The sequence below is a fragment of the Streptomyces sp. NPDC006430 genome (assembly GCF_040612395.1).
Taxonomy (GTDB): Bacteria; Actinomycetota; Actinomycetes; order Streptomycetales; family Streptomycetaceae; genus Streptomyces.
Map to the genome: position 1 here is coordinate 618,183 of NZ_JBEXQA010000001.1, position 50,407 is coordinate 668,589.

Annotated in this window: 46 protein-coding genes and 2 pseudogenes (1 of these 48 running past the window's edge); 32 read left to right on the forward strand and 16 right to left on the reverse strand. The window is 71.6% G+C overall.

Annotation, left to right across the window (positions count from 1 at the left end):
• Together ABZZ20_RS02850 and ABZZ20_RS02855 are read right to left on the reverse strand one after the other, a co-directional pair.
• Positions 1-112 carry the start of a response regulator transcription factor gene (locus ABZZ20_RS02850; RefSeq protein WP_356865996.1) on the reverse strand. The gene continues 629 nt to the left of window position 1, outside the view, so 112 of the gene's 741 nt are visible here — the first part of the coding sequence; the start codon lies at positions 110-112; the stop codon falls past the left edge of the window.
• A 33-nt stretch (positions 113-145) separates the two neighbouring features.
• Positions 146-1,345 (reverse strand): sensor histidine kinase, encoded by a 1,200-nt coding sequence (locus tag ABZZ20_RS02855; protein ID WP_356865998.1) that lies wholly within the window; start codon positions 1,343-1,345, stop codon positions 146-148.
• Between the two features lie 314 nt (positions 1,346-1,659).
• Between ABZZ20_RS02855 and ABZZ20_RS02860 the strand changes: the two genes are divergently transcribed.
• Positions 1,660-2,178 (forward strand): MMPL family transporter, encoded by a 519-nt coding sequence (locus tag ABZZ20_RS02860; protein WP_356866000.1) that lies wholly within the window; start codon positions 1,660-1,662, stop codon positions 2,176-2,178.
• Positions 2,179-2,349: 171 nt separating this feature from the next.
• On the forward strand, positions 2,350-3,711 hold the full coding sequence (locus ABZZ20_RS02865; RefSeq protein WP_356866002.1) for an erythromycin esterase family protein: 1,362 nt from the start codon (positions 2,350-2,352) through the stop codon (positions 3,709-3,711).
• Between the two features lie 175 nt (positions 3,712-3,886).
• On the opposite strand, the gene ABZZ20_RS02870 is transcribed toward ABZZ20_RS02865, so the two are convergent.
• The 4 genes from ABZZ20_RS02870 to ABZZ20_RS02885 form a co-directional block, all read right to left on the reverse strand.
• A complete protein-coding gene (locus tag ABZZ20_RS02870) occupies positions 3,887-4,105 on the reverse strand; it encodes a hypothetical protein (RefSeq protein ID WP_356866004.1) in 219 nt (72 codons plus the stop codon).
• Positions 4,102-4,509, reverse strand: coding sequence for a hypothetical protein (locus tag ABZZ20_RS02875; RefSeq protein ID WP_356866006.1), 408 nt, complete (start codon positions 4,507-4,509; stop codon positions 4,102-4,104). Before ABZZ20_RS02875 ends, ABZZ20_RS02870 begins: the two co-directional genes overlap by 4 nt.
• A gap of 104 nt (positions 4,510-4,613) precedes the next feature.
• Positions 4,614-6,059, reverse strand: coding sequence for a HAMP domain-containing sensor histidine kinase (locus tag ABZZ20_RS02880; RefSeq protein ID WP_356866008.1), 1,446 nt, complete (start codon positions 6,057-6,059; stop codon positions 4,614-4,616).
• Positions 6,056-6,769 (reverse strand): response regulator transcription factor, encoded by a 714-nt coding sequence (locus tag ABZZ20_RS02885; protein WP_356866010.1) that lies wholly within the window; start codon positions 6,767-6,769, stop codon positions 6,056-6,058. Before ABZZ20_RS02885 ends, ABZZ20_RS02880 begins: the two co-directional genes overlap by 4 nt.
• A gap of 311 nt (positions 6,770-7,080) precedes the next feature.
• Here ABZZ20_RS02885 and ABZZ20_RS02890 point away from each other — a divergent pair, with 311 nt between their 5' ends.
• The 3 genes from ABZZ20_RS02890 to ABZZ20_RS02900 are packed head-to-tail and all read left to right on the forward strand — an operon-like array spanning position 7,081 to position 9,824.
• Entirely contained in the window at positions 7,081-7,443 is a 363-nt protein-coding gene (locus ABZZ20_RS02890) for a bifunctional 3-phenylpropionate/cinnamic acid dioxygenase ferredoxin subunit (RefSeq protein WP_356866012.1), read from the forward strand.
• Entirely contained in the window at positions 7,440-8,624 is a 1,185-nt protein-coding gene (locus ABZZ20_RS02895) for an FAD-dependent oxidoreductase (protein WP_356866014.1), read from the forward strand. The genes ABZZ20_RS02890 and ABZZ20_RS02895 overlap by 4 nt, the downstream gene beginning before the upstream one ends.
• Positions 8,625-8,672: 48 nt before the next feature.
• Positions 8,673-9,824: an aromatic ring-hydroxylating dioxygenase subunit alpha gene (locus tag ABZZ20_RS02900; RefSeq protein ID WP_356866016.1), complete on the forward strand. Its 1,152-nt coding sequence runs from the start codon at positions 8,673-8,675 to the stop codon at positions 9,822-9,824.
• A 25-nt stretch (positions 9,825-9,849) separates the two neighbouring features.
• Here the strand turns inward: ABZZ20_RS02900 and ABZZ20_RS02905 are convergent, their stop codons facing one another.
• Entirely contained in the window at positions 9,850-10,647 is a 798-nt protein-coding gene (locus ABZZ20_RS02905; RefSeq protein ID WP_356866018.1) for an IclR family transcriptional regulator, read from the reverse strand.
• A gap of 167 nt (positions 10,648-10,814) precedes the next feature.
• On the opposite strand from ABZZ20_RS02905, the gene betA reads away from it, so the two are divergent.
• The 11 genes and pseudogenes from betA (at position 10,815) to ABZZ20_RS02960 (ending at position 29,222) form a co-directional block, all read left to right on the forward strand.
• On the forward strand, positions 10,815-12,509 hold the full coding sequence (betA, locus tag ABZZ20_RS02910; RefSeq protein WP_356866020.1) for a choline dehydrogenase: 1,695 nt from the start codon (positions 10,815-10,817) through the stop codon (positions 12,507-12,509).
• 13 nt (positions 12,510-12,522) lie between these two features.
• A complete protein-coding gene (locus ABZZ20_RS02915; RefSeq protein WP_356866022.1) occupies positions 12,523-13,407 on the forward strand; it encodes a 5,10-methylenetetrahydrofolate reductase in 885 nt (294 codons plus the stop codon).
• 146 nt (positions 13,408-13,553) lie between these two features.
• Positions 13,554-15,023 (forward strand): aldehyde dehydrogenase family protein, encoded by a 1,470-nt coding sequence (locus ABZZ20_RS02920; RefSeq protein ID WP_356866024.1) that lies wholly within the window; start codon positions 13,554-13,556, stop codon positions 15,021-15,023.
• 46 nt (positions 15,024-15,069) lie between these two features.
• Positions 15,070-16,152 (forward strand): betaine/proline/choline family ABC transporter ATP-binding protein, encoded by a 1,083-nt coding sequence (locus tag ABZZ20_RS02925; protein ID WP_356866026.1) that lies wholly within the window; start codon positions 15,070-15,072, stop codon positions 16,150-16,152.
• Positions 16,152-18,137 carry an ABC transporter permease subunit gene (locus ABZZ20_RS02930; RefSeq protein ID WP_356866028.1) on the forward strand — a complete coding sequence of 662 codons (1,986 nt, stop codon included), beginning with the start codon at positions 16,152-16,154 and terminating at the stop codon, positions 18,135-18,137. Before ABZZ20_RS02925 ends, ABZZ20_RS02930 begins: the two co-directional genes overlap by 1 nt.
• A 24-nt stretch (positions 18,138-18,161) precedes the next feature.
• A complete protein-coding gene (locus ABZZ20_RS02935) occupies positions 18,162-19,190 on the forward strand; it encodes an ABC transporter substrate-binding protein (RefSeq protein ID WP_356866030.1) in 1,029 nt (342 codons plus the stop codon).
• Positions 19,191-19,411: 221 nt separating this feature from the next.
• A complete protein-coding gene (locus ABZZ20_RS02940) occupies positions 19,412-21,895 on the forward strand; it encodes an FAD-dependent oxidoreductase (protein WP_356866032.1) in 2,484 nt (827 codons plus the stop codon).
• 93 nt (positions 21,896-21,988) lie between these two features.
• Positions 21,989-23,221 carry a sarcosine oxidase subunit beta family protein gene (locus ABZZ20_RS02945; RefSeq protein ID WP_356866034.1) on the forward strand — a complete coding sequence of 411 codons (1,233 nt, stop codon included), beginning with the start codon at positions 21,989-21,991 and terminating at the stop codon, positions 23,219-23,221.
• 12 nt (positions 23,222-23,233) lie between these two features.
• Positions 23,234-26,358: pseudogene (locus ABZZ20_RS02950) on the forward strand (sarcosine oxidase subunit delta family protein).
• Positions 26,351-26,977, forward strand: a complete 627-nt coding sequence (locus ABZZ20_RS02955; RefSeq protein WP_356866036.1) for a sarcosine oxidase subunit gamma family protein — start codon at positions 26,351-26,353, stop codon at positions 26,975-26,977. Before ABZZ20_RS02950 ends, ABZZ20_RS02955 begins: the two are co-directional and overlap by 8 nt.
• Before the next feature lie 109 nt (positions 26,978-27,086).
• On the forward strand, positions 27,087-29,222 hold the full coding sequence (locus tag ABZZ20_RS02960) for a SpoIIE family protein phosphatase (protein WP_356866038.1): 2,136 nt from the start codon (positions 27,087-27,089) through the stop codon (positions 29,220-29,222).
• A gap of 425 nt (positions 29,223-29,647) precedes the next feature.
• Here ABZZ20_RS02960 and ABZZ20_RS02965 read toward each other — a convergent pair whose 3' ends face one another.
• Positions 29,648-30,379 carry a hypothetical protein gene (locus ABZZ20_RS02965; protein ID WP_356866040.1) on the reverse strand — a complete coding sequence of 244 codons (732 nt, stop codon included), beginning with the start codon at positions 30,377-30,379 and terminating at the stop codon, positions 29,648-29,650.
• A 160-nt stretch (positions 30,380-30,539) separates the two neighbouring features.
• Positions 30,540-31,985, reverse strand: coding sequence for a glyceraldehyde-3-phosphate dehydrogenase (locus ABZZ20_RS02970; protein WP_356866042.1), 1,446 nt, complete (start codon positions 31,983-31,985; stop codon positions 30,540-30,542).
• A gap of 485 nt (positions 31,986-32,470) precedes the next feature.
• On the opposite strand from ABZZ20_RS02970, the gene ABZZ20_RS02975 reads away from it, so the two are divergent.
• Positions 32,471-32,890, forward strand: coding sequence for a hypothetical protein (locus tag ABZZ20_RS02975; RefSeq protein WP_356866043.1), 420 nt, complete (start codon positions 32,471-32,473; stop codon positions 32,888-32,890).
• A gap of 76 nt (positions 32,891-32,966) precedes the next feature.
• On the opposite strand, the pseudogene ABZZ20_RS02980 reads toward ABZZ20_RS02975, so the two are convergent.
• Positions 32,967-33,729: pseudogene (locus ABZZ20_RS02980) on the reverse strand (helix-turn-helix transcriptional regulator); the annotation flags it as partial.
• Positions 33,730-34,146: 417 nt separating this feature from the next.
• Here ABZZ20_RS02980 and ABZZ20_RS02985 point away from each other — a divergent pair.
• The 8 genes from ABZZ20_RS02985 to ABZZ20_RS03020 all read left to right on the forward strand — a co-directional run bounded on the left by ABZZ20_RS02985 (position 34,147) and on the right by ABZZ20_RS03020 (position 39,899).
• Entirely contained in the window at positions 34,147-34,650 is a 504-nt protein-coding gene (locus ABZZ20_RS02985; protein WP_356866045.1) for a GNAT family N-acetyltransferase, read from the forward strand.
• A 241-nt stretch (positions 34,651-34,891) separates the two neighbouring features.
• Positions 34,892-35,641, forward strand: coding sequence for a nucleotidyltransferase domain-containing protein (locus ABZZ20_RS02990; protein ID WP_356866047.1), 750 nt, complete (start codon positions 34,892-34,894; stop codon positions 35,639-35,641).
• Positions 35,642-35,998: 357 nt separating this feature from the next.
• A complete protein-coding gene (locus ABZZ20_RS02995) occupies positions 35,999-36,340 on the forward strand; it encodes a metalloregulator ArsR/SmtB family transcription factor (protein ID WP_356866049.1) in 342 nt (113 codons plus the stop codon).
• Positions 36,341-36,408: 68 nt separating this feature from the next.
• Complete coding sequence (locus tag ABZZ20_RS03000; RefSeq protein WP_356866154.1) at positions 36,409-38,067, forward strand: SulP family inorganic anion transporter; 1,659 nt, start codon at positions 36,409-36,411, stop codon at positions 38,065-38,067.
• Positions 38,064-38,492, forward strand: coding sequence for a pyridoxamine 5'-phosphate oxidase family protein (locus ABZZ20_RS03005; protein WP_356866051.1), 429 nt, complete (start codon positions 38,064-38,066; stop codon positions 38,490-38,492). The genes ABZZ20_RS03000 and ABZZ20_RS03005 overlap by 4 nt, the downstream gene beginning before the upstream one ends.
• Positions 38,489-38,917: an ATP-binding protein gene (locus tag ABZZ20_RS03010; protein WP_356866053.1), complete on the forward strand. Its 429-nt coding sequence runs from the start codon at positions 38,489-38,491 to the stop codon at positions 38,915-38,917. Before ABZZ20_RS03005 ends, ABZZ20_RS03010 begins: the two co-directional genes overlap by 4 nt.
• 15 nt (positions 38,918-38,932) lie before the next feature.
• Entirely contained in the window at positions 38,933-39,379 is a 447-nt protein-coding gene (locus tag ABZZ20_RS03015) for an STAS domain-containing protein (RefSeq protein ID WP_356866055.1), read from the forward strand.
• 184 nt (positions 39,380-39,563) lie between these two features.
• Positions 39,564-39,899 (forward strand): metalloregulator ArsR/SmtB family transcription factor, encoded by a 336-nt coding sequence (locus ABZZ20_RS03020; protein ID WP_356866156.1) that lies wholly within the window; start codon positions 39,564-39,566, stop codon positions 39,897-39,899.
• Between the two features lie 119 nt (positions 39,900-40,018).
• Here the strand turns inward: ABZZ20_RS03020 and ABZZ20_RS03025 are convergent, their stop codons facing one another.
• The 3 genes from ABZZ20_RS03025 to ABZZ20_RS03035 are packed head-to-tail and all read right to left on the reverse strand — an operon-like array spanning position 40,019 to position 40,829.
• A complete protein-coding gene (locus tag ABZZ20_RS03025; RefSeq protein ID WP_356866057.1) occupies positions 40,019-40,183 on the reverse strand; it encodes a DUF6126 family protein in 165 nt (54 codons plus the stop codon).
• Complete coding sequence (locus tag ABZZ20_RS03030; protein ID WP_356866059.1) at positions 40,180-40,419, reverse strand: hypothetical protein; 240 nt, start codon at positions 40,417-40,419, stop codon at positions 40,180-40,182. The genes ABZZ20_RS03025 and ABZZ20_RS03030 overlap by 4 nt, the downstream gene beginning before the upstream one ends.
• Positions 40,416-40,829 (reverse strand): ATP-binding protein, encoded by a 414-nt coding sequence (locus ABZZ20_RS03035; protein WP_356866061.1) that lies wholly within the window; start codon positions 40,827-40,829, stop codon positions 40,416-40,418. Before ABZZ20_RS03035 ends, ABZZ20_RS03030 begins: the two co-directional genes overlap by 4 nt.
• A gap of 236 nt (positions 40,830-41,065) precedes the next feature.
• Between ABZZ20_RS03035 and ABZZ20_RS03040 the strand changes: the two genes are divergently transcribed.
• A complete protein-coding gene (locus tag ABZZ20_RS03040; protein ID WP_356866062.1) occupies positions 41,066-41,440 on the forward strand; it encodes a hypothetical protein in 375 nt (124 codons plus the stop codon).
• Positions 41,441-41,625: 185 nt separating this feature from the next.
• Positions 41,626-41,958 carry a metalloregulator ArsR/SmtB family transcription factor gene (locus ABZZ20_RS03045; RefSeq protein ID WP_356866064.1) on the forward strand — a complete coding sequence of 111 codons (333 nt, stop codon included), beginning with the start codon at positions 41,626-41,628 and terminating at the stop codon, positions 41,956-41,958.
• A gap of 81 nt (positions 41,959-42,039) precedes the next feature.
• On the opposite strand, the gene ABZZ20_RS03050 is transcribed toward ABZZ20_RS03045, so the two are convergent.
• Positions 42,040-43,026: an NAD-dependent epimerase/dehydratase family protein gene (locus ABZZ20_RS03050; protein ID WP_356866066.1), complete on the reverse strand. Its 987-nt coding sequence runs from the start codon at positions 43,024-43,026 to the stop codon at positions 42,040-42,042.
• A gap of 187 nt (positions 43,027-43,213) precedes the next feature.
• The gene (locus ABZZ20_RS03055) at positions 43,214-43,567 is read right to left on the reverse strand and encodes a hypothetical protein (RefSeq protein WP_356866068.1); all 354 of its coding nucleotides are present in this window, start codon (positions 43,565-43,567) and stop codon (positions 43,214-43,216) included.
• A gap of 398 nt (positions 43,568-43,965) precedes the next feature.
• Between ABZZ20_RS03055 and ABZZ20_RS03060 the strand changes: the two genes are divergently transcribed.
• From ABZZ20_RS03060 to ABZZ20_RS03075, 4 genes are all read left to right on the forward strand, one after another.
• Positions 43,966-45,312: a discoidin domain-containing protein gene (locus ABZZ20_RS03060; RefSeq protein ID WP_356866070.1), complete on the forward strand. Its 1,347-nt coding sequence runs from the start codon at positions 43,966-43,968 to the stop codon at positions 45,310-45,312.
• Positions 45,312-46,613, forward strand: a complete 1,302-nt coding sequence (locus ABZZ20_RS03065) for an MFS transporter (RefSeq protein WP_356866072.1) — start codon at positions 45,312-45,314, stop codon at positions 46,611-46,613. The genes ABZZ20_RS03060 and ABZZ20_RS03065 overlap by 1 nt, the downstream gene beginning before the upstream one ends.
• A complete protein-coding gene (locus ABZZ20_RS03070) occupies positions 46,610-47,635 on the forward strand; it encodes a hypothetical protein (protein WP_356866074.1) in 1,026 nt (341 codons plus the stop codon). The genes ABZZ20_RS03065 and ABZZ20_RS03070 overlap by 4 nt, the downstream gene beginning before the upstream one ends.
• Positions 47,636-47,788: 153 nt before the next feature.
• Positions 47,789-48,067, forward strand: coding sequence for a hypothetical protein (locus ABZZ20_RS03075; RefSeq protein ID WP_356866076.1), 279 nt, complete (start codon positions 47,789-47,791; stop codon positions 48,065-48,067).
• A gap of 90 nt (positions 48,068-48,157) precedes the next feature.
• Here ABZZ20_RS03075 and ABZZ20_RS03080 read toward each other — a convergent pair whose 3' ends face one another.
• Positions 48,158-48,919, reverse strand: a complete 762-nt coding sequence (locus ABZZ20_RS03080) for a TioE family transcriptional regulator (RefSeq protein WP_356866077.1) — start codon at positions 48,917-48,919, stop codon at positions 48,158-48,160.
• A 76-nt stretch (positions 48,920-48,995) separates the two neighbouring features.
• On the opposite strand from ABZZ20_RS03080, the gene ABZZ20_RS03085 reads away from it, so the two are divergent.
• Positions 48,996-50,273: an erythromycin esterase family protein gene (locus ABZZ20_RS03085; protein WP_356866079.1), complete on the forward strand. Its 1,278-nt coding sequence runs from the start codon at positions 48,996-48,998 to the stop codon at positions 50,271-50,273.
• Positions 50,274-50,407 lie beyond the last annotated feature (134 nt).

The following is a 50,407-nucleotide window of genomic DNA, read 5'->3' on the forward strand; positions in this document are numbered from 1 at the left end:
GGATCAGGGCCAGCCCGCGCCGCACGAGCGGCTGGTCGTCCGCAATCAGTACCCGGATCGTCCGCTCGCCAGCGTCCTCCACGGCCTCGTGCGTGGCGTCGTTCCCACTCACCGGTCAGCTCTCCTTGTCCGTGCCCGTCGGAGCTTACAGCGGCAGGCTCGCCACGACCTGGAAGCCGGCCTCGGGCAGTGGGCCGGCCTTCAGCGTGCCGCCGTGCAGGGCGACCCGTTCGCGCATGCCGATCAGACCGTATCCGGAGCCGGTGCCGGGGGCCGGGGCGAACTCCGCGCCGTCCGGCACGCCCCCGTCGGTGACGGACACGCGGACGCGCTCCGGCAGGCAGCTGAGGCGGACCTCCACCGGGACGTCGGGCCCGGCGTGCTTGCGGGCGTTGGCCAGTGCCTCCTGGACGATCCGGTAGAGGGTGAGACCGACCACCGGGGGTAGCCGTCCGGGATCCCCGTCCATGGTCAGCTCGGCGCATTGTCCGGCCTGCCGGGACTCCTTGATCAGGCGGTCGAGGTCGGACAGGCCGGGCTGCGGCGCCTCGGGGGCGCCGTGCCGGTCGGCCGCCGTGTCCTCGTCGGCCCGCAGGACGTCGAGGAGCTGCCGCATCTCGCGCAGGGCCAGCCGCCCCGACCCCTCCAGGGTGACCAGGGCCTCGCGGACGACACCGGGGTCGTGGTCGAGGTTGGCGCGGGCGCCGCCCGCCATCAGTTGCATGGTGGTGATGCGATGGGCGACGACGTCGTGCAGCTCCCGGGCGATGCGGCGGCGTTCCTCGGCCACCGCCCGGTCGGCGAGGAGCCGGCGGTTGGCCTCCGTCTCCTGCTGCCACCGGTTGACCGCGAAAGCGGTGCCGACGATGAGGCAGGCGGAGAGGCAGGCGCTGGTCACGTGCAGGAAGCTGCGCGGGGCGGTGAGGCCCGGGGTGAGCAGGGTGACGCCGACCGTGCCGATCGTCAGGGCAGCCGTCGCCCACGGACGGCCGGCCCGGGCGGCCGAGTAGAGGGCGACCGCCAGGGCGGCGCCGAAGTGCTGCTCCATGGGCGCCGTCAGGTTCAGCAGCGCGCCGAGCACCAGGATGACGGTCATGACGGTGAGCGGGAAGCGCCGCCGCATGAGCAGCGGCAGTGCGGACACCGTCAGTAGCAGGACTCCCAAACCTGACACGGGCGCGCCTGTCACCTGCGGGAACATGGTGTATCCGACGAGGTCCACGACGGCCGCGCCGACGGTCAGCAGGGCGTCGTTGCGGGTCCACGGCAGGACGTCGACATCCGGCGGGAAGAGGCGCCAGCGCAGGGCCTGACGGGTCGGCACGGTGCTGCGACGCGTCACCATGGTGGTCCTCTCATCGCTGTTCTCCGCTGTGGTGCCGGACGGTCCGCCGGCAGATGCCTTCCGCCATTGTCCCAGCACGCCGCAGACCCCGGCTCCGCCCCAGGGCCGAAACCGGACCAGGACCAGGGTCCCGGTCCGACGGACGGCCGGCCCCAGGGCCCCGTAGGGCTTCTCATCCCACGCTCGTACGATCTCCGCACATTCCGGTGATGTGCTGTGAGGGCACTGTCCGAGACGCTCTGGAACGGAAGTACCCGTGATTCGCGCCCTGACCGGATTCTTAGGACACCCCCGTCCTGGTATTCCGCAGTGCCTTGGCGGCGCTGCTGACGCTGCTGGCGGTCAGCCTCGCCGGCGGGGCCGCCGCGGGTGCGATAGTCGGCGCGGCGCTGCTCAGCGGGATCAGGCTGGACCCGAGCACACCGCAGCTGATCAGCGTGGTGCTGCTCGGCATCGGGATCGACTACTTCCTGTTCCTGCTGTTCCGCTTCCGTGAGCGGCTGGGCGCGCAGCCCGAGCGCGGCGCCCGCGAGATCGCGGGTGAGGTGACGGGGCGGGTGGGCTCCGCGATCACCTCGGCCGCGCTCACCATCGTCGCTGCCTTCGCCACCCTCGGTGTCACCAGCTTCGGGCAGTTGCGGGTGCTCGGCCCGGCCGTCGCGATCTCGGTCGTGGTGATGCTGCTCGCCAGCCTGACCTTCATGCCCGCGCTCGGCCGTTTGCAGGACGTGGGCCAGATGGCTCCGGTCGTCCACGACAAGGCGGGCGACGCCGCCCGAGCGGCAGCCCGGCGAGCCGGGCCCCGCCCCGGTCCCGTACGACCGCATCGGTAAGAACTGACCGACGCACCGCCGCCTTCGCGCACCCGCGCGGTCATCACCGCGTTCATCACCCACACCGCCTCCACACCTCCTCCCGATCGAGTGCTCGGACGGCCACGCGCAGTGGCGGGTCTCGTGCGCCTTTCGGGAACCGCACGCAAGTTGATTGAAGGGCAAGAACACATGTCCAGGTACATGAAGCGCATCACCCGCCGGCGGCTGCTGGCGACGGCGGCGATCGCGGCGGGGGCGGTCCTCGCTCCCGTGGCCGTCCAGGCGGCTACCGTCGACACGGGCCACACAGTCGGTGGGAAGCAGGATCCGGTACGAGTACTGGAGCGGGCGGCCCACCCGCTGCGTGCGACCGAGCCCGGCGGAGACACGGCCGACCTGCGGGCCCTGTCCGCGATGATCGGCGACGCCAAGGTGGTCGGCCTCGGCGAGGCCACCCACGGGTCCCACGAGTTCTTCACCATGAAGGAGCGGGTCTTCCGCCACCTTGTCGAAGAGAAGGGCTTCACCACCTTCGCCCTGGAGCTGAGCTGGTCCGCGGGACTCCAGATCGACGACTACCTCCAGACCGGCAAGGGCGACGCCCGCGAGATCGCCGCACAGACACTGGCCAACTCTCCCTGGGAACGCGAAGAATTCGTGAGTCTCATCGAGTGGATGCGCGACTACAACCGCAACCACCCCGACCGCCGCGTGCACTTCATGGGCGACGACATCGGCGCCCCCTCACTGAACGATGCGTTCTTCGGACGGGTGACCGGGTACGTACAGAAGAACCACCCCGAGGCGCTGCCGCGGCTCAACGACCTCTACACCGGCCTGCGGCCCATCGACGACGCCTTCACCTACCTGGGCAAGCCGCTCGCGGAGCGGCAGCAGCTCGCAGCCAAGGCGCAGCAGGCCCTGGAACTGGTCAGCGGCCAGAAGGGCTCCGGCGGAGACGCGTTCGACTGGGCCGAGCAGAACGCCCGCTCGATCGCCCAGACCGCCAAGTTCCTCACCCTGAACCCCGCCGACCGGGAGTCCCTGAACGCCCTCCAGCGCTTCCGCGACGAGGTGATGGCCCAGAACGTAGCCTGGTGGCGGCAGCACACCGGCGACAAGATCCTGGTGTCGGCGCAGAACAACCACGTCGGCTACGTCTCCGACAACCCCGAGCTGTACTCCAAGACGCAGGGCTCGTTCCTGCGCGACACCATGGGCAAGAACTACCTGCCCATCGGCTTCACCTTCAACCAGGGCTCGTTCCTGTCGAAGGACGCCGCACTCGGCGGTGACTGGAAGAAGTTCACCGTGGGCGCCGCCGAGCCCGGCAGGAACGAGCACACCCTCGACCAGGTCCGCTACCGGGACTTCTACCTCGACGTCCGCAAGGCCCAGGCCGCCGCGCGCGCCTGGCTGGGCGTCGCCCGGCCCACGCTCAACATCGGCACGCAGTTCCCCGAGAAGCCCCGCGACATCGCGATCGCCAAGTCCTTCGACGTCCTCATCCACCTCCACGAAATCCGGGAGGCCGACAAGCTGAAGCCGTAACGACCCCACCGTTCCCGCCGCGGCTGCCGGTCGATGACCACGAAACCTCTCAGGCGTTCATGAGGCCCGTGACGAACGATGCCCGGGCGGTGGCCGGGAACACGGCATGACGTCGTGGAACGAGCAGAACGCCAGTGGCCTGCCCCCGGGACCGGGGGCAGGCCATCGGCGTGGATCAGTTGTTCTGGGTGGCGTCCGCATCCGCCTGCGCCGCTGCGCTTTCGGCGGCGTCCAGCTTGTCCTGCATGTCCTTCAGTTGGGCGTCGTCGGCGCCGCTCACGGACTGGGATGTCCCGGGCCGGGCGCTCGCGTCGTGCGTGCAGCCGGTGAGCAGCAGCGCCGTTCCCGCGACCAGGGCGGTGAGGGTGGCGGCGGCACGGCGGGACCCGGTCACTTGGCCCCCTGCGCGGAGCACCAGGTGCTCACGGACTTCAGGTCGGCCTGACGCTTCTGGAGCGTGGGCAGCAGGCTCTTGCGGAAGGTGAGGCGGTCGTTGAGGTAGGTGTGGACCTCGGTGTGGCCCTCGGTCTGGGCGTTCGCGACGCGCTGCTCCAGCCGGGCGACGGAGCCGGGAACGGTGGCGTCGCCGTTCAGCCGGGTGATCGCGGCGCTGACGCGCGCATCGGTCTTCGGCAGGCGCTTGCAGATCTCCTTGGCGCCGTCACCCTTCGGCGCCGACTTGCCCGTCTTGGCCGGGGCGGGGCTGCCGGCATCGGCCTGTGCGGGGACGGCGGAGAACAGCGCGCCGGCCAGTGCGACGGCGCCGATCGCGGCAGCGGTCCTACGGTTCGCGAGCATGGTCGTATCTCCTCTGGTGCGAACGGTTCGGCTCGTGGGCGGCCGACCGGGCAGGACGGTAGGGGGTGTCTTTGTGGAATCTTTGTGAGTCCACAAGGACCCGCTCAGTCGCCCCGGGAGATCCAGTCGCGGCGCGCGGGCAGCCGCAGCGTCGGGGTGTCCGTCGCCGAGAGGGGCAGGCGCACCTCGAAGCGGGTGCCCGTCCCACCGGGCGGTGTCGAGACGGCGACCGTGCCCCGGTGCAGTGCCGCCTGCTGGGCGACCAGCGTCAGTCCGAGCCCGGAGCCCGGGCTGCCCGGACGGTGGTGGAACCGCTGGAAGACGGCGCCCCGCTCGGCGGGCGGGATGCCGGGCCCCTCGTCGTCCACGGTGAGCACCGCGTACCCGCCCTCCGCGCGCAGCCGTACGGCGACCCGGGGCGGCTCGTTGGGAAGCTGGCCGTGCACCACGGCATTGCCCAACAGATTGGCGAGCAGGATGTTCAACCCGGCATCCCAGCCGAACACCCATGTCTCCGAGGGGAGCTCAGCGCTCAGCCGCGCCGCGGGGTGACGGCGCGCAGCTTCCGCGACCGCCGTGTCCACCAGTTCGCAGAGGTCGAGTGCGGCGAACGCCGACACCTCCACCAGATCGCCCCGGGCGAGCATCCGCAGGGCGGTGAGCAGGTCGAGCAGCCGGGCGTGGTCGTTCTGCAGGTCCCGCACGATCTCGGCCCGTTCGGCGGGGGAGAGGTCAGGATGGGCGGCGAGGACGTCCAAGTCGGTCCGCATGCTCATCAGTGGCGTCCGCAGCTCGTGCGAGGCCGCGGAGGAGAACGACCGTGCGGTGTCGAGGGCCTGTGCCGTCCGGGCCGCCTGCTCCTCGTACCGGGACAGCAACTGGACGATCGCGCACGACAGTTCGTCCACCTCGGCGATGTTCACCGGCGGGGTGGCGAAGGCCGCCGCGCCGGCTCGCGGGTCGAGTTCGGCGGCCCGCCGGCTCAGCCGCCGTACGGAGGCGGTGGCGCGGCCGGCCAGGCCGTACGCGATCAGCCCGGAGACGGGCGCCGCCAGCAGGGCGACGAGCAGGACGCGGCGGCGTACGGCGACGAGCTGCGGGTCGGCGGCCGAGACCGGAGCGAACAGCCACAGCGTGCCCTGCGCCGGCCCGGCCACCGGGACGGTCAGCACCCGCCAGGCGTGCCCCTTGGCCCGGACCGTGACCGGTCCGTCCGGGGTCCGCTCGGGCAGGCGTACGGGATCGACGGGCTGCGGGCCGCCCTCCAGGACGACGGAGCCGTCCGCGGCCCGTACCCGGATACCGGCGTCGAGGGCGTCGCCGAGGACCTTGCGGTGCTGGTTCTGCTCCACCTTCGGCCGCCCGTTCAGATCGGCCGCCAGCATCGTCTTGACGTCCGGGAGTACGGCGGAGGCCCGGTCCTGCAAGCGGGTGTCCTGCTGCTGGTGCAGGTCGCGGCTGACCAGCCCGAGCACGAGCAGGCCCGCCGCGAGCACCAGCAAGGGCACCACCACGGTGACCGAGAGGGCGATGCGGGTGGCGAGCTTCACGACCCGCTCCGGTCTTCGGGGACGCGCAGGACGAATCCGACGCCGCGCACGGTGTGGATCAGGCGCGGGCGCCCGCCCTCCTCCAGCTTGCGACGCAGATAGCTGACGAAGGTGTCCACGGCGTCGCTGCGCACCTCGAAGTCGTACCCCCAGACCCGGTCCAGCAACTGGTCCCTCGTGAGCACGATCCCGGCGTTCCGCGCGAGCTGGACCAGCAGCTCGAACTCCCTGCGCGTGAGGTGGAGCTCCACCCCGTCCTGGCGCACTTGCCGGCTCGCCTCGTCGATCACCAGCGGGCCGGCGCGCAGGACGTCCGCGGGAGCCTGGGTCGGCCGGCGGCGCAGGAGGGCGTGCAGGCGCAGCACGAGCTCCTCCAGCGCGAAGGGTTTCACCAGGTAGTCGTCGGCCCCGGCCTGCAGTCCGGCGATCCGGTCCGTGACCTCGTCGAGGGCCGACAGCATCAGGACGGGAGTCTCGTCGCCCCGGGCCCGCAGGCCGCGGCACACCTCCGTGCCGGTCAGGCCGGGCATCGACACGTCCAGGACCAGGACGTCCGGGTGCTGCCCGGAGAGCAGGCCCAGCGCCGCCGGGCCGTCCTCGGCGAGCAGCACGGTGAAGCCGCTCAGCCGCAACCCGCGTTCCAGCGAGCGGCGGATGGCGGCGTCGTCGTCCGCCACCAGCACCAGTCCGGTGGGTGTACTGCCGGTCACGCTGCCCTCCTCGTACGGCCCTGTCCGAGGCCGGCCCGACCATCTCACGGCCGGCTGACCGGCCGGGAGCCGGGGTGCGCAGGAGCCGTGGACGGCCTGCGCGCTCGTGACGGGGCGCAGCCGCCCGAGGTGGGCGCGGACGCGTGCGCCACGCCGGCCGGTCGGGGGCCAACAGCCCTTCGGTGGCGGGCTGGTGGGGCGGCGACCGGGCCGTTGCGGTGTCGTGGACCCTTCCTTGACAAGGTATGGGGGCAGCCTCAGACTGACGTTGCGTTCACCGCAATTCGTTTCGCTATACGCACCGGAGTGTCATGATGATTCCCGCGTGCCGACTCGCGGATCTTCCGCGGGGCGAGGCCTGCCGGCTCGAGTTCGATCCCCCGATCGCGGTGTTCCACACCGAGGACGGCGAGGTCTACGCCATCGACGACACGTGCACGCACCAGGACGCCTCGCTCTCCGACGGCTGGCTGGAGGGGTGCGAGGTCGAATGCCCCCTGCACGCTTCGAAGTTCGACCTGCGCACCGGCAGCGTGGACGCCCCGCCGGCCAAGCGGCCCGTCCGCACCCACCGGGTCCGCGTCGAGGACGGAGTGGTGTACGTCGAGCCGTCGGACGCGCCCCCGGACCTGCCGTCCCGTGCGGCGCCCCGCCGGGTCGAAGGCCCCGTATGAGGACCGTGGCCGTCGTCGGCGCCTCGTTGGCCGGTTTGTCCGCCGCCCGGTCGCTGCGCGAGCAGGGCTACGACGGCCGGCTGGTGCTCATCGGCGACGAACCGCACCGCCCGTACGACCGGCCGCCGTTGTCGAAGGAGTTCCTCGCGGGGGAGGTCGACGAGCACGCCCTCGCCCTCGAAGCGGAGGGGGAGGACCTCGCTGCCGTGTGGGAGCTCGGTGCGCGAGCGGTCGGGCTCGACACCGGGTCGCGGGGCGAGCACCACGTACGGCTCGGCGACGGCAGGTCGGTCCGGGCGCACGGGATCGTGATCGCCACCGGCGCGGCGGCCCGGACCCTGCCGGGGAGCGGGCGCCTCGACGGCGTGCACGTCCTGCGTACGCTGGAGGACGCCCGCGCCCTGCGGGAGGACCTGGCCCGCGGCGGCCGGCTGGTGGTCGTCGGCGGCGGACTCGTCGGGGCCGAGGTCGCTTCCACCGCCCACCGGATGGGCCTCGACGTCACCGTGCTGGAGGCGGCGCCGGCGCCCCTGGCTGGCCCGCTCGGCGCCGAGATGGGATCCCTCGTCTCCCTGCTCCACGGGGACCACGGCGTCCGCCTGTGGTGCGGGGTCGGCGTGCGGTCCCTCGTCGGTACGAGGAGGGTGGAAGCCGTCCTGCTCGCCGACGGACGCCGCATCGACGCCGACACCGTGCTCGTCGGGGTGGGTGCCCGCCCGTGCACCGACTGGCTGGCGGGATCCGGGCTGGACCTGGACGACGGCGTACGGTGCGACGCCGCCGGCCGTACGAACGTCCCCGGCATCGTCGCGGTCGGGGACTGCGCGGCCTGGTACGAGCCCGCGGTCGGGGCGTACCGTCGCGTCGAGCACTGGACCGGTGCCCGGGAGCGGCCCGCGACGGCCGTGGCCGCCCTGCTCTCCGGAGGGCGGGCCACGCCCGAACCGCCCCGGCCGCCCTACTTCTGGTCGGACCAGTACGGCATCCGGATCCAGTTCGCCGGGTACGCCGCGGAGGCGGACAGCGTCGCGATCGAGGAGGGAGCGGCGGACGACCGCAGCTTCCTGGCGGTCTATCGGAGCGCGGGCCGCCCGGTCGCGGTGCTCGGGCTGAACCAGACGCGGCTCTTCACGCGGTGGCGGCGCCGGTTGACCACCGGCGCGGCCCGGACGGCCGGTTGATCCACCAGCGCGAGAGATCCGAACCACGACGTTCCGCGAGGAGTGCACGTGACCACGACCCGCTTGCCGCAGAGCCTGATCGCCACCCTCCCCGGCGACCACTACACCGCCCCGGAGATCTTCCGACTGGAGCAGGAACGCATCTTCGAGACGATGTGGTTCTGCGTGGGGCGTTCGTCCGAGCTGGCCCGGCCGGGCGCCTTTCGGACCGTGGACGTGGGCCGGGAGAGCATTCTGGTGACCCGCTCGCGCGACCACGCGATCCGCGCCTTCTTCAACGTGTGCCGCCACCGGGGCGCGAAACTGTGCACGGACGGGTCCGGCGAGGTCAGGCGGGCGTTCCAGTGCCCGTACCACGCCTGGACGTACGACCTCGAAGGCAAGCTGATCGCAGCCCCCAACCTCACCAGCATGCCGGACGTCGGCCGGACCGAGTACGGGCTGGCGGGCGTGCCCGTACGCGAGTGGCTCGGGTACGTCTGGGTCTGCCTCGCCGACGACCCGCCCTCCTTCGAGGAGGACGTCATCGGGGCGGCCACCGAGCGGCTCGGCGACGCGGAGTCGATCGAGCGGTACGCCATCGCGGACCTGGAGGTCGGACGGCGGATCGTCTACGACGTCAAGGCGAACTGGAAGCTCATCGTCGAGAACTTCATGGAGTGCTACCACTGCGCCACCATCCACCCCGAACTCACCGAGGTGCTACCGGAGTTCGCGGACGGCTACGCGGCCCAGTCCTACGTCGGACACGGCGCCGCGTTCGGCGAGGACATCCAGGGGTTCACGGTCGACGGCTCCGCGGGCCTCGACCGGATCCCCACGGTCTCGCCGGACCAGGACCGCAGGTACTACGCGATCACGGTGCGGCCACAGGTCTTCATCAACCTCGTTCCGGACCACGTGGTCCTCCACCGGATGTACCCGGTCGCGGCCGACCGCACCGTCGTCGAATGCGACTGGCTGTACCTCAAGGACGTGGTGGCGAGCGGCAAGGACGTCAGCCGGTCCGTCGAGCTCTTCGACCGGGTCAACCGACAGGACTTCGAGGCCTGCGAGCGCTGCCAGCCCGCGATGAGCTCGCGCATGTACGCCGGGGGTGGCGTGCTGGTGCCCAGCGAGCACCACATCGGCGCGTTCCACGACTGGGTGCGGGCCCGAATGGGCACCGGCGCCGGCTCGGACCAGGGGAGGCCGCGGTAGCCGCAGCTCGTTCCCGGGCGGTGGCTCAGCCCAGGTGCCCCATGCGGCGGCTGATCTCCTGCGCGCCCTGCACCAGCAGGGGGGCGAGTTCGTGCATGCGCTCCTGCGTGAAGCGGTAACTCGGCCCCGATGCGCTGATCGCGGCGATGACCACGCCGTCCCGGTCGCGGATCGGGGCGGCCATGGCGTGGAGTCCGATCTCGTACTCCTCGAAGGTCATGGCGTATCCGCGCTCCAGCGCCTCGCCCAGGTTCTTTTCGAGCTTCGTCCTGGCGGTCAGGGTGCTCGGCGTGTACTTCTTCAGGCCGGCCCCGGCCAGCAGCTGCACGCGCTGCTTCGCCGGGAGGTGGGCGAGGAGGACCTTGCCGCTGGAGGTGGCGTGGAGCGGCGTCAACTGTCCGACCCAGTTGTGTGCCGTGACCGCGCCCGGGCCGCGCACCTGGCAGAGGTTGATCGCGTACTGCTCCTCCAGGATCGCGATGTTGACCGTCTCGCCGAGCTCCTCGGCGAGACGCTCGCAGACCGGGCGTCCCTCCTGGGTGATGTCTATGCGCCCGGTGACCGCGCCGGCCAGCCGAACGATCCCGAAGCCGAGGCGGTACTTGCCCCGTTCGGTGGCCTGTTCGACGAGACCGCGCGCCTCCAGGGCCCCGAGGAGCCGGAACGCCGTCGACTTGTGGACGTCGATCTCCGCCGCCACCTCGCTGACGCCCGCCTCACCGCGCTGGGCCAGGATTTCCAGCACGGTGACGGCGCGGTCGACGGACTGCACCCCGCCCGCCGGGGCGCCCGTGGTTTCGGTGGCTGCCTCGTAGTTGCTCATAGCGAAACTATACGCGCCGTCACCAACGCGCAGGGGGCGGAGGTTGGGCCACGAAGTTGCGTGAAACGCAACCTGGTGCGCATGGCGGCACTCGTACTAGCATGCGCCGCGTATCGACGGCTGGGGGCAGCCCTCAGCCGGAGACGACGGGGAGGGACGACACAGCGATGGTGCCCCAGCGTTACGACTTCGTCATCGTCGGCGGCGGCTCGGCCGGCAGCGCCCTGGCGAACCGATTGTCCGCGGATCCCGGGAACCGCGTCCTGGTTCTGGAGGCCGGCCGGCCCGACTATCCGTGGGACGTCTTCATCCACATGCCCGCGGCGCTGACGTTTCCCATCGGCAGCCGCTTCTACGACTGGAAGTACGAGTCCGAGCCCGAGCCGCACATGAACGGGCGGCGCATCTACCACGCCCGGGGCAAGGTGCTGGGCGGGTCGAGCAGCATCAACGGCATGATCTTCCAGCGCGGCAACCCGCTGGACTACGAGCGCTGGGGTGCCGACCCGGGCATGGAGAACTGGGACTACGCGCACTGCCTCCCCTACTTCAACCGGATGGAGAACTGCCTGGCGGCCGACCCGCAGGACGAGTTCCGAGGCCGCTCGGGGCCGCTCGTCCTGGAGCGCGGCCCGGCCTCCAGCCCCCTCTTCCCGGCCTTCCTGGAAGCGGTCCAGGAAGCGGGGTACCCGCTGACCGCAGACGTCAACGGCTACCGGCAGGAGGGCTTCGCGGCCTTCGACCGGACCATCCACCGCGGGCGGAGGCTGTCCGCCGCCCGCGCCTACCTCCACCCGGCGATGAAGCGGCCCAACCTCCACGTGCGCACACGGGCCTTCGTGACCCGGGTCCTCTTCGAGGGCCGGCGTGCCGTGGGCGTCGAGTACCACCGCGGCCGGGGCGCGCCCCGGCAGGTGCGCGCAGGCGAGGTGATCCTGTGCGGCGGCTCGATCAACTCCCCGCAGCTGCTCCAGCTGTCGGGCGTCGGCAACGCCGACGAACTGCGCGCCCTCGACATCGAGGTCATCCACGACCTGCCGGGCGTGGGGGAGAACCTCCAGGACCACCTGGAGGTGTACGTGCAGTACGCCTGCAAGCAGCCGGTCTCGATGCAGCCCCATCTGAAGTGGAGCCGCCGTCCCTGGATCGGCCTCCAGTGGCTCTTCCGCAAGGGTCCCGGCGCGACCAACCACTTCGAGGCCGGCGGATTCGCGCGGAGCAACGAGGACGTCGCCTACCCCAACCTGATGTTCCACTTCCTGCCCGTCGCGGTGCGCTACGACGGCTCCGCGCCGGCCGGCGGGCACGGCTACCAGGTGCACGTCGGCCCCATGTACTCCGACGCCGTCGGCTCGGTGAAGATCAGGAGCAAGGATCCGCGGGAGCATCCGGCCCTGAGGTTCAACTACCTCTCCACCGATCAGGACCGCCGCGAGTGGGTCGAGGCGGTCCGTACCGCCCGCGATATCCTCGGCAAGCCCGCCCTGGCCCCGTACAACGACGGCGAGATCTCGCCCGGGCCGGGCGTCGAGACCGACGAGGAGATCCTCGCGTGGGTGGCCAGGGAGGGGGAGACCGCCCTGCACCCGTCCTGCACCTGCAAGATGGGCACCGGCGACGGCGCCGTCACCGATCCGGCGAGCCTGCGCGTGCACGGGGTGGAGGGGCTGCGCGTCGTGGACGCCTCGGTGATGCCCTACGTGACGAACGGCAACATCTACGCACCCGTCATGATGGTGGCCGAGAAGGCCGCCGATCTCATCCTGGGCAACGAGCCGTTGCCGCCGTCCACGGCCGAGTTCTACCGGCACCACCGCCTCCGTAGCGAGGCAGAGCAGGGGCAGCGCCCCGGCCCCACCTGAGGAGGAAGCGGTCATGTCCGCCCGGCCCACGCCCCATCCCGAGCACTCCGCGCAGACCCCTCTCCTCGGGGGGAGCCTCGCGGACCTGCTGCGCAGGGTCCGCTACGAGGTCCTGCCCGCGAAGGCCACCGAGGACAAGGTCCTCCACCACGTCCCGGCGGACGTGCCCGTCACCGTCACCGCCTCCCCGGCCAAGGGCCTCGGTCCGACACTGGACCTCGCCACCCGCCTGGCCGGGCACGGCTACCGGGTCGTCCCGCACGTCCCGGCCCGACAGATCGTCGACGCCGACCATCTCACGGACATCGTGGACCGGCTGACGGCCGCCGGCATCGAGGACGTCTTCGTACCGGCCGGCGACGCCGACCCGCCGGCCGGTGCGTACGACGCGGCCCTGCCCGTACTGCGCCGGCTCGGCGAGCTGGGCAACCCGTTCGCGCACGTCGGTATCACTGGCTACCCGGAGAGCCACCCCCTCATCGACGACGAGATCACCGTCCGGTCGATGGGGGACAAGCAGGAGCACGCGACGTACATCGTGAGCAACCTGTGCTTCGACCCGCGGACGCTGCGGCACTGGCTCGCACGCGTGCGCGGCCGGAACGTCGTACTGCCGGTGCACATCGGCGTCGCCGGCCCCGTGGAGCGCGCGAAGCTACTGTCCCTGGCCACCAGGATCGGCGTGGGGGAGTCGGCCAAGTTCCTGACCCGCCACCCCTCGTGGTTCCTGCGTTTCGCGGCGCCGGGCGGCTACTCCCCGGAGCGGCTGCTGCGCCGGAGCGCCTCCGCGCTGGGTTCGCCCGAGGCCGGGGTGGCCGGGCTGCACCTGTTCACCTTCAACCAGATCGCCGAGACCGAGCGGTGGCGCCGCGCCATGCTGGAGCGCACCGGCGGCTGACCGGACGCCGCGCGGGTGCCGTGCCCGGCCGCCCGGCCCCCTTGACGTACCGCACCTCTTGGGCGATCGTGTCGTTCCATTCCGAGCAATACGATGCGCAATACGCAACGCACATACCGGTGTTACCCCTGAGAAGGGCTCCGCGCGTGGCAGATCTGTACGTCGACGGGAAGTGGCGCGAAGCGGTGGCGGGCGGCCGGCGGGACATCCGCTGCCCCGCCGACGGAACGCTGGTGCGGACCGTCTCCGAAGGGACGCGGGCCGACACCGAAGCGGCGATCGCCGCGGCGCGCGCCGCCTTCGACACGGGGCCGTGGCCGCGCACGCCCGAGCGGGAGCGCGGCGCACTGCTGCTGCGCACCGCAGACCTGATCGAACGGGACGCCGAGGAGTTCGCCCGTACCGAATCCCTCGACACGGGCAAACGCCTGGTGGAGAGCGCGTACGACATCGCCGACGTGGTGGCCTGCTTCCGGTACTTCGGCGGGATCGCGGGCACCAACGCCGGCCGCGTGGTCGACACCGGTCGCGACGACGCCATCAGCCGGGTCGTCTACGAGCCGGTCGGGGTGTGCGCGCTCATCACCCCCTGGAACTACCCCCTGCTCCAGGCGGCGTGGAAGGTCGCGCCCGCCCTCGTCGCAGGCAACACCCTGGTCCTCAAGCCCAGCGAGTTCACCCCGTCGACCGCCGTCCTGCTGCTGCGCGCGCTGGAAGCGGCTGGACTCCCCGCCGGCGTGGCCAACCTCGTGCCGGGAGCGGGGGCCGAGGCGGGTGCGCCGCTCGCCGAGCACCCGGGCGTGGACATGGTCTCGTTCACCGGCGGCCTGGAAACGGGCAAGCGGGTCATGGCGGCGGCCGCGGCGACCGTGAAGAAGGTGGCGCTGGAGCTGGGCGGCAAGAACCCCAACGTGGTCTTCGCCGACGCCGACGTCGAGGCGGCCGTCGACTTCGCCCTCACCGCAGTCTTCCTCCACTCCGGCCAGGTCTGCTCGGCCGGAGCGCGTCTGATCGTCGAGGACGCGCTGCACGACTCCTTCGTCGACGAGGTCGTGCGCCGGGCCCGGAACATCCGGCTGGGCGGCCCGTTCGATCCCGCCGCCGACACCGGGCCGCTGATCTCCGCGGGTCATCGGGCCAAGGTCGAGGCGTACGTCGCGGCGGGCCTCGCGCAGGGCGCCGTACTGCGCTGCGGCGGCGCCCGCCCCGACGACCCCGCGCTCGCCGACGGCTTCTACTACCTGCCGACCGTGCTCGACGCGTGCCGCCAGGACATGAGCGTCGTACGGGAGGAGTCCTTCGGGCCGGTGCTGACCGTCGAGCGGTTCTCGGGCGAGGACGACGCCGTACGGATCGCCAACGACACGGCGTACGGACTGGCCGGAGCGGTGTGGACGCAGGACGCGGGCAGGGCGCAGCGGGTCGCCCGGAGGCTGCGGCACGGCACGGTCTGGATCAACGACTACCACCCGTACGTGCCGCAGGCGGAGTGGGGTGGCTTCGGGCACTCGGGCGTGGGCCGCGAGCTCGGCCCGACCGGCTTGGACGAGTACCGCGAACCCAAACACATCTGGCAGAACATCCAACCCCGGGCGCAGCACTGGTTCCGTGGCTGAGTCGGTGACGCCGAGCACGGCCGTGCCCTGCGAAGAGAGGTCGACAGTGACCGCAACGAAGACAGGACTGCCGCCGCAGCGGGGCGCCTCCGAGGACGGCACTCCCGTGATCTCCGTCCGCGGGCTGTGGAAGGTCTTCGGGCCCAAGGCCGCGCGGGTGCCGCGGACGCCCGAGCTGTGCGCCCTCTCCCGCCGGGAACTGATGGAGCGCACCGGTTGCACCGCAGCCGTGCGCGACGTGGGCTTCGACGTGTCGCCCGGCGAGGTCTTCGTGGTGATGGGCCTGTCCGGCTCCGGGAAGTCGACGCTCGTCCGCTGTCTGACCCGGCTGATCGAGCCGACCGCGGGGGAACTCGTCTTCGAGGGCGAGGACATCCGTCGCGCCGACCAGAAGAGGCTGCGCGAGCTGCGGCGGCGCAAGCTCGCGATGGTCTTCCAGCACTTCGGGCTGCTCCCGCACCGCCGGGTACTGGACAACGTCGCCTACGGTCTGGAGATCCGCGGCGCCGGCCGGGCCGAGCGCATCCGGCGGGCCAGGGAGGTCGTCGAGCTGGTCGGCCTCGCCGGGTACGAGCAGTCCTATCCCGACCAGCTGTCCGGCGGCATGCAGCAGCGGGTCGGTCTCGCCCGCGCCCTCGCCGGCGACCCGGACGTCCTCCTCTTCGACGAGCCGTTCTCCGCGCTCGACCCGCTGATCCGCCGGGACATGCAGAACGAGGTCGTACGGCTGCACCGCGAGGTGGGCAAGACGATGGTGTTCGTCACCCACGACCTGTCAGAGGCGCTCAAGCTCGGCGACCGCATCCTCATCATGCGCGACGGTCGCACGGTCCAGTGCGGCACCGGTGACGAGCTGGTCGGAGCACCCGCCGACGACTACGTCAGGGACTTCGTCGCGGACGTGCCGCGCGCGCACGTGCTCACGCTACGCCGGATCATGCGTCCGGCGCGCCCGCAGGACCCGCTCGACGGGCCGGAGCTCGCCCCCGGCACGGTCGTCCGGGAGGCGGCGCGCGCCGTCCTCGCGGCGGACCGGCCCGTCAAGGTCGTCGAGAACGGGCGGCTACTGGGCGTCGTCGGCGACGAGGAGATCCTCGCCGTCCTTGCCGGAGCGGAGGGCGGTGCGTAATGGCCGTTCTGGCAGGGGTGACCGCGCGCCCCGGACCGGCGCGGGGCGGCCGGCTGTTGGTCGCGGCCACGGTCCTCCTCGGGTGGGTCGCCGTCTGGCTGGCCCTGCGCGGCACCCACACGCTCGCCCTCGGTACGGCCGAACTGACCCCGCTCCACCGATGGTTCAACGAGATCAACGACGCCGTGGGGGCGGGCCGCAACAGCAATCCGGTCTTCCTCTACGTCTTCAACGAGATCCGGCTGGTCATCGACGGCCTGGTCACCTTCCTCCAGGCGCTGGTCTCGCAGCCGTCCTTCGGCCGCCCGGTACCCGTGGTCGGTTGGCTGGGCGTCGTCGCCCTCGTCGGCTACGTCTCCTGGGCGTTCGGAAACGTACGGGTGGCCGTCCTGGCCGTCGCCGGATTCGTCCTCTTCGGCCTGCAGGGGCTGTGGCGGGAGAGCATGGACACGCTCGCCCTGACCCTGGCGGCGGTCCTCGTCTCCCTGCTCATCGGCATCCCGCTCGGAGTGTGGGCCGGTCTGTCCGACCGGGTGCACCGTCTGACGACCCCGGTGCTCGATTTCATGCAGACGATGCCCACCTTCGTCTACCTGGCCCCTCTGACGCTGTTCTTCCTCATCGGCCCGGCGTCCGCCACCATCGCCACGCTGGTCTTCGCGACGCCGCCCGCGGTGCGCATCACCGCCCACGCGATCCGCTCGGTGCCCGCCGCCACGGTCGAGGCGGCCGCATCGCTGGGCGCGACCCGGCGCCAGGCGCTCACCACCGTGCTGCTGCCGATGTCGAAGCGGACGATCGTGCTGGGCGTGAACCAGACCGTCATGGCCGCGCTGTCGATGGTGACGATCGCCGCGCTCATCGACGCACCCGGGCTGGGGAAGACCGTCGTCAAGGCGCTGGAGACGCTCGACGTGGGCGTGGCGTTCAACGCCGGCCTCGCCATCGTGGTGATGGCCGTCGTGCTCGACCGCGTGACCTGCGCGGCGAGCGCACGGGTGGAGCACGGCCCGCGCGGCATCGGCCGTGCGGCGCGGTGGCGCCGCCCCCTGCTCCTGGCCGGAGGCGTGCTGACCGCCGGGTGCGTCTGGCTCTCCCACACCTACGTGTGGGCGGCGCAGTTCCCCGGCGACACCGGTGTGGGCAGCGCGATCGCCCGTACGGCGGACTCCGCCACCGCGTGGGCGCAGGGCCACCTCGCCGGTGTGACGAACGGTCTGCGCGAGGTGGTCACCACACTGCTGCTCAACCCCTTCGAGGCGCTGCTGACCGGCTCTCCGTGGTGGCTGGTCGGCGCGGTGACGGTGGCCCTCGGCGCGCTGTTGGGCGGATGGCGGGCCGGGGCCACCGCAGCGGGGTGCGTGGCGCTGATCGTCGCAACGGGTCTGTGGCGGGACAGTATGACCACGCTGGCCTCCAGCATCGTCGCGACGGTCATCGTCCTGGCCCTCGGCGTCCTCGTGGGGGTGTGGATGGGCCGCAGCGCCCTGGCCGACCGGCTGGTCCGCCCCGTGCTCGACGCGGGGCAGACGATGCCCGCGTTCGTCTACCTGGTGCCGTTCCTGGCCCTGTTCGGTGCGAGCCGGTTCACGGCGATCGTGGCGGCGATCGTCTACGCGGCTCCGGTCACGGTGAAGATCATCGCGGACGGGGTGCGGGGCGTACCGCAGAGCACGGTGGAGGCGGCGACGTCGGCCGGCTCCAGTACCTGGCAGATCATCACGAAGGTGCAGCTCCCCATGGCGCGCGGCGCCCTTGCCCTGGCCATGAACCAGGGGCTGATCTACGTCCTGTCGATGGTCGTCGTCGGCGGCCTCGTCGGGGCGGGCGCCCTCGGCTACGACGTCGTGGCGGGCTTCTCCCAGGGCCAGTTGTACGGCAAGGGGCTGGCGGCGGGCCTGGCCATCGTGCTGCTCGGTGTCATGTTCGACCGGATCACCCAGGCGGCTGCGCAGCGGGCCGCAAGAGCCCCCAGCGGGCGCTGAGGCAGAAGAAGGGGTAGGACACACATGGCAGGAAACCTCACACCGGAACCCGAACCGGCACGGCTACGGCGGACGGCCCGGCCCACCCGGCTGGCGGCCCTGGCAGGCCTGTCGGTGCTGGCCCTCGCGCTCAGCGGATGCGACGGTGCGAAGGTCGGGGAGGCCGGAGCCGGCGCGTCGGGCGGCGGCAGCACCGGGACGTGCGGCTCCTTCAAGTTGGCCGTCAATCCGTGGGTCGGGTACGAGGCCAACGCGGCGGTCATCGCGTACGTCGCCGCGGAGGACCTCGGATGTGAGGTGACCAAGAAGGACCTCAAGGAAGAGGTCGCCTGGCAGGGGTTCGGCACGGGCGAGGTCGATGCGATCGTCGAGAACTGGGGCCACCAGGACCTGAAGAAGAAGTACATCGAGCAGCAGCAGACGGCCGTCGCCGCCGGTGAGACGGGGAACAAGGGGGTCATCGGCTGGTACGTCCCGCCGTGGCTGGCCCAGAAGTACCCGGACATCACCCAGTGGCAGAACCTCAACAAGTACGCGCAACAGCTGAGGACTTCCGAATCCGGCGACAAGGGGCAGCTGCTGGACGGGGACCCGTCGTTCGTCACCAACGACGGAGCCCTCGTGAAGAACCTGAACCTCGACTACAAGGTGGTGTATTCGGGGAGCGAGGCCGCGCTCATCCAGGCGTTCCGTCAGGCCGAGGCCAAGAAGACGCCCGTGATCGGTTACTTCTACGAACCGCAGTGGCTCTTCTCGGAGCTGAAGCTCGTGAAGGTGGAACTGCCGGAGTACAAGGCCGGCTGCGACGACGATCCGGAGAAGGTCGCCTGTGACTACCCGGTGTACGCCCTGGACAAGATCGTCAGCAAGAAGTTCGCGGAGTCCGACAGCCCCGCCTACCGGCTCGTGAAGAACTTCACCTGGTCGAACGAGGACCAGAACCTCGTGGCGAAGTACATCGCGCAGGACAAGATGTCGCCGCAGGACGCCGCGAAGAAATGGGTGGAGGGCAACCGGGGGAAGGTCGATGCCTGGCTCGGGAAGAAGGGCTGAGCCGGCGGGGCCAGCCCCGCGCCGCCGCCGTGCCCGGAGGCTGTTGCGACAGCCTCCGGGCACGGCTGTTTCCACCGTGGTCCGTACGGGAGTTGCAGCGGATCGACGCCTCTTGACACCACCTTGGGCGACCGGCAGTGTGAGTTGCGCACGCTGCATCACGTTGCGCTGACGGCAACTCGAACGCGAACTCGACTTCTTTCGTATCGGAGGGGGCGGCGATGGCGGGACCGCGCGTGGTCATCATCGGAGCGGGAGTCGTGGGCGCGGCCCTGGCGGACGAACTCTCCTCCCGCGGCTGGACCGAGATCACCGTCGTCGACCAGGGCCCCCTCCCCGCCACCGGCGGATCCTCCTCCCACGCCCCGGGCCTCGTGTTCCAGGCGAACCCCTCGAAGACCATGACCGAACTGGCCCGCTACACCGTCGAGAAGCTCCACAGCCTCGACGTCGACGGACAGCCGTGCTTCCTCCAGGTCGGCGGCCTCGAACTGGCCACCACCCCACAACGCCTCACCGAACTGAGGCGCCGGCAGGGCTGGCTCACCTCCTGGGGCGTCACGAGCCGGCTCGTGGACCCGGACGAATGCGTGGCACTGCACCCCCTGGTGAACCGCGCACGCGTACTCGGCGGCCTGCTGGTCCCCACCGACGGCCTGGCCAAGGCCACGCTCGCCGTCGAGGCGCAGCTCCGCAACGCCCGGGCCCGGGGCGTACGCCTCCTCGACCGCCACGAGGTCCTCGACGTCCGTACCGAAGCTGACGGAGCCACCGGCCGCGACCGTGTCACCGGCGTGGTCACGGACCGGGGCGAGATCCCCGCCGACGTCATCGTCTGCTGCGCCGGCATCTGGGGCCCCAAGGTCGCCCGCATGGCCGGGACGAACCTGCCGTTGACCCCCCTCGCCCACCAACTGGCGTGGACCGGCCCGGTCCCTGCGATGGTCGGGCAGGCCGAGGAGGCGGTGCACCCCATCCTGCGGCACCAGGACGCCGACCTGTACTACCGCGAGCGCTTCGACCGGATCGGCATCGGCTCCTACGGCCACCGGCCCATGCCGGTCTCCGCCGACGACATCGCCCCGCTGGACTGCGCCGAACAGATGCCCTCCGTGCTGCAGTTCACGCCGGACGACTTCGCCGACGCCTGGACCGAGACCCGGTCGCTCCTGCCCGCGACACGTGACGCCAAGGTCGAGGAGGGCATCAACGGCCTCTTCTCCTTCACCACCGACGGGATGCCGTTGCTCGGCGAATCGTCCGCGACGAAGGGATTCTGGGTCGCCGAGGCCGTGTGGGTCACCCACTCCGCCGGCGTCGGCCGCGCCCTGGCCGAATGGCTCGTCGACGGCCACTGCTCCTCCTTCGACCTGCACGAATGTGACGTCAACCGCTTCGAGACGCACCAGCTCGCCCCCGCGTACGTGCGCGCCCGCAGCTGCCGGAACTTCGTCGAGGTCTACGACATCCTCCACCCGCTCCAGCCGACGGGTGATCCGCGGCCCCTGCGCACCAGCCCGTTCCACGTCCGAGAGCGCGAGCTGGGCGGCTTCTTCCTGGAAGCGGCCGGGTGGGAGCGCCCCCAGTGGTACGCCGCCAACGAACCCCTCCTCGACCGGTGGGACGTTCCGACCCCCAACGAATGGGCCGCCCGGACCTGGTCGCCGATCGTCGGTGCCGAGGCCCGCGCCACCCGGGAGGGCGTCGCCCTGTACGACATGACCTCCCTGACCCGGCTGGAGGTCACCGGCCGCGGAGCCGCAGCCTTTCTCCAAGGCCTGACCACCTCCGACGTCGACAAACCCGTCGGCTCGGTGACGTACACGCTGATGTTGGACGAGGACGGCGGCATCCGCAGCGACATCACGGTGGCCCGGCTCGCCCGGGACCACTTCCAGATCGGAGCCAACGGGCCGCTCGACCTCCACTGGCTCACCCGCCACCTCCCCGAGGGGGGACGCCTCCCGGAAGCAGCCGGGGGAGGCTCCGTCGTCGTACGGGACGTCACCGCCGGCACCTGCTGCATCGGGCTGTGGGGGCCGAAGGCGCGCGAGGTGCTCCAGCCGCTCGCCGACGCTGACTTCTCCAACGAGGGGTTGCGCTACTTCCGGGCCCGGCGCGCCCACATCGGCCCCGTCCCCGTCACCGCCCTGCGCCTGAGCTACGTGGGAGAGCTCGGCTGGGAGCTGTACACGACCGCTGACCTGGGCCTCACCCTGTGGGACACCCTGTGGGAGGCCGCACGGCCGTACGGCGGCATCGCGGCGGGCCGGGGCGCCTTCAACAGCCTGCGCCTGGAGAAGGGCTACCGCGCGTTCGGCACCGACATGACGTACGCACACGACCCGTACGAGGCCGGTGTCGGCTTCGCCGTCACAAAGGGAAAGGGCGACTTCATCGGCCGGGCCGCACTGGAGCGGCGCGCCGCCGACGTACGACGCCGCCTCACCTGCCTCACCATCGACGACCCCAGCGCGGTGGTCATGGGCAAGGAGCCCGTGTACGACGGCCACCGGCCGGTCGGCTACGTCACCAGCGCGGCGTACGGATACACCATGGGCAAGGGCATCGCCTACGCCTGGCTGCCCGCCGAACTCTCCGTGCCCGGCCGGGCCGTGGACATCGGCTACTTCGACCGGATCGTCCCGGCGGTCGTCGCGGAGGAGCCGCTGTTCGACCCGGCGATGAAGCGGCTGCGCGGCTGAAGGGGCCGCACCCACCCGTCCGGCCCCTGCACACCTCTCCGTCCCCCCGTCCGAGGTAGGTCGCATGCACGCCCAGCAGCCAGGAGACGCCCGATGAGCCCCCGGACCCCCGGCGCCGAACTTCCCGACCACCCCCGATGGCTGTGGCGCACGCCCGAACCGCGGCGCGGATACGACGTGGTCATCGTCGGCGGTGGCGGGCACGGCCTGGCCACCGCCCACTACCTCGCGAAGAACCACGGCATCACCGATGTCGCCGTCCTCGAACGCGGCTGGCTCGCAGGCGGCAACATGGCCCGCAACACCACCATCATCCGCTCCAACTACCTCTGGGACGAGAGCGCGGCGATCTACGAGCACGCGCTCAAGCTGTGGGAGGGGCTGGAGGAGGACCTCGACTACCCCCTCCTGTTCTCCCAGCGCGGGGTACTGAACCTCGCCCACAGCCTCCAGGACGTACGGGACGGCGTGCGCCGGGTGGAGGCCAACCGGTTGAACGGCGTGGACGCCGAGTGGCTCGACCCCCACCAGGTCGAGGAGGTCTGCCCGATCGTCAACACCTCTCCGGAGGCCCGTTATCCGGTCATGGGGGCCACCTACCAGCCGCGCGCGGGCATCGCCAAGCACGACCACGTCGCCTGGGGCCTCGCCCGCGCCGCCGACGCCGCGGGCATCGACCTCATCCAGAACTGCGAGGTCACCGGAATCGACGTACGGGACGGCCGGGTCACCGGAGTGCAGACCTCGCTCGGCCCGATCGCCGCCGGCCGGGTCGCCCTCTGCGCGGCCGGCCACACCTCCGTACTCGCCGCCATGGCCGGCTTCGACGTGCCCCTCCAGAGCCACCCGCTGCAAGCACTGGTCTCCGAGCTGCTGGAGCCGGTGCACCCCACCGTGGTCATGTCGAACGCGGTGCACGTGTACGTCAGCCAGGCCCACAAGGGCGAACTGGTCATGGGCGCGGGCATCGACGCGTACAACGCGTACACGCAGCGCGGCGCCTTCCACATCATCGAGCGCCAGATGGCGGCCGCCCTCGAACTCTTCCCGGTCTTCGCCCGCGCGCACGTCCTGCGCACCTGGGGCGGCATCGTCGATGTCAGCCCGGACGCCTCACCCGTCGTCGGGCTCACCCCCGTGGAACACCTCTACCTCAACTGCGGCTGGGGTACCGGCGGCTTCAAGGCCACCCCCGGAGTCGGCTGGGCCTTCGCGCACACCGTCGCCCACGACGCCCCCCACCAGCTGAACGCCCCCTTCACGCTCGAACGCTTCACCACCGGCGCGCTCGTCGACGAGCACGGCGCGGCCGCGGTGGCCCACTGAGGAGCCCCGACGATGCTGCTCATTCCCTGCCCCTGGTGCGGGCCGCGCGACGAGGCCGAATTCCACTACGGCGGCCAGGCGCACGTGCCCCACCCCGCGGACCCCGCGACCCTGAGCGACGAGGCCTGGGCCCGCTACCTCTTCTTCCGCGGCAACCCCAAGGGGCCGTTCGCGGAGCGGTGGTGCCATGCGGACGGCTGCCGCCGCTGGTTCAACGCCGTCCGGGACACGGCGACCAACGAGATCCTCGCCGTCTACCGGGCCGGCGAGCCGGGACCGGTGATCCCATGACCGACTCCTTCCGTCTCCCCGACCGGGGCCGCGTCCGGCGGGACCAACCGCTCGGCTTCCGTTTCGACGGCGTGGACCACCAGGGCTACCAGGGCGACACCCTTGCCTCCGCACTGATCGCGTGCGGCGTCCTCCAGGCCGGCACCAGCACAAGGTTCGGCCGCCCGCGCGGGATCTTCACCGCCGGAGTGGAGGAGCCGAACGCCGTCGTGCAGATCGAGGCGCCGTTCCCCGAACCGATGCTCGCGGCGACCACCGTCGAACTGTACGAGGGGCTCGTCGCGAGCAGCCTGCCCGGGCGCGGACGACTCGCCACCGGACCGGATCCCGCCCGCTACGACGCCGTGCACGCCCACTGCGACCTGCTGGTCGTCGGAGCGGGCCCGGCCGGCCTCGCCGCGGCCACGGCGGCCGCCCGCAGCGGGGCGCGCGTGATCCTCGCCGACGACCAGCCCGAGCCGGGCGGCAGCCTGCTCGGCACGGGAGAGCTGCCGCAGTGGTCCGCCGCGGCGGGCGCGGAACTCGACGCGGCGCCCGAAGTCCGGGTGCTGCGCCGCACCACCGTCTTCGGCCACTACGACGACAACCACGTGCTCGCCGTGGAACGCCGCACCCACCACCTGGGCGCGCAGGCACCCGCGTACGTTTCGCGCGAGCGGGTCTGGCGGATCCGCGCACGCCGGGTCGTCCTGGCGACCGGCGCCCACGAACGGTCACTGGCCTTCGCCGACAACGACCGCCCCGGCGTGATGCTCGCCGGCGCCGCCCGTACGTACGTCAACCGGTTCGGGGTCCTCCCGGGCCGCCGCGCGGTCGTGTTCACCACGAACGACAGTGCGTACGCGGCCGCACTCGACCTGGCCGCGGCCGGCGTGGACCTCGCGGCCGTCGTGGACGCCCGGACCGACCCGGGGGAGTGGGCGGACCAGGCCGCGCGGGCCGGCATCGAGGTGCTCGCCGGGCACCTCGTGACGGGCACGGCGGGGGCGGCCGCAGCGGCGGCCGCACCGGCCCCGGGGCGGGTCACCTCCGTGACCGTGGTCCCCGCCGGGAACGGCGCCGTGACCCGCGAGATCGCCGCCGACCTCCTCCTCGTCTCCGGCGGATGGAACCCGGTCGTCCATTTGTTCAGCCAGGCGGGCGGGCGCCTGCGCTACGACCCGGCGCTCGGGACGTTCGTGCCCGACGGCTGCCGGCAGGCCGTGGAGGTCGCCGGCTCGGCGGCCGGCGAGCTCGACCTGTCCCGTTGCCTGACAGCGGGCGCAGCTGCCGGAGCCCGGGCGCTCGAAGCAGAGGGCTTCGCCGTACCCGATGCGCTCCCGCTCCCGCCCGTGGCGGCGCAGCCCGGAACACCTGCCCGGCACCTGTGGGTCGTCCCCGGAGCCGACACCGCCCGCTCCTTCGTGGACCTCCAGCGCGACGTCACCGTCGACGACCTCGCCCGCGCGACGGGCGCCGGCCTGCGCTCCGTGGAACACCTCAAGCGCTACACCACGGCGGGCACGGCCAACGACCAGGGCAAGACCTCGGGCGTGCTCGCGAGCGGAGTCGTCGCGCACCTGCTGGGCGTCGACCCCTCCGAGACGGGTACGACGGCCTTCCGCGCGCCGTACGTCCCGGTCTCGTTCGCCGCCCTCGCCGGCCGCGACCGAGGCCCGCTGCACGACCCCGTACGCGTCACCGCGCTGCACGACCAGCACGCCGCGCACGACGCCGTGTTCGAGAACGTCGGCCAGTGGAAACGCCCCTGGTACTACCCGCAGGCCGGAGAGGACAGGACGGCGGCGGTGCTGCGCGAATGCCGGGCCGCCCGCGAGGGCGTCGCCCTCATGGACGCCTCCACCCTGGGCAAGATCGACGTACAGGGGCCGGACGCAGGGGTCTTCCTGGACCGGCTCTACACCAACGTGATGAGCACCCTGAAGGTCGGCGCGATCCGCTACGGCGTCATGTGCCGCGCCGACGGGATGCTGTTCGACGACGGCACCGCCATCCGGCTCGCCGACGACCGCTTCCTCCTCACCACCACCACCAGCAACGCAGCGGCCGTACTGGACTGGATGGAGGAGTGGCTCCAGACGGAGTGGCCCGAACTGCGCGTGCACTGCACCTCGGTCACCGAACAGTGGGCCACCGTGGCCCTGGTCGGGCCGCGCTCCCGTGACGTACTGCGGGCACTGGCCCCGCAACTCGCCGTGGACGCAGCCGGATTCCCGTTCATGACCTGGCGCGACACGACCGTCGCCGGCATCCCGGCCCGCGTCTGCCGCATCAGCTTCTCCGGCGAACTCGCCTACGAGATCAACGTACTGCCATGGGAGGCCCCGGCGCTGTGGAAGGCGCTGTACGAGGCCGGCGGCCCGCTCGGCATCACCCCGTACGGCACCGAGACCATGCACGTCCTGCGCGCCGAGAAGGGGTACCCGATCGTCGGCCAGGACACCGACGGCACCGTGACCCCGCAGGACCTCGGCATGGGCTGGGTGGTGTCCGGGAAGAAACCCGACTTCATCGGCAAGCGCTCGCACACCCGGGCCGACACCGCCAGGCCCGACCGCAAGCACCTCGTCGCACTGCTACCGGACGACCCGGGGGTCCTGCTCCCCGAAGGCACCCACCTCGTCGCCGGCGCCGTACTGCCGCAACCACCGGTACCGATGCTCGGCCACGTCACCTCCAGCTACCGCAGCGCGGCCCTCGACCGCACCTTCGCACTCGCCCTGGTGAAGGGCGGCCGGGACCGGATCGGCGACCGGCTGTACGCGCCGGTAGGAGGAGAGCTGGTTCCGGTCACGGTCGCACCTCCTGTTCTCTACGACCCCGAAGGGGCACGCCGGGATGGCTGACACCGCTTCCGCCCACCCGAGCGACCGGGTGAGCCCGCTGTCGCAGTACGCCGAACGCCTGGCCCGCGCCACCCGCGCGTCGCACGGGGCACTGCGACTTGCGGAAATCCCCTTCCTCACCCAGGTCGACGTGCGGCTGGACTCCAAGGGGCCGGCCGCGGACCCGGTCGCACTCGCGCTCGGATTCCCGTTGCCGTCGGAGCCCAACACCGTCGCGCGCGGCGGCGAACTCGCGGCCCTGTGGCTGGGCCCGGACGAATGGCTCGTCGTCGGCCCGGCCGGAGCTCGAACGCACCTGGAAGCCCGGCTGCGCGGCGCCGTCGGCGACCGGTACGCCGCGGTCGTCGACGTCTCGGCGCAGCGCACCACCCTGCTCGTCGCCGGCGCCCGGTCCGGCGAACTCCTCGCACACGGCTGCTCCCTCGACCTGCACCCCCGCTCCTTCGGCCCGGGCCGCTGCGCCCAGACCACGCTGGCCCGCGCACAGGTGGCGCTGGTCCCGCTCGACGCACCTGGTCCCGGATTCCAGGTCCTGGTGCGTTCCTCCTTCGCCGGCTACCTGGCCGAGTGGCTCCTGGACGCCGCATCGGAGTACGTCCGCGGCCGGGCGACCCGGTAGTCCGTCGGGGCGCCGTCCGCCCCGCAGCAGGCGTCGTCCGGCCGGGCTGCCGCGGGCTCGCCGAGGCACGGGGGCCGACGTGCGAGAGGGTGTGAGGGAACATGGAGGGGTGCGAAACCTTCCGGGGCGCGAGCAGTGGGCGGACCAGAGGGCGCTGGGGGAGGCGCTGATCCAGGCCCGCAGCGCCGCGGGGGCGTCCATCGGCATGCTCTACCTGCCCGATCCCGCACGGCGCGTCCTGCACCTGGCGATGACCACCGGGGTGGCCCGCGAGTTTGCGGCGCCCTGGTCCCGGGTGGGTTTGGACGATCCGATTCCGGTGGCCGACGCGGTACGCGGAGACCGGTTCGTCTGGCTGGGCGACCGGGAGGAAGCAGCCCGCCGCTACCCACGCCTCGGCCTCGTCCTCCCGTACGACTTCGCCCTCGCCGCCGCTCCGGTCACCGCCCGTCCCGCCGAAGCGGCAGGGCCCACGGGGGCCGGCGCGGTGTTCATGTGGCCGGGCTCGCACGCGCCCCGGCTCGACGAACGGGAACGTCGGGCCGTGGAATCGGCCTGTCACCGTCTCGCGCACATCCTGCTGCAGGCCGCCGAAGAAGGGCGGCCGGTCCGGCCGCCGACCCATCCGGTCGTGTTCCAACCGCCCCCGCCCCCCACCCCCGGACCGGTCGAGGCAGCCTTCGCCCTGGCCTTCATCCGGCGGCTGCCGGGCGGCAATGTCGCGCTCGACATGAACGGCAAGATCACCTTCATCACCCCCGAAGCGGCCGACCTGCTGGGCGCGCCCGCCTCCCGCCTGCTCGGCGCCCTGCCCTGGGCGGCCCTGCCCTGGATGGACACGCCCGCGATCGAGGACCACTACCGGGCCGCGGCGATCAGCCGCCTGCCCCGAACCTTCACCACCGCGCACCCGGCCGGACGGTACCTGCGCTTCGACCTCTACCCGGACGACACCGGGATCAGCGTCCGCATCACCCACGTCACCGACCTGTCCGTACCGCCGGCCGCCGCTCCCACGACCGCCCCCCAGGAGGCGGGGCCCAGCCGCGCCACCGCCCTCTACCAGCTGATGCACCTGGCGGCCACGCTCACCGAGGCGGCCCATACGCGCGATGTGGTCGATCAGGCCGCCGACCAGCTGGTTCCCGGTCTCGGGGCCCAGGCCATGGCCCTTCTGGTCGAGGAGGAACGGCGCCTGCGCATCATCGGCTACCGCGGCCATACGAGCGCACTCATGGCCCACTACGACGGGATCTCGCTGAACAGCGGCACTCCCACCTCCCACGTCCTGCGGACCGGCACCCCCCTGTTCTTCGAGGACGTGAGCGAACTCCGGGCCGCGTTCCCGACCCTTGAGATCTTGGACGGCATGGCGGCCTGGGCCTTCCTGCCCCTGATCGCCTCCAACCGTCCCGTCGGCTCCCTCGTCCTTTCCTACGCCCACCGTCGTTCCTTCGCGCCCGGCGAACGGGCCGTGCTGTCCTCCATCGCCGGCCTCATCGCCCAGGCCCTGGAACGGGCCCGCCTCTACGACTCCACCCACCAGCTCGCCCACAGCCTGCAGACCGGCCTGCTGCCGCACGCCCTGCCGCACGTCCCGCACCTTGAGGTGGCCGCCCGGTACCTGCCCGCGGCAGAGGGCCTCGACATCGGTGGTGACTTCTACGACCTCATCCGCATCGACGAGACCACCGTCGCGGCCACCATCGGCGACGTCCAGGGCCACAACGTCAACGCCGCCGCCCTCATGGGTCAGGTCCGCACGGCCGTCCACGCCAGCGCCGGCGCCCCGCCGGCAGAAGTCCTCGCCCGTACCAACCGGCTCCTGACCGACCTCGAACCGGGACTCTTCACCAGCTGCCTGTACGCCCACATCGACCTCGCGGCCCACACCGCCCAGCTGGCCACGGCCGGCCACCCGCCACCCCTGCTGCGCCACGGCGACGGTCCGGCCGAGATGCTCCGTCTGCCGCCCGGCCTGCTGCTGGGCATCGACCCCGAGGCGTCCTACACGGCGGTGGAGATCCCCTTCACCCCCACCACCCTGCTCACCCTCTACACGGACGGCCTGGTCGAGGCGCCCGGTCGAGACCTGGAGGACGCCATTCGCGAGAGCGCCGCCCAGATCACGGCAACCCCGGAGCACTACGCGCTGACCCGTCTGGCGGACGACCTCATCGCCCATGCGCAGGGCATCGCCCCCCGCACCGACGACATCGCCCTGCTCCTCCTGCGCTCCTGGTGACCGGTCCGCTCCTGCGGCGACGGCACCGGAACGTGACGGAGCCCGGGAGCATATCCAGCTCCCGGGCTCCAGTTTGCCACCCATTTGCGCACACCGGCGGCGTTTAAGAGTCGCGGATCATTCTGAGATCGACGTGTTCTGCCTTTGAACTACCGCGCCACGAGAGAGGCGCAGAGGGGACTTGAACCCCCATCCATCGATGATCGTCCGCGCTCGGTCGATCCGGCGTTCGGCGGCGAATGCTGAGACTGGAGCGAGAATCTGAGTTTCACGGGGCCGCCTCTGCCAGGCTTGGGCCACCCCGGCTCGTGTGCCGGGGGAGGGATTCGAACCCCCAACTGACACCCCTTGGTCAGCTTCAACATCAGTTTCAGCTTTGCGCTCTTCGCGCACCCCCCCCGCTCGCACAGGGGGCGATCTTGAGGCTACCGGAACAGGTAGCCGAACACCGCGTCCCCGACCCGCTGGTCGGTGACTTCGACGCCGTTGGCCTCCTCGCGGGCGAACTTGACGGCCTGCTGGAGCTTCTCGACCCGGTCGAGGAGCTCGTTGACCCGGCGGGCCGGGAGCGCGCCGGAGAACTTCACCGTCGTCCAGTAGCCGACGGGCACGTCCTCGTAGTACACCTCGACCTGGGCCGGGTGCTTCTCGGTGGCCTCGGCCTTCACGTGGTTGCGCGGCACCTTCTTGGTGCGGATCGTGCGGACCGGGTCGGTCTTCCAGGAGTCCGTCGACGGGTCGAGGTTCCAGGCCTCCGAGGCGTCCAGCACGGGGAGCTTACGTACGAACGTGTGCAGGTCAGTGAGCTGCTTCTCAAGGAACAGCAGGTAGGGGACCGGCACTTGGGGCAGCAGAACCGTTCCGTCGATGACGACGTCCGCGGCTGCCGTACGGTTCGCCCAGTCCTTCGTCGCCGTCACGTCGAACAGTCGCGTGAGCGTTCCCGCCGTCGCGCGCAGCACGTCCTCCGCCTTGACCTGTACCCGCGTGGACTCGGGCGGCAGTTGCTCGCCCTCTTCGTCCTTGGGCTGGTACGTCCGCGAGATGCCGGCGAGCAGCGCCGGCTTCTGGACGTCCTGGTGGGCTTGGGTCAACTCCTGGAGAGACTTGGACTTGACGCCCTTCTCCACTGCGATGATCTGATTCAACTTCGGCACACGAGGAACCTAACAGCACTCCGGTGCACCGCACATCCGAGTTTTCGCGCGGTGTGCGTCCCGCTCCGTCCGGCCCGCGGTGGGGGCGATGCGATCCCCGTCGGGATCGGGTCGCCCCCACCGCGGGCACGGCGGATGGGGCGGTCGGTCCGCGGGGGGATCAGACCGCCGGAGCCGGGTAGGTCGGGTACTCCACCCCGGAGACGTGCTGGACGACGCGGATGACCTGGCACGAGTAGCCGAACTCGTTGTCGTACCAGAGGTAGAGGATCGCGTTGTCACCATCGACCTTGGTGGCGCCGGCGTCGACGATCGAAGAGTGGCGCGAGCCGATGAAGTCGCTGGAGACCGCGTCGGGCGCGCTGGTGAAGTCGATCTGGCGCTTGAGCGGCGAGGTCAGCGACACGTTCCGCAGGTAGTCGAGGACTTCCTCACGGTTGGTCTCGCGCCCGAGGCGCAGGCTGAGGATCGCGATCGAGACGTCCGGCACCGGGACGCGGATCGAGCTGCCGGTGATCGGGGCCTTGAGGTCGGGCAGTGCCTTCGCCACGGCGGAGGCGGCGCCGGTCTCGGTGATGACCATGTTGAGCGGCGCGGAGCGGCCACGACGGTCGGCCTTGTGGTAGTTGTCCAGCAGGTTCTGGTCGTTCGTGAACGAGTGGACGGTCTCCACGTGGCCGCGCAGGACGCCGTACTCGTCGTCCATCGCCTTCAGCGGCGGCACGATCGCGTTGGTCGTGCAGGAAGCACAGGAGATGACCTGCTCGTCCGGCTTGATCGTGTCGTGGTTGACACCGTGGACGATGTTGGGGACGTCGCCCTTGCCGGGCGCCGTCAGGACGACCTTGTCGATACCGGGGCGCAGGTGCTTGGACAGGCCCTCGCGGTCGCGCCACTTGCCGGTGTTGTCGATGAGGATCGCGTTCTGGATGCCGTACGCCGTGTAGTCGACCTCGGACGGGTCGTTGGCGTAGATCACCTTGATCTCGTTGCCGTTGGCGATGATCTTGCTGTTCGTCTCGTCAACGGTGATCGTGCCCTGGAACTGGCCGTGGATGGAGTCGCGGCGCAGCAGCGAGGCGCGCTTGACGATGTCCTGGTCGCCGCCCTGGCGGACGACGATGGCGCGCAGTCGCAGGCCGTTGCCGGAGCCGGCCTTCTCGATGAGCAGGCGGGCGACGAGGCGGCCGATGCGGCCGAAGCCGTAGAGGACGACGTCGCGGGGCTCGCAGCGCTCGATCTTGTTGGCGCCCGTGGCGCCGGCGACCGCCTGGGCGGTGAACTCGGCCACCGACAGGCCGCGGTCGTCGGCCTTGTAGGTGGTGGCCAGCATGCCGATGTCGATCTGCGAAGGGCCGAGATCGAGCGCGGTGAGGGCCTGCAGGAACGGCAGCGTCTCGGTGACGGAGAGTTCCCCGCCGGCTATCTGCCGAGCGAATCGGTGGGTCTTCAGGATGCTGACCACCGACTTGTTCACCAAGGAGCGGCTGTGGAGCAGGATCGTGACGTCCTGCTCCCGGTGCAGCTTCCCGATGATCGGGATCATCGACTCCGCGATCTCCTCGCGGTTCTTCCAGTTGGTGAACGAGTCGTCATTGACAGTCACAGGTTTATCTTTCGAGCTAGGCGGCGCTCACATGCTAACCCCCCTGCCGCTTTGATCACTCAAGTGGTCCTGCCCGAGTCGGATGGCGACTGGACTTATGGCGATTTATCCGATGTTTCCCCGGGGCGTCGTCGCCACCAACCCCGAGGCGCACCGGGACCCGCCCCGGGGGAGACCCCGCGATGGCCGAGCCGTGGGCAGGGGCGGGCTGAGGCTGGGGTAGGGCGGGGTACGGCCCCGGCCATGGCTGCTGGATCTCGCCGCGCCGTTGACGGCGCCCCGGCGGTGGATGTCCCCGCCGCTCCGGCGGTCCCCGTGCGCTCGCAGCCTCGGGTCGGCCCGCGGCGGCTCGTGGTGCGCGGCCCGCCCGGGGCGCAGGGGTGAAGACGTATCCATCATGACAGGTCAGAAGCGGTTTTCGTAGGACCAACGGCACAGCCTGAGAACCTTGTTCGGGCACCCGTACGGCCTGGAAGATCGCCGTCATGAATCACTCGGCGAACATCGATCAGTCGACAAACATCAATCACGACGCGGTACTTCGAGCCCGGGTGGCCCTCCTCGGATCGGAGGAGCCGTCGAGCCGGCAACAGGTCGCCGCCTACCGCGTGCTCGTCGAGGTGAACCCGCTGGTGTACCTGCCCCGGCTGGCGGTCGCGCTACTGGAGTACAGCCGGCAGGAGTTCGCCCACCAGCCGCAGACGGCGCTGGCCCTCCGGGCCGAGTCCGTCGCTGCCGCGCGGCGCATGTGCGCTCTGGAGCCGGGACGGGAGGGACTCCTCCTCAACTCGCTGACCCGCTACCGCGAGCAACTGGTCCTGATGGACCGCCAGGCGGACGTTCCCGCCGTGGACGAAGAGATCGCCCTCATCGAGTCCGACCACGGGCGCGCTGCCGGCCGCTGAACCGCGCACCTGCCCGGCTGATCCCCGCCCGGTGCGCAGGGCCCGCCGAAGTCCTTCCGGCGGGCCCCGACGGGCCTCAGCCGGCGATCGGGTACATGGCTCCCCGCCGCCCTTCCGCCGACGACAGCCACTCCAGCTTCTCGGCCGTGTCGGTGCCCGGCAGCGGGGTGTGCAGCACGATCGACAGGTCGGGGCGGGCCGGGACCCGTAGCTGCGTCGACTCGACGAACAGCGTGCCCACCACCGGGTGCTCGATCTCCTTCTGCATCTGACCGCCGGGACGGATGTCCCGCTGGTCCCACAGCCCGGAGAACTCCGGGCTGACCTTCTTGGCCTCCTCGACGACCGCCTGGAACCCCTCGTCGCCGGGCCATTCCGAGCACGCCGCCCGGAACTGCGCGACCACCGTACAGGCGATCTCCGCAGTGCCTCGAACGGGCCTTGTAGAGGGGGTCGGTGAAGAACGCGATCAGACAGTTCTGCACGATCTCCGGTCGCATGCCCAGCACCAGCGCTGCCGCGTCGTTGTACATCACGGTGTTCCAGTACCCGTCCATGATGTGAGCGGGGAACGGCATCCACGCGTCGATCAGCCGCCTCAGGCCCTGGCACATGTCCCGGTCGGCCGGCGCCACCTCCAGGGCGGGCGGGTTGAGCCCCGCCAGCACGTACAGGTGCCGGCGCTCGGCGCTCGTCAGCTTGAGGACCCGGCCCACCGAGTCGAGGACCTGGGGCGACACCGTGATGTCGCGGCCCTGCTCCAGCCACTGGTACCAGGACACCCCCACCCCCGCGAGCACGGCGACCTCCTCCCGGCGCAGGCCGGGCGTGCGACGGCGCACCCTGCCGTCCCTGCCGGCGCTCGGCAAGGACCTGGGACTGAGCCGGTCGGCGCTCCCCTGGGCGGTCACCGCCTTCTTCGCCGGCTCGTACGCCGCGAAGGTCATCGGACGCTTCGGCGCCCGGCGCACCCTGATCGGCTCGCTCTTCGGCGGGCTGAGCCGGACCGGGGTCGGCGCCGGGGCGCACCGTCCACGGCGCCGTCCCCGATCCCCCGAAGGGTGCAGCGCGCGGGCACCCGGCACGGCTGTCCCGCGGGTCGGGGGCCGGCCGTGCCGGACGATCGGTGCGAGCACGCGGGCGAGCGCAGGGCAAGTGTGGGGCGAACGCTGCCGCCAGGACCGGCCATGACGGTCCGTCCGCTGGTCGCGATAACCGCCGCGCGGCCCCGCCGATCGGTGCGTAAGCTGTCCGGCGTGATCAGTTTGGAGCGGCTCCGGGCCGACCACGCCCAAGCGTTGCTGGCCTTCGAACGCCGGAACCGGGCGTACTTCGCTCGGTCCGTGCCGGATCGTGGGGACGCCTACTTCGCCGAGTTCGCCGCCCGGCACCGCGCCCTCCTCGCGGAGCAGGACGCCGGCGTGTGCCATTTCCACGTCGTCCTGGACGAGCAGGGGGAGTTGACCGGCCGCGTCAATCTCGTCGACGTCGCGGAAGGGGCCGCCGAACTCGGCTACCGGATCGCAGAGCACGCGGCGGGCCGGGGCACAGCCACGGCCGCGGTCGAGGAAGTGCGCCGGCTGGCAGCCACCGCGTACGGGCTCCGCGCACTCACCGCCGTCACGACGCTGGACAACCCGGCGTCCATGGCCGTGCTCCGCCGCAACGGCTTCCTCGTGGTGGGGGACGTCGACATCGACGGGTGCCCCGGCCTTCGGTACCACCTCCGACTCAGCTCCACGCCGGAGCGCCAGGAGTAGTCCGACCCGGTGGGCGGGGCCCCGGCTCCGCCTCCGGGCCCGTCGCGGCAGTGACGTAGGAACACGAGGGTGTGGGGCTCGGGCTCACCTTGCGGCCGGGCAGACGAAGGTCATCGGAGCGGACCCGATGTGGACCGACCGCCGGGCGGCGGAGCCCTGAGCCGCGAGCGGCGCCGCGAACGGGCCGCACCTGCGACAAAGCCTCTCGGTGCGCGGACCGGTACGTGGAATCATGCCGGACATGGATCTTGAACGACCGATCGAACAGGCCCGACGTCTCGTACGGGACCGCTTTCCCGATGCCCTTGCCGTGATCCTGGCCGGTTCCACGGCGCTGGGGCGGGCGACCGCCAGCAGCGATCTCGACCTCGCGGTGCTCGTCGAGGACGGCGGGGAGACGTGTCGGGAGACGATCCGGTTCGAGGGGCGGGTCGTGGAGCTCTTCGTCCACACCCGCGCCGGGCTCGAAGACCTCTTCGCCGCGGACGCCGCCGCACGCCGCGCGGTCCTCCAGAGCATGTACGCCACCGGTCTCGTCCTGCTCGACAGGGAGGGGGAGGCCGTACGCGCCCGGGCGCTGGCCGAAGCGGATCTGCGTAATGGCCCGCCCGCGCTGGAGCCGGAGATCGTCGAGACGAAGCGGTACGGGCTGACGGACGCGCTGGACGACCTGGGCGACGCCGTCGACCCCGCGGAGCGCCTTGCCGTGGCCGGGTTCGTCCTGACTACGGCTGCGGACCTGCTCTTCGACCACCACCGGGTGTGGGCGGGCGGCGGGAAATGGCTGCCGCGGCGCCTTCGGGAGGCGGACGGCGTACGCGGCGCGGCCCTGCTCGAAGGACACCTGCGCCTGTGCGGGTCGGGGAACCCGGCCGCCTTGATCGAGGCCGCCTCGCAGGTCCTCGACCTCGTGGGCGGCCCGCTGCGCGAGGGGTACCGCCGGGTTTGGCAGGGCGTCATCGACTCGGTCGCGGCCGGCACCGGGCGCTGACGGACGACCGACCGTACCCAAGGGCGCCCCGGAACACGCCCGGGCCCGCCGCCCGAAGAGGGCCAGGCGGGTCGTGCGCCCGGCCCCCCGCCCGCCCGGGCCGCCCCGCCCGCCCCGCCCGCCCGGGCCGCCCCGCCCCGCCCGCCCGGGCCGCCCCGCCCGCCGGCCCGCCCGGGCCGTCGTCCGACGGCGGCCCGGCCCGCGAGCCCGTAGATCGAGAGCGGCCCCACGGATCCACGAATTGCAAAATTCTGCAATTCCATACATCATGAGGTTGTTGTATTTGCAGGTGTCGGAAGGGTTGCGTCACCAGGCCCTTCCCCGGCTGCCAGGGTCATCGAACGAAGGTGGGAGAACATGGCGGTTCCGCTGTACCAAGCGAAGGCCGAGTTCTTCCGGATGCTCGGCCACCCGGTGCGCATACGCGTACTGGAACTGCTCCAGCCCGGGCCGATGCCGGTACGGGAACTGCTCGCGGCGATCGAGGTCGAGCCCTCGGCCCTGTCTCAGCAGCTGGCGGTCCTGCGGCGCTCCGGGATCGTCACCTCGGCGCGCGACGGCTCGACGGTGGTCTACGAGCTCGCCGGCGGCGACGTGGCGAACCTGATGCTCGCCGCCCGACGCATCCTGACCGAAGTGTTGGTCGGGCAGACCGGGCTCCTGGCGGAGCTGCGGGAGGGAGAGGTGTCCGCACCGTGAACGCCCTACTCCTCGGTGCGGCCCGGCGCCTGCGTGCGGTGCTGCCCGTCCGCGCCGACTTCACCGCGATGGGCCGTGCGCCGCGCCGGGACCTGCTGGCCGGGCTGACCGTCGCGATCGTCGCCCTGCCCCTGGCCCTGGGCTTCGGGGTGTCCTCGGGGCTCGGCGCCGAAGCCGGACTGGCGACCGCAGTGGTCGCCGGCGCCCTCGCCGCCCTCTTCGGCGGGTCGAACCTCCAGGTGTCCGGGCCGACCGGTGCCATGACCGTGGTGCTCGTGCCGATCGTCGCCGCGTACGGGCCCGGCGGGGTGCTGACGGTCGGCCTCATGGCCGGCGTGCTGCTCATAGCCCTCGCCCTGCTGCGGGCGGGACAGTACATGCGCTACGTGCCGGCGCCGGTGGTGGAGGGATTCACCCTGGGGATCGCGTGCGTGATCGGCCTCCAGCAGGTGCCCAACGCCCTCGGGGTGCCCCAACCAGACGGCGAAAAGGTCGTCCTCGTGGCCTGGCGGGCCGTCGTGGACTTCGCGCAGTCCCCGAACTGGACCGCCATCGGACTCTCCCTCGGAGTGGCCGCGGTGATGCTGCTCGGCGCGCGTTGGCGGCCGGCGGTTCCGTTCTCGATCGTCGCGGTCATCGCCGCCACGCTCGTCGTCCAGGTCTTCTCCCTGCACGGGGCGGCTCCCATCGGGAACCTCCCGGCCGGGCTTCCCGCACCCTCCCTCGCCTTCCTCGACCCGTCGGCGCTCGGCTCCCTGATCGCCCCGGCGATAGCCGTGGCCGCCCTGGCCGCGCTCGAATCGCTGCTGTCGGCGACGGTCGCGGACGGCATGACGGTCGGGCAGAAGCACGACCCGGACAAGGAACTGTTCGGCCAGGGCATCGCCAACCTGGCCGCGCCGCTGTTCGGCGGTGTGCCCGCGACGGCGGCGATCGCCCGCACCGCGGTCAACGTGCGTTCCGGAGCCTCCTCCCGCCTCGCCGCGCTGACCCACGCCGTGGTCCTCGCGGCGATCGTGTTCGCCGCCGCACCGCTGGTCTCCAAGATCCCGCTCGCCGCGCTGGCCGGCGTCCTGCTCGCGACCGCGGTACGGATGGTCGAGGTCGGCGCGCTGCGCGCGATGGCGAAGGCAACCCGCTCTGACGCGCTCGTACTGGTCCTGACCGCTGCCGCCACGCTCGTGCTGGACCTCGTGTACGCGGTGATCATCGGCCTCGTCGTCGCCGGAGCCCTCGCCCTGCGCGCCGTCGCCGCCCAAGCCAGCCTGAACCAGGTCGACTTCCGCCCGGACCTGCCCGGCGAGCACAGCGACGAGGAACACGCGCTGCTGGCCGAACACATCGTCGCCTACCGGCTCGACGGGCCGCTGTTCTTCGCCGGCGCCCACCGCTTCCTCCTCGAACTCTCCGAGGTCTGCGACGTGCGCGTGGTGATCCTGCGCATGTCCCGCGTGACGACGATGGACGCCACGGGCGCCCTCGTCCTGAAGGACGCGATCGAGAAGCTGAACCGGCGCGGCATCGCCGTGATGACCTCCGGCATCCGCCCCAGCCAGCGCCAGGCCCTGGACTCCGTCGGCGCGCTCGAACTCCTACAGAACGAAGGCCGGGAGTACGCCACCACCCCCGAAGCCATCGCCGGAGCCCGCAAGTACCTGGAACAGGCTGGCCTGGTGCCGGTCGGGCACTGGCCACACCCCCACCACACCCGGAAGGCCCCGCGATGACCGCCCCAGCCCACGCCGGCCTCCACATGATCGAGGTCTCCGGTACCGAAGCCCTGTGGCTCCTGGAAGGCTCCTCACAGGGGAGGCTGGTCTACCTCCAGCGCGAGCAGGCCGTCGTCCGCCCCGCCTCCCACGTCATGGAGTACGGGCGGCTCGTCGTCCGCGCTCCCGTCCAGGCCTCGGCCGTCCCCCGCAGAGCGCAGCTCACGTACCACGCCGACGAGATCGGCAAGCCGACCGGAACCGGCTGGACCGTCACCGTGTACGGCCCGGCCGACGTCATCGCCGACCCCGACGAGGCCGCCCACTACCGGCGCACGCTGCCCGGCTGGACCCACGGCCCGCACGACACCCTGCTGCGTTTGCACCCCCAGTCCGTGTCCGGGTTCCGCCTCGCCCGCCCCGTCGCCGGAGCGGGCCGGTGACGGCAGTACAGCTGGAGACGCTTCCGTACCGGCACGTACTGACCGTGCCGCCCGTGGGCTCGGCCGTACGCATCGCCCGCGAGACCGCCGAACTGGTCCTGGTCGAGTGCGGCGTCGGGCTGTGCCACCCGAGCGTCGGACCGGCGCTGCTCATCCTGGCCGAGCTCGTCACCAACGCGGTCCGGCACGCCGCCGCGCTCACCCCGACGATCACGGTCACCTATGCGTACGGGCCGGGCGTGCTCGCCTTCGCCGTCCACGACCGCCACCCCTATCAGCCGCCCATGTACGGCGCCCTCGCCACGGCCCCCGGCAGCGGACTCGCCACCGTGGTCGAAATGACCATGGAGCTCGGCGGCACCGCCGTCATGCGCGGCGACGCGGACGGGCGAGGCAAGAGCATCTGGATCACTCTCCCCCTGTGAAGCCGAGGAACTGACATGACGATCGAGTGGCGCTACACCACACACGAGGGCCTGGGCGTGCTGTCCCTGGCCGGATACCTCGGCGCGGACGCGACCGCCCGCTTCACCGGAGCGGTCGGCTGGGCCCTGGCCCGCGGCACCGGGCCGGTCGTCCTCGACCTCACCGAACTCCTCGGCTGGTCGGCCGGCGGGCAGTTGGCGGTCGCGCAGGCCGCCCGCAGGCTCGCCGCGAACGGGCGGACCCTGGAACTGGCCGCGATCCCTGCGGACGGCTCCCTGGTCCCGGCCGCCGACGGCCCGGCCGTGATCGTTCACTGCGACCTGCACTCCGCGCTGGCCGCCCACCACCGGGGGGACGAGGCGTCGTTCCACCCGCGGGGCGGGGGAGCCGGCAAGGAGTGGCACACCGACGACTGGCCCGATGGGCAGCGGTCGACCGAGCCGGCGAGGACGGGATCATGAGCGACAACCTCGTCACGAACCGGGACGCGGGTGTTCCACAATTGCAGGAATCTGCAATTGTGGAGGTCACACACTATGAGTGGGGGCGCGGGACGTCCCCCGGGACGATGAGCGTTGGGTGGACGAGGTGCGCAGTACACGCGCGACGGGCAAGGCGGACGAAACCGACGGCGGCACCGCACAGGTGAGTACGCCGCTCTACCAGCTCAAGGCGGAGTTCTTCAAGACCCTCGGCCACCCGGTCCGCATCCGTGTGCTGGAACTGCTCAGCGAGCGCGAGCGCGCGGTCTCCGAGATGTTGCCCGAGGTGGGCGTCGAAGCGGCCAGCCTGTCCCAACAGCTCGCGGTCCTGCGCAAGGCCAACCTCGTCGTCACCCGGCGCGAAGGCTCCACCGTGTACTACCGACTCACCAGCCCCCGGGTCGCGGAACTGCTGCGCGTGGCGCGCGGCATCCTCTCCGGGGTGCTCGAAGGGCAGGCCGAACTCCTGGCCGACCTCCGGGCCACCAACCCCAGCTAGTACGGTGGCGCGCCCACCGGGGCGCGGTGTGCGTGCCTCCTGACGGCGGCCGTCCCCCGTAGTGCGGGTTCCCTCGCGCTTGTGACACCGGGGGACGGCCGCTCCTTTTCCGCGGCGTCCTATTTCTGGGCGTGCTGGCCCAGGTAGAACAACAGCCACACGAACCCGGCGAACAGGTGCGTGCCGAAGATGTAGAAGAAGGCGCGCAGTGCGACGCCCCTCTCCTTCCACGTCTCGTGGTTCGCCGCGGCGGCAGCGGACTCCTCCGGTGTGTGGTCGCTCACGACTGCTCGTCTCCCTGTGTGGGGCTACCGGGTTCCTGCCCGTGTGGCGGGTGCTCGTGGGCCCGTACGTCTGCGCGCGCGTACGGCTGTATGCGGACCTTCACGCCGTGGCGGCCCGCCCATGTCAGGACGTCGCGGACCTCACCGGCGTCCGCCACGTGCGTGGCGGTTTCCTGGCTCGCGTCCAGGTAGGTGATCTCGTACATCCGGGTCACCTGTGCGTCGTTGCTGTTCACGGCGTGCCCTCCGGCAGGACGAAGCGGACCACGACCGACTTGCCGTGTCCTGCGGGAGCGGCCTCGACCCGTACGTCTCCGGCGTGGAGGCGGGCGAGTTCGCCGACCGCCCGCAGGCCTTGACCCGAGGCCAGGACTGCCGGCGTGACCGGGCGCGGGTCCAGGTCACCGACGTCGATCACCAGCAGGTGGTCGGTCATCGTGAGGGTGACCTCGGCATGGGGGGAGCGCCCGGCGTGGCGCACGGCGTTGGCGACGAGTTCGCTGACCACCAGCAGTGCGGCCCCGAACAGGGAGGAGCCGGCCGCGAGACCGAACAGCACCAGCGACCGTTCCGTACGCTCCCGCGCGGCACGCACCGAGCCCGGCACCAGGGGGACGGTCCAGGTGTGTCTGCGTTCGACGGCCACACCCTACCCCCACTCACATCCTGAACTGGTGAATTGCATAACTCTGCAAGTCTAGCGGTAGCGAGAGGGAGGCGGGTCGGGCGGATCTTAGCCGGGGGAGGAGGTGTTTTCCGTCAAATCCCCTGTTCTCCTCACGGCCCTGCGCACGCTCAGTAGCGTCAGCAGCACAGAGGTCCGGCGCGGTGCGGAAGCGTGGCGTCGGGCGTGGACGGAGAGAAGAGAGGGCGCGGGCGCCGATGGCAAATGTGGAAGTCTCCCTGAAGGAGACGATGACCTCGATCGAGGGCACGCTGGGAGCTGCACTGGTGGACTACACCAGCGGTATGGCGCTGGGAACTCTCGGCGGCGGCAAGGACCTCGACCTGTCGGTCGCAGCCGCGGGCAACACCGACGTGATCCGGGCGAAGGTCCGCACCATGGAAATGCTGGGTCTGAAGGACGACATCGAGGACCTGCTCATCACGCTGGGAAGCCAGTACCACCTGATCCGGTTGCTCAAGGGGCGCGGGGGCAGCGGTCTGTTCCTGTACGTCGTGCTGGACAAGGCCAACTCCAACCTGGCCATGGCCCGTCACCAGCTCAAGCGCATCGAATCCGCTTTGGAGCTATAGCCCTTGCTCGCTCGGGCCCACGCATGCCCACGAATTGAAGAACTCTTCAATCCGGCACATCCGAAAATGGTCAAACAGGGGCGCGCGTGGGCCCGTCGGGCGAAATGATGGGTACCGGCGGCCGGGCGGCTCGGGACCCGCAGCCGCAAGCACGGGTCCAAGCAACGGCGGGAGCGTTAGTGGGCATGCAGGTACCCCTGTACCAGGCGAAAGCCGAGTTCTTCCGCATGCTCGGACACCCCGTCCGGATCCGGGTCCTGGAGCTCCTCCAGCAAGGCCCCATGCCGGTGCGCGATCTCCTGACGGAGATCGACATCGAGGCGTCCAACCTCTCCCAACAACTGGCGGTCCTGCGCCGCTCGGGAATCGTCGTCTCCACCCGCGACGGTGCGACCGTCAACTACGCCCTCGCCGGCGGGGACGTCGCCGACCTCCTGCGCGCGGCCCGTCGCATCCTCACCGAACTCCTGGCGGGCCAGTCCGAACTGCTCGCCGAACTCCGGCAAGTGGAAACGTAGACCGGTACCACGGCCCCGGTGGGCGGGCGTTGGGGGCCGGCGACCGGGCTCCCGGCTGCCAGCCGCCGAGGGCCGGAGCCGTCAGCCCAGAGCCTCGATCAGCGCGCGCTCGCGCGCGGCACTGAGACCGGCGCGCCTCGGTCGGTCGAGCCCCGACTCGCGTTCCCAGCGCAGCGTGTCGGCCACCAACTCCGCCCGGGAGCGTTGGCGGAGTCCCGCGGCGCGCGCCGCAGAGCCGTCCCGGGCCGACCACCCTTCCCAGCCCGGCTCGACCAGCCACATCGGCAGCGACTCGGCCCCCATGTACTGGGCCACGCCGTTCGCGAGCAGCCACGCCGAGTCGGCGGTGACCACCGGGCCCGTGTGGCCGCCCGCGGCCCGGGACAGCGCGATCCATTCGCCGAACGGAACGACGGGCCCGACGGCGTCGTACGTACCGGTGATCCTCGCCTCCGCGGCGTCGAGCAGCCAGGCGGCGAGGTCCCGTACGTCGATCGCCTGGGTCGGTGCAGCCGGTGCACCGGGAACCAGCATCGGCCCGTCCGGATCTCGTGCGGCCCGCGCCACCCAGTAGCCGGAGCGCCCGCTGTGATCGCCCGGGCCGCCGATGAGGCCGGCCCGGGCGATGAGGAGACGGTCGCCCACGGCCGCCGTAGACGCCTGCTCGCAGGCGACCTTCGCCTCGCCGTACAGGGCGCGGTCGGCTTCGCTCCGGTCGGTCGGGGCGAGGAGTGCCGAGGACTCGTCGGCGTGCGGCGTGGCGTGGGAGGCGTAGGCGCTGATGGAGGAGACGTAGGCCCAGTGCCCGGCCCTGGCGCCCAGTGCGGCGAGCGCCCCGCGTACGAAGCCGGGTTGCCAGGACACCTCGACCACCGCATCCCATGCGCGGTCGAGCAGCGGCGCGTACACCGAAGGGTCGCGCCGGTCGCCGGCCACCAGCGTCGCCCCGTCCGCGACTCCTCCGCTCTCGCCACGAGCCAGGCACGTCACCCGATGGCCCCGCTCGACCGCCTGACGGGACAACTCCCGTCCCACCCATGCCGTTCCGCCCAGAACCAAGATGTCCATGCGGAGAGCCAAGCACCGCGGACACCTCTGATCCAGAGCAGTTCGCCGACGGCGCACCCGGCGCCTCGTCCGTCGGGCGAGGGTCGCCCGCTCCTCGGGGGTACCCCGCGGGCCGTGCGGTGCGGGCTGCGAAGGCCCCGTGGGGGGTGCCGGGCACCGCGCCCACGTGCCGGGGCCTTCGCTGGGCTCAGGATCCGGAGCGGTCGACGGCGCTCGTGACCGGGATGTTGATGCCCAGGTTCCGGATCAGCACCCACTCGACCTCGTCCCCCACGTCGAACTCGCCTTCGACGTCGGTATCGGTGACGACCTGGGCGACCGTCGTCGTCGGGTCCTGCTCCCGCAGGTTGAGGTGGAGCACCTCGGGAGTCGCCACGATCGGGGGACTGGCGAGCTCCAGGCGCAGTCGGAAGCCCGGTGTGGGGCAGGCCCCCGCGCCTTCCACCCTGACCCGGCGCGCGCCCTTGTCCGTGCGGTACTCCGTTGCGGTGAAGTGCTCCGCCTTGTACTCGCAGGCGGTTCCATTGGTCGGTTCAGCCATGGTCGCTCCTCTTCGAGGAGGTGCTGCCCCGATGCCGGTGTTCGGTGCCGGCCCGTTCTCGGCAACACCCACGAGAGATCACCTTCTGCGGCCCCGGCGCGAGGTGCAACTCGGGGCGGCCTCCAGCGGCAGGGTTCGGCCACATCCGCATGACGAGAACCCCTCGCGTCGCACGGGGCACGAACTGGGTGTGTCGGGGGACTGGTAGGAAACTTTACTGTTCGCTAGCATCCCGGGCGGCGGCTCGGCGCGGTGCCCGGTCCTTCGGGGCATGACGCGCTCAGCGAGAGCTCTGACCCGGCCGCCACGGCGCTGGACCCTGCCCGGACGCGGGCCGGCGTGCGGCGTCACGTCCCGTTGCCCAGCTCTCCCCCCTCCCCAAGGGCAGGAGCCCAAGGATGCGTCCGAACACTTCACCCCCACCCCTCACTCCCACGCGACGACACGGCACGCTCACGGTCGTCATCGCCGTACTCGCCCTCGTCGGAGCGCTGCTGCTGGCCCTGCCCGAACAGGCCGGCGCTGCCGCCGACCCCCTCATCTCGCGGGGAAAACCCGCCACCGCGTCCTCCGTCGAAACCTCCGCCCTCGGTCCGCAGAACGCCTTCGACGGCGACCCGGCCACCCGCTGGGCGAGCGCCGAGGGTGCGGATCCGCAATGGGTGCGCGTCGACCTCGGCGGCGCCGCCAACGTCACCCGGGTCGCCCTGAGGTGGGAGGCGGCGTACGCCAAGGCGTACCGGATCGAAATCTCCGCCGACGGAGCCTCCTGGACCCCGCTCGCCCAGGAGACGGCAGGTAACGGCGGCACCGACGACTGGACCGCCCTGTCCGGCAAGGGCCGCTACCTGCGCGTGTACGGGACCGCGCGGGGCACCTCGTACGGCTACTCGCTGCACGAGGTCGAGGTGTACGGCACCGTCGACAGCGGGCCCCCGCCCACCGGTGCCTTCACCGTGGTGGCCGCCGGGGACATCGCCGCCCAGTGCACGGCCTCCGACAGCGGATGCGCCCACCCCAAGACGGCCGCGCTCGCCCAGACGATCAACCCGAAGTTCTACCTGACCATGGGCGACAACCAGTACGACGACGCCCGGATCGGCGACTACCGCGCCTACTACGACAAGACCTGGGGCGCCTTCAAGAACAAGACGCACCCGGTGCCCGGCAACCACGAGACGTACGATCCGGCCGGATCCCTGGCCGGCTACAAGACCTACTTCGGCTCGATCGCGTACCCGCAGGGGAAGAGCTACTACAGCTTCGACGAAGGCAATTGGCACTTCATCGCCCTCGACTCCAACTCCTTCGACCAGAGCGCCCAGATCGACTGGCTCAAGGCCGATCTCGCCCGGAACAGCAAGGCGTGCATCGCCGCCTACTGGCACCACCCGCTGTACTCCTCGGGCGGCCACGGCAACGACCCGGTCAGCAAACCGGTTTGGAAGATCCTCTACGCCGCCAAGGCCGACCTGGTGCTGAACGGGCACGACCACCACTACGAGCGGTTCGCCCCGCAGGACCCGAACGGGAAGGCCACCGCCGACGGCATCACCGAGATCGTGGGCGGCATGGGTGGCGCCGAGCCGTACCCCATCGAGAACGTCCAGCGCAACAGCCAGAAGCGGATCAGCGGCCAGTACGGCGTGCTGAAGCTGGACTTCACCGACACCGGCTACAGCTGGAGCTACGTCGGCACCGACGGCAAGGCCAAGGACACCAGCCCGAAGTACACCTGCCACTGATGTACCTGGCGACCACAGGCCGCCGTGGCGCACCGGCTCCGCCCCACCCCGGCGGGGCGGGCCGGCGCGTCCCCGGCACCGTCCTGGCACTCGGCACGGTCAGCCTCGTCACCGACGTCTCCTCCGAGATGATCACCGCGGTGCTGCCGCTCTACCTGGTCCTCGGACTGGGTCTGTCACCCCTCCAATTCGGTTTCCTGGACGGCCTCTTCAACGGTGCCACCTCGCTCGTGCGGCTGCTCGGCGGCCACGCGGCCGACCGCGGGCACCGGCACAAACGGGTGGCCGGGATCGGGTACGCGCTCTCCGCCTGCTCCCGGCTGGGCCTCCTGCTCGCCGGCGGCGCCACCGCCGGGATCGCAGCGGCCCTCGCCGCCGACCGCGTCGGCAAAGGCATCCGTACGGCCCCCCGGGACGCCCTCATCACGCTGAGCAGCCCGCCCGAAGCGTTGGGCCGCTCCTTCGGCGTGCACCGGGCCATGGACACCACGGGCGCCCTGCTCGGCCCGCTCGCCGCGTTCGCCCTGCTGTGGGTGACGGCCGGCGCCTACGACGCGGTGTTCGTCGTCAGCTTCTGCACCGGCCTGCTGGGGGTGCTGCTCCTGGTCCTGTACGTTCCCGGGCGCCCCGCAGCACCACCCCCGCGCCCGACCCCACCGGCCGCGAGGGCCCTCGGAGCCCTACGGGACCCCGCCTTCCGGCGCATCCTCGCGGCCACCGCGCTCCTCGGCGCCGCCACCGTCGGCGACGCCTTCGTCTACCTCCTGCTCCAACGCCGCCTCGCCCTCCCCACCAGCTGGTTCCCGCTGCTCCCGCTTGGCGCGGCAGCCGCCTACCTCCTGCTCGCCGTACCCGCCGGTCGCGTCGCCGACCGGGTGGGGCGCCGACTGCCCTTCCTGTACGGGCACATCGCGCTGCTCTGTGTGTACGTCGCGCTCCTCACCCCGGGCGACGCCCCCGCCTCCCTCCTCCTCGGGTCCGTCCTCGTACTGCTCGGCGTCTTCTACGCCACCACCGACGGCGTGCTGATGGCCCTTGCCGGGCCCGTCCTGCCAGCCGACGGCAGGGCGGGCGGGCTGGCCCTGCTCCAGAGCGGCCAGGCCCTGGCCCGGATGCTCGCCGCGGTGGGCTTCGGCGCCGCATGGACACGGTGGGGCTCGTCTCCCGCACTGTGGGCTGCGGCGGCCGCCCTGTGCGCCGCGCTCGTCGGAGGCTGGGCACTGCTGCCGCGCACCCCTTCCGACGTCCCGGCCCCCGAGGGGCCGCCCGAAGTCCCCACTCCCGAGAGGCGAACCGTATGAGCGCCGGGTTCCCCAGGCCCCTGACACCGCTCGGCCCCTGGGCCCGTACCGCCGTCGTGGTGACGGCGCTGCTGCTGCTCGCGGGCGGCTCCGTCGGCTACGTCCTGCACGCGGGCCACCGCTCGGCGGGCGGCCGGGCGGACTCGGTCACCGACGCCTCGGTCACCCTCGGCGGACCGGCCCTGTACTTCCGCGACTCGGCCACGGGACGGGTCGCACACCAGCCGCTCACCGGATCCCCGGGCGCCCGCACCACCGGCGGCCCCTCCTGCGACCGGTTCTACGCCGCCGCCGACACCGCGCTGTGCCTGCGCGCCGAACCCGGGGTGCTGCCGAAGACCCACGCGATCGTCCTCGACCGCCGGTTGCGCGAGGTGCGCCGGATCACCGTGCCTGGCATTCCCAACCGGGCCCGCGTCTCCGCCTCCGGGCAGATGCTGTCCTGGACCGTGTTCGCCACCGGAGACTCGTACGCCACCAGCACCTTCTCCACCCGGACCGCCATCCTCGACCTGCGCACCGGCTACCTCGTCACCTCCATCGAGCAGATACCCCTCACCATCGACGGTGTCCGCCACCACGCCCCCGACGTCAACTACTGGGGGGTCACCTTCGCCCGCGACGACAACCGCTTCTACGCGACCGTCTCGACCAAGGGCCGCACCCACCTCGTCGAGGGGAACGTGCGGGACTGGTCCGCGAGCGCGTTGCGGCAGAACGTCGAATGCCCCTCCCTGTCGCCCGACGGGACCCGGATCGCGTTCAAGAAGAAGGTGTCCGAAGACCCGGCCGCGCCGTGGCGGCTGTACGCCCTCGACCTGCAGACCATGCGCGAGACCCCGCTCGCCGAGACGCGCAGCGTCGACGACCAGGCGGCCTGGCTCGACGACGGCACCGTGGGCTACGCGCTGCCGGGCGGCGGCGACGGCCGGGCCGGCGACATCTGGAGCGTCCCCGCGGACGGCAGCGGCACACCCCGGCTCATCGTCGCCGGCGGTACCTCACCAGCGGCGGTGCGGTGAGTGCGCCGCCGCGCGATGCCGTCGCCCGGGGGAGCACCGACGGTAGCCGGCGAGGTCCGCCCGAGCCGGACCTGCGCGGTCGGGCGCGGCACGCGGACGGCGTGGACATCGAGATACCGGCGGGCCGCCCGGCCGGTGGCTAGCCTGGGCTGCATGACCACCCCCGCTGCGCCCGACCCCGCCGCCGTTCCGGACCGCTACACCGTCGTGCTGCGCCCCGGACCCTTCGACCACGGGGGAGGAGACCGCCGTGGCGTGGTGCGCACGGCGCTGGTCGAGGCCACCGGAGGCTTCGGCGCCTCCGGCTATCCACGGTACGAGGGTGAGGGCGTACAGGCAGACATCGACCCCAGGACCCGGGCCGTCGAGGCAGTGACGGTGGACGGCGCAGAACTTCCCTACGGCTGGGTGGCTCAACTGGCAGACAAATAGCGGCTGTTCCGCCCCCGGCCAGGGGGTACGGCGGGCCGGCGCGTGCCGACGCGCAACAGGCGCGGGGAACCGGCCGCGCCGGCAGGAACGTCAGCCGTGCTGCGCGGCTGAGCCGGGTCGAGCGTCGTCCAGTACGTGGAGGTACTCGGCAAGAGCGCCGGCGGCGACGAGCATGGCTCGGCCGCGGTCGGTGAGCCGTTGTCGCCAATCGTCGAGCGAGCGGGCCAGCGGCTCGGGGCCGCCCGCGCCGCGGACCTGGTGCATGACCGTGGTGATGTGGTTCAGGCGGTACCCACCGCGTCTGAGCATGTGGGCGAGCTGGGCGTCTCGGACGTCCCCCGCGGCGTACGCGCGGTGGTGGGTACCGGGGGCGCGTCCGGGCACCAGGACCCCGGCTCGTTCCCACTTCCTCAGGGTCGCCGGCGAGACGTCCAGCCGACGGGCGAGTTGGCCGACCGAGAGCGGGCCGTCCGGCAGACCGGCGGCGGGGGGCCGGCCGAGCGCGTCGACGGTGGCTTCGACGGCGTCGAGCGTTTCCCGGTCGCGGAGCAACTGGGCGTGGCTGCGGTCCACCGCTCGGAGTGCGGCGTCCAGATCGCCGCGGTTGGCCGCCTGCATGATCTGACCGCTGGTGGCGTAGCCGTGTGCGGGCACGAGCGCCAGGTAGGCGCGCAGGGCGTGGACGTGCACGGACGAGTAGCTGCGGTAGCCGCTGGGCGTGCGCTCGGCCGGCGGCAGCAGCCCGTCGCGCTCGTAGTTGCGTACCGCTTGGGTGGAGATCCCGTGCTCCCTGGCGAGGTGCACGGGGCGGAAGCGCTCACCTGCGACCTGTACGGCGGTTTGAAGCTTCATGCCTCATGATTCTCGTGAATGGGGGTCGATCAACCGGTCAAGTTTAAACGGGTGGTTCAACGATACGGTAGAAGTCATGACTTCGACTTCTCCGATGGCTGCGGCCGTCCACGGGTCGTTCGCCCTCGACGACATCCACGAACTCACTGCGGCACTGGCCTCCCTCCTGGAAGCGTGTGACCCGCCGCCGAAACTGCTGGCACTCGGTGAGCCGACGCACGGCGAGCCGGCCTTTCCGCGGTTGCGCAACCGCATCCTCCGGGCGCTCGTCGAGCACGGCTTCCGCTCGATAGCGGTGGAGACCGACCAGATCGCTGCGCTCGACGCCGACGCGTTCGTCCGCGGCGGAGCCGGGACGCTCGACCAGGTCATGGCCGAGGGCTTCAGCCACGGCTTCGGCCAACTGGACGCCAACCGCGAGCTGGTGGCCTGGATGCGCGCGTACAACCAGGGCCGTCCGGCAGCCGAGCAGCTGGCGTTCTACGGTTTCGATGCGCCTCTGGAGACGACCAGCGCACCCAGCCCCCGTCGTTACCTGCGCCACCTCCACGGCTACCTGACCGAGCACCTCGGCCCGGACTCGTTCCTCCACGGTCACACGGACCTGGAGCGACTCCTCGGCGACGACGAACACTGGAGCGACCCAGCGGCGTTGACGGACGCCGCGAGGTCCATCGGCGCCTCGACGCAGGCCACGAGGCTGCGGGCCGTCACCGACGACCTGCTGACCACCCTGCATGCCCAGGTGCCGCGCCTCGTCGCGGCTTCCTCGATGAACGACTGGCAACAGGCCGAGATGCACGGCAAGGCCGCGCGGGGCCTACTGCGCTACCACGCACAGCTCGCCGAAGCGACGTCCCCCGCCGCGCGCGTGTCACGCCTGCTCGCCGTCCGCGACACCCTGATGGTCGAGAACATACGGGCCGTCCGCGCCCGCGAGCAGCATCGCGGCCCGACGCTGCTGTTCGCCCACAACCGTCACCTCCAACGCAACCTGAGCGCCGTGCACCTGCCCGACATGGACCTCGAATGGTTCAGCGCCGGTGCCATCACCGCCACCCTGCTCGGTGACGGCTACACCTTCATCGCCAGCAGCCTCGGCACGAGCGCCGCGCTCGGACTCCACTCGCCCCCGGTGAACACCTTTGAGGCCGCGATGCACCAGGCGCCGTACGGATGCGCCCTCTTCGACGCGCACCGGCTGCGCGAGGCCCTCGGCGCCTCGGCCAGGGCACTGCACGTCCGCACGGACGTCCGCCCCGAGCAGGGGTACTTCCCGCTCGATGCCGCAACTCTTGAGCACTGCGACGCCGTACTGCACATCGCCTCGGCAAGCGGCCACACCGCCAGGTGACTTCCCCCGCACACCCCATCGATGGAGTCAGGGAGACAGGATGAGCATGGCCGCGAGGACGGATGCGCAGTCGCCTGCGCTGCACGCTGCCGATAGCCACGATCTGATCCGCGTGCACGGCGCGCGTGAGAACA

Bases quoted from the DNA above. Each gene is read 5' to 3' on its own strand.
- ABZZ20_RS02855 (WP_356865998.1), bottom strand. From the start codon at position 1,345: ATGGTGACGCGTCGCAGCACCGTGCCGACCCGTCAGGCCCTGCGCTGG.
- ABZZ20_RS02865 (WP_356866002.1), top strand. From the start codon at position 2,350: ATGTCCAGGTACATGAAGCGCATCACCCGCCGGCGGCTGCTGGCGACG.
- ABZZ20_RS02875 (WP_356866006.1), bottom strand. From the start codon at position 4,509: ATGCTCGCGAACCGTAGGACCGCTGCCGCGATCGGCGCCGTCGCACTG.
- ABZZ20_RS02890 (WP_356866012.1), top strand. From the start codon at position 7,081: ATGATGATTCCCGCGTGCCGACTCGCGGATCTTCCGCGGGGCGAGGCC.
- ABZZ20_RS02895 (WP_356866014.1), top strand. From the start codon at position 7,440: ATGAGGACCGTGGCCGTCGTCGGCGCCTCGTTGGCCGGTTTGTCCGCC.
- ABZZ20_RS02905 (WP_356866018.1), bottom strand. From the start codon at position 10,647: ATGAGCAACTACGAGGCAGCCACCGAAACCACGGGCGCCCCGGCGGGC.
- betA (WP_356866020.1), top strand. From the start codon at position 10,815: ATGGTGCCCCAGCGTTACGACTTCGTCATCGTCGGCGGCGGCTCGGCC.
- ABZZ20_RS02915 (WP_356866022.1), top strand. From the start codon at position 12,523: ATGTCCGCCCGGCCCACGCCCCATCCCGAGCACTCCGCGCAGACCCCT.
- ABZZ20_RS02930 (WP_356866028.1), top strand. From the start codon at position 16,152: ATGGCCGTTCTGGCAGGGGTGACCGCGCGCCCCGGACCGGCGCGGGGC.
- ABZZ20_RS02935 (WP_356866030.1), top strand. From the start codon at position 18,162: ATGGCAGGAAACCTCACACCGGAACCCGAACCGGCACGGCTACGGCGG.
- ABZZ20_RS02940 (WP_356866032.1), top strand. From the start codon at position 19,412: ATGGCGGGACCGCGCGTGGTCATCATCGGAGCGGGAGTCGTGGGCGCG.
- ABZZ20_RS02945 (WP_356866034.1), top strand. From the start codon at position 21,989: ATGAGCCCCCGGACCCCCGGCGCCGAACTTCCCGACCACCCCCGATGG.
- ABZZ20_RS02955 (WP_356866036.1), top strand. From the start codon at position 26,351: ATGGCTGACACCGCTTCCGCCCACCCGAGCGACCGGGTGAGCCCGCTG.
- ABZZ20_RS02975 (WP_356866043.1), top strand. From the start codon at position 32,471: ATGAATCACTCGGCGAACATCGATCAGTCGACAAACATCAATCACGAC.
- ABZZ20_RS02990 (WP_356866047.1), top strand. From the start codon at position 34,892: ATGGATCTTGAACGACCGATCGAACAGGCCCGACGTCTCGTACGGGAC.
- ABZZ20_RS02995 (WP_356866049.1), top strand. From the start codon at position 35,999: ATGGCGGTTCCGCTGTACCAAGCGAAGGCCGAGTTCTTCCGGATGCTC.
- ABZZ20_RS03000 (WP_356866154.1), top strand. From the start codon at position 36,409: ATGGGCCGTGCGCCGCGCCGGGACCTGCTGGCCGGGCTGACCGTCGCG.
- ABZZ20_RS03005 (WP_356866051.1), top strand. From the start codon at position 38,064: ATGACCGCCCCAGCCCACGCCGGCCTCCACATGATCGAGGTCTCCGGT.
- ABZZ20_RS03015 (WP_356866055.1), top strand. From the start codon at position 38,933: ATGACGATCGAGTGGCGCTACACCACACACGAGGGCCTGGGCGTGCTG.
- ABZZ20_RS03040 (WP_356866062.1), top strand. From the start codon at position 41,066: ATGGCAAATGTGGAAGTCTCCCTGAAGGAGACGATGACCTCGATCGAG.
- ABZZ20_RS03045 (WP_356866064.1), top strand. From the start codon at position 41,626: ATGCAGGTACCCCTGTACCAGGCGAAAGCCGAGTTCTTCCGCATGCTC.
- ABZZ20_RS03050 (WP_356866066.1), bottom strand. From the start codon at position 43,026: ATGGACATCTTGGTTCTGGGCGGAACGGCATGGGTGGGACGGGAGTTG.
- ABZZ20_RS03055 (WP_356866068.1), bottom strand. From the start codon at position 43,567: ATGGCTGAACCGACCAATGGAACCGCCTGCGAGTACAAGGCGGAGCAC.
- ABZZ20_RS03060 (WP_356866070.1), top strand. From the start codon at position 43,966: ATGCGTCCGAACACTTCACCCCCACCCCTCACTCCCACGCGACGACAC.
- ABZZ20_RS03065 (WP_356866072.1), top strand. From the start codon at position 45,312: ATGTACCTGGCGACCACAGGCCGCCGTGGCGCACCGGCTCCGCCCCAC.
- ABZZ20_RS03070 (WP_356866074.1), top strand. From the start codon at position 46,610: ATGAGCGCCGGGTTCCCCAGGCCCCTGACACCGCTCGGCCCCTGGGCC.
- ABZZ20_RS03075 (WP_356866076.1), top strand. From the start codon at position 47,789: ATGACCACCCCCGCTGCGCCCGACCCCGCCGCCGTTCCGGACCGCTAC.
- ABZZ20_RS03080 (WP_356866077.1), bottom strand. From the start codon at position 48,919: ATGAAGCTTCAAACCGCCGTACAGGTCGCAGGTGAGCGCTTCCGCCCC.
- ABZZ20_RS03085 (WP_356866079.1), top strand. From the start codon at position 48,996: ATGACTTCGACTTCTCCGATGGCTGCGGCCGTCCACGGGTCGTTCGCC.